General features: G+C 45.9%; 39 protein-coding genes and 1 pseudogene. 25 read left to right on the plus strand and 15 right to left on the minus strand.

Going from position 1 to position 49718, the window contains the following annotated elements; translation table 11 throughout:
* Positions 1-80: 80 nt before the first annotated feature.
* Complete coding sequence (locus tag QT994_RS12035) at positions 81-932, plus strand: hypothetical protein (protein ID WP_333174712.1); 852 nt, start codon at positions 81-83, stop codon at positions 930-932.
* 64 nt (positions 933-996) lie between these two features.
* Complete coding sequence (locus QT994_RS12040; protein WP_333174714.1) at positions 997-2442, plus strand: hypothetical protein; 1446 nt, start codon at positions 997-999, stop codon at positions 2440-2442.
* A gap of 84 nt (positions 2443-2526) precedes the next feature.
* On the opposite strand, the gene QT994_RS12045 is transcribed toward QT994_RS12040, so the two are convergent.
* The 6 genes from QT994_RS12045 to QT994_RS12070 form a co-directional block, all read right to left on the minus strand.
* Positions 2527-3645, minus strand: coding sequence for a beta-glucosidase (locus QT994_RS12045; protein WP_333174717.1), 1119 nt, complete (start codon positions 3643-3645; stop codon positions 2527-2529).
* Positions 3646-3848: 203 nt separating this feature from the next.
* Positions 3849-5732 carry a glycoside hydrolase family 2 TIM barrel-domain containing protein gene (locus QT994_RS12050; protein WP_333045708.1) on the minus strand — a complete coding sequence of 628 codons (1884 nt, stop codon included), beginning with the start codon at positions 5730-5732 and terminating at the stop codon, positions 3849-3851.
* A 222-nt stretch (positions 5733-5954) separates the two neighbouring features.
* Complete coding sequence (locus QT994_RS12055; RefSeq protein ID WP_333174720.1) at positions 5955-6311, minus strand: STAS domain-containing protein; 357 nt, start codon at positions 6309-6311, stop codon at positions 5955-5957.
* 104 nt (positions 6312-6415) lie between these two features.
* The gene (glf, locus tag QT994_RS12060; RefSeq protein WP_333174723.1) at positions 6416-7663 is read right to left on the minus strand and encodes a UDP-galactopyranose mutase; all 1248 of its coding nucleotides are present in this window, start codon (positions 7661-7663) and stop codon (positions 6416-6418) included.
* 123 nt (positions 7664-7786) lie between these two features.
* Complete coding sequence (locus QT994_RS12065; RefSeq protein ID WP_333174725.1) at positions 7787-9088, minus strand: glycosyltransferase family 1 protein; 1302 nt, start codon at positions 9086-9088, stop codon at positions 7787-7789.
* Between the two features lie 835 nt (positions 9089-9923).
* Positions 9924-10961, minus strand: a complete 1038-nt coding sequence (locus tag QT994_RS12070; protein WP_333174727.1) for an aldo/keto reductase — start codon at positions 10959-10961, stop codon at positions 9924-9926.
* A gap of 424 nt (positions 10962-11385) precedes the next feature.
* Between QT994_RS12070 and QT994_RS12075 the strand changes: the two genes are divergently transcribed.
* A complete protein-coding gene (locus tag QT994_RS12075) occupies positions 11386-11787 on the plus strand; it encodes a fasciclin domain-containing protein (protein ID WP_333045778.1) in 402 nt (133 codons plus the stop codon).
* 118 nt (positions 11788-11905) lie between these two features.
* On the opposite strand, the gene QT994_RS12080 is transcribed toward QT994_RS12075, so the two are convergent.
* The gene (locus tag QT994_RS12080) at positions 11906-12064 is read right to left on the minus strand and encodes a hypothetical protein (RefSeq protein ID WP_333174729.1); all 159 of its coding nucleotides are present in this window, start codon (positions 12062-12064) and stop codon (positions 11906-11908) included.
* A gap of 340 nt (positions 12065-12404) precedes the next feature.
* Between QT994_RS12080 and QT994_RS12085 the strand changes: the two genes are divergently transcribed.
* From QT994_RS12085 to QT994_RS12105, 5 genes are all read left to right on the plus strand, one after another.
* Positions 12405-12647 carry a hypothetical protein gene (locus tag QT994_RS12085; protein ID WP_333174732.1) on the plus strand — a complete coding sequence of 81 codons (243 nt, stop codon included), beginning with the start codon at positions 12405-12407 and terminating at the stop codon, positions 12645-12647.
* Between the two features lie 118 nt (positions 12648-12765).
* Positions 12766-13929 (plus strand): glycosyltransferase, encoded by a 1164-nt coding sequence (locus QT994_RS12090; protein WP_333174735.1) that lies wholly within the window; start codon positions 12766-12768, stop codon positions 13927-13929.
* Positions 13930-14054: 125 nt separating this feature from the next.
* Positions 14055-15200, plus strand: a complete 1146-nt coding sequence (locus tag QT994_RS12095) for a GTP-binding protein (RefSeq protein ID WP_333174737.1) — start codon at positions 14055-14057, stop codon at positions 15198-15200.
* 177 nt (positions 15201-15377) lie between these two features.
* Positions 15378-15833: a D-aminoacyl-tRNA deacylase gene (gene dtd / locus QT994_RS12100; RefSeq protein ID WP_333174740.1), complete on the plus strand. Its 456-nt coding sequence runs from the start codon at positions 15378-15380 to the stop codon at positions 15831-15833.
* 162 nt (positions 15834-15995) lie between these two features.
* The gene (locus QT994_RS12105) at positions 15996-20096 is read left to right on the plus strand and encodes an AAA domain-containing protein (RefSeq protein WP_333174743.1); all 4101 of its coding nucleotides are present in this window, start codon (positions 15996-15998) and stop codon (positions 20094-20096) included.
* Between the two features lie 401 nt (positions 20097-20497).
* Here the strand turns inward: QT994_RS12105 and QT994_RS12110 are convergent, their stop codons facing one another.
* Entirely contained in the window at positions 20498-20728 is a 231-nt protein-coding gene (locus QT994_RS12110) for a hypothetical protein (RefSeq protein WP_333045676.1), read from the minus strand.
* A 39-nt stretch (positions 20729-20767) separates the two neighbouring features.
* Between QT994_RS12110 and QT994_RS12115 the strand changes: the two genes are divergently transcribed.
* Positions 20768-21994, plus strand: coding sequence for a HetZ-related protein (locus QT994_RS12115; RefSeq protein WP_333174745.1), 1227 nt, complete (start codon positions 20768-20770; stop codon positions 21992-21994).
* Between the two features lie 1088 nt (positions 21995-23082).
* On the opposite strand, the gene QT994_RS12120 is transcribed toward QT994_RS12115, so the two are convergent.
* Complete coding sequence (locus QT994_RS12120) at positions 23083-23934, minus strand: DUF1206 domain-containing protein (protein ID WP_333174748.1); 852 nt, start codon at positions 23932-23934, stop codon at positions 23083-23085.
* 350 nt (positions 23935-24284) lie between these two features.
* On the minus strand, positions 24285-24536 hold the full coding sequence (locus tag QT994_RS12125) for a hypothetical protein (protein WP_333174750.1): 252 nt from the start codon (positions 24534-24536) through the stop codon (positions 24285-24287).
* 1041 nt (positions 24537-25577) lie between these two features.
* Between QT994_RS12125 and QT994_RS12130 the strand changes: the two genes are divergently transcribed.
* The 6 genes from QT994_RS12130 (at position 25578) to QT994_RS12155 (ending at position 31963) form a co-directional block, all read left to right on the plus strand.
* The gene (locus tag QT994_RS12130; protein ID WP_333174752.1) at positions 25578-26153 is read left to right on the plus strand and encodes a DUF3611 family protein; all 576 of its coding nucleotides are present in this window, start codon (positions 25578-25580) and stop codon (positions 26151-26153) included.
* A gap of 625 nt (positions 26154-26778) precedes the next feature.
* Entirely contained in the window at positions 26779-27084 is a 306-nt protein-coding gene (locus QT994_RS12135) for an alpha-amylase family glycosyl hydrolase (RefSeq protein WP_333174755.1), read from the plus strand.
* Positions 27085-27117: 33 nt separating this feature from the next.
* Positions 27118-27381, plus strand: a complete 264-nt coding sequence (locus QT994_RS12140; RefSeq protein WP_333174757.1) for an alpha-glucosidase C-terminal domain-containing protein — start codon at positions 27118-27120, stop codon at positions 27379-27381.
* Between the two features lie 242 nt (positions 27382-27623).
* Positions 27624-28385: a ZIP family zinc transporter gene (locus QT994_RS12145; RefSeq protein WP_333045669.1), complete on the plus strand. Its 762-nt coding sequence runs from the start codon at positions 27624-27626 to the stop codon at positions 28383-28385.
* A 170-nt stretch (positions 28386-28555) separates the two neighbouring features.
* Positions 28556-30973 (plus strand): bifunctional serine/threonine-protein kinase/ABC transporter substrate-binding protein, encoded by a 2418-nt coding sequence (locus QT994_RS12150; protein WP_333174759.1) that lies wholly within the window; start codon positions 28556-28558, stop codon positions 30971-30973.
* A 270-nt stretch (positions 30974-31243) separates the two neighbouring features.
* Positions 31244-31963, plus strand: coding sequence for a PHP domain-containing protein (locus QT994_RS12155; protein WP_333174762.1), 720 nt, complete (start codon positions 31244-31246; stop codon positions 31961-31963).
* Positions 31964-32311: 348 nt separating this feature from the next.
* Here QT994_RS12155 and QT994_RS12160 read toward each other — a convergent pair whose 3' ends face one another.
* The gene (locus QT994_RS12160) at positions 32312-33478 is read right to left on the minus strand and encodes a CO2 hydration protein (protein ID WP_333174765.1); all 1167 of its coding nucleotides are present in this window, start codon (positions 33476-33478) and stop codon (positions 32312-32314) included.
* A 283-nt stretch (positions 33479-33761) separates the two neighbouring features.
* Entirely contained in the window at positions 33762-35276 is a 1515-nt protein-coding gene (locus QT994_RS12165) for an NADH-quinone oxidoreductase subunit M (RefSeq protein WP_333174768.1), read from the minus strand.
* 158 nt (positions 35277-35434) lie between these two features.
* Here QT994_RS12165 and QT994_RS12170 point away from each other — a divergent pair, with 158 nt between their 5' ends.
* A complete protein-coding gene (locus QT994_RS12170) occupies positions 35435-35998 on the plus strand; it encodes a Uma2 family endonuclease (protein WP_333174770.1) in 564 nt (187 codons plus the stop codon).
* Positions 35999-36160: 162 nt separating this feature from the next.
* Here the strand turns inward: QT994_RS12170 and QT994_RS12175 are convergent, their stop codons facing one another.
* Positions 36161-38035 (minus strand): NAD(P)H-quinone oxidoreductase subunit F, encoded by a 1875-nt coding sequence (locus QT994_RS12175; protein ID WP_333174773.1) that lies wholly within the window; start codon positions 38033-38035, stop codon positions 36161-36163.
* Positions 38036-38659: 624 nt separating this feature from the next.
* On the opposite strand from QT994_RS12175, the gene QT994_RS12180 reads away from it, so the two are divergent.
* From QT994_RS12180 to QT994_RS12215, 8 genes are all read left to right on the plus strand, one after another.
* Entirely contained in the window at positions 38660-38971 is a 312-nt protein-coding gene (locus QT994_RS12180) for a carbon dioxide-concentrating mechanism protein CcmK (RefSeq protein ID WP_006635059.1), read from the plus strand.
* 96 nt (positions 38972-39067) lie between these two features.
* Entirely contained in the window at positions 39068-39409 is a 342-nt protein-coding gene (locus QT994_RS12185; RefSeq protein ID WP_006635058.1) for a carbon dioxide-concentrating mechanism protein CcmK, read from the plus strand.
* Between the two features lie 254 nt (positions 39410-39663).
* Positions 39664-39969: a EutN/CcmL family microcompartment protein gene (locus QT994_RS12190; protein WP_172186882.1), complete on the plus strand. Its 306-nt coding sequence runs from the start codon at positions 39664-39666 to the stop codon at positions 39967-39969.
* Positions 39970-40087: 118 nt separating this feature from the next.
* Positions 40088-41728: a ribulose bisphosphate carboxylase small subunit gene (locus QT994_RS12195; protein ID WP_333174775.1), complete on the plus strand. Its 1641-nt coding sequence runs from the start codon at positions 40088-40090 to the stop codon at positions 41726-41728.
* Positions 41729-42017: 289 nt separating this feature from the next.
* Positions 42018-42698, plus strand: a complete 681-nt coding sequence (locus QT994_RS12200) for a carbon dioxide concentrating mechanism protein (protein WP_333174777.1) — start codon at positions 42018-42020, stop codon at positions 42696-42698.
* A gap of 205 nt (positions 42699-42903) precedes the next feature.
* Positions 42904-43677: a BMC domain-containing protein gene (locus tag QT994_RS12205; protein ID WP_333045652.1), complete on the plus strand. Its 774-nt coding sequence runs from the start codon at positions 42904-42906 to the stop codon at positions 43675-43677.
* 453 nt (positions 43678-44130) lie between these two features.
* Complete coding sequence (locus QT994_RS12210; RefSeq protein WP_333045650.1) at positions 44131-45171, plus strand: tetratricopeptide repeat protein; 1041 nt, start codon at positions 44131-44133, stop codon at positions 45169-45171.
* A gap of 964 nt (positions 45172-46135) precedes the next feature.
* Positions 46136-47854: an ATP-binding protein gene (locus QT994_RS12215; protein WP_333045648.1), complete on the plus strand. Its 1719-nt coding sequence runs from the start codon at positions 46136-46138 to the stop codon at positions 47852-47854.
* 213 nt (positions 47855-48067) lie between these two features.
* On the opposite strand, the gene QT994_RS12220 is transcribed toward QT994_RS12215, so the two are convergent.
* Positions 48068-48268 (minus strand): hypothetical protein, encoded by a 201-nt coding sequence (locus tag QT994_RS12220; protein ID WP_333174780.1) that lies wholly within the window; start codon positions 48266-48268, stop codon positions 48068-48070.
* A 275-nt stretch (positions 48269-48543) separates the two neighbouring features.
* Between QT994_RS12220 and QT994_RS12225 the strand changes: the two genes are divergently transcribed.
* On the plus strand, positions 48544-49305 hold the full coding sequence (locus tag QT994_RS12225; RefSeq protein WP_333174783.1) for an FkbM family methyltransferase: 762 nt from the start codon (positions 48544-48546) through the stop codon (positions 49303-49305).
* A gap of 171 nt (positions 49306-49476) precedes the next feature.
* Here QT994_RS12225 and QT994_RS12230 read toward each other — a convergent pair.
* Positions 49477-49718 (minus strand): annotated as a pseudogene (locus QT994_RS12230) (IS701 family transposase); the annotation flags it as partial.

Below are 49718 nucleotides of genomic sequence, written 5' to 3' on the forward strand. Positions count from 1 at the left end.
GCTCACTTCTTGCGAGGTACCGTTTTCTGCTCGACAGAGTTATCCACACAAACTCCTCATAATTAGGTATTTACCCGTAAATGTTTAACCACGAATACAAAAAAGAGGCACAAGAGAAACTGCGCCGTGCAGTAGAAAAGTACCAAAGAGATTGTGAGTATTTAGAAAATGCCGCTGGAAGTCTTTATCAAACGCGAGTAAATCGTGGGGTTGATATTATCCAACTATGCGAAAATTACATTAACACGTTGGCAAACTCGCCAAAAGAGTTTAGCAACGTCGTTACAAAACTGAAGTTTCAGCTCAAGGAAATTACTGGCAAAGATTGGGATCTAATTTATGCGGCTCATAACAGCAATGTAGCAGCAGCAGGTGGTGCAGGAGTCATGGCTGGAGCAGGAGTTGCCTGTTTTGGGCCAGCAGCAGCAATGGCAATTGCCACAACTTTTGGAACAGCCTCAACAGGTACTGCGATTGCTTCTCTTTCCGGTGCAGCCGCCGTTAATGCTGCTTTAGCCTGGTTAGGAGGTGGCGCTCTTACTGTGGGTGGTGGCGGTATGGTGGCTGGAAATGCACTGCTGGCACTAGCAGGGCCGATTGGCTGGGGAATTGGTGGTGTAGCTTTGGCTGGTAGTGCTTTTTGGACAAGTAGCGAGAATGAGAAAATTGGGAACGAAGCCAACAACCGCGCTCTTGAAATTGAAGGTGACACAGCTAAAGTCAACATAACCAAGAAAGAAGTCAATCTTCTGGAGGGGGAAACTGTCAAACTAGCTAACTTGATTCAAAGTGAACTGCAATACTTCAAGCAGAATGCACCTTTGAATTACCTGAATTTTAGCCAAGCTCTCAAACAAAGGCTGGGGACTTTAATCAATTCCATTACTTCCCTGAGCGAGTCTATTAAAAAGACCGTAGACCTGAAAATGTAGTTATAATTTGGAGTGCAGCATTATCCTCTAGCAATTAGGGAGTAATGCTGCTATTTTTTTAAACATGGAAAACAGAGAAGATAGACATCTGACAACTCAATTCGTTGCTGCAATAGTAGCCCAGGAAAATCTGCGCCATGCAGAACAGCTTGCAACGGAACTCAGTAAACAAGACCGAGCATTTTTTGCAGCGGTCGGAGAGATTGATAAAGTTCGTGATTTTGTAGGTAGGCCCGAAAAAATTCTGGGAAACACAAGCACAAAACACGGTGAAATAGCTGAGCAAGTGGAAGTTGGTATTCGCAATGCAAAATCTCTTTTGAGCTCGTCTGAAACTCGCGCTACTTTTGAGGGAGTAGGTAGAACAGCGCCGGAAGATTATTTAATTGATGGTATTAAAGTACAGTCTAAATTTGTGAATGGGGTTGGCAATAATTTAGACCACGTTCTCGACCACATGAAGAAATACGAAAACTTTGGCAGAGATGGGTCATATTACCATATCCCTAAAAACCAATATGAAATTATTGATAAAATATTGAAAGGGCAACAAGTCGAGGGAATAACAAGTCGTACTGCTCAAAAAATACAAGAAAAAGCTCAAGAAATAGAACAGATGTCTGGTCGTCCTTTCAGTCAGACTGTTCAAGCTGGATCGTCTAACTATGAAGATGTCCAAATAGGCAAAGTTGACGATACGATAGACCGCAAAGAGCATGAATTAAAGCAAGAACAAAAACAAATTAAGGATGGGATACGCTACGAGGCTCAGCCTACTCTGGCTGATTTTGGTAACGTTGCTGTTAAAGGCGCGGTTATTGGTGGTAGTATTCGATTTGCTACTAAGCTTTACGCTAAGTATAAGCAAGGTAAAAACGTTTTTAAGGGTGAGTTAACCCCCGAAGACTGGCAAGAAATTGGAATTGATACCGCAAAAGGAGCTGCACTTAGTGGTATATCGGCAACAGCTATTTATGGGTTAACCAATTTTACCCAAATGTCTGCACCTTTAGCTGGTGCTTTTGTTAGTGCAGGCTTGGAAGTTGCTAGTTTAGTCGGTAGTTTGAATCGAGGGGAAATTACTCGCGATCAATTCGTTGAATTAAGTTTATTTGCTTGTGCTGATTCAGCCATTGTTGCTGCTGGAGCTACTATCGGACAAGCTTTGATTCCGATTCCTGTTGTTGGCGCTGTCGTTGGTGCGATCGCGGGTCGAATGGTGACTGGTTTTTGCAAGCAGTTATTGGGACAAGATACTCATCTTGCTAGACAAGTGCAACAATATTATCAACAGTCCCTCGCTCAAATCGATCGAGCTTACAAGGCAGTTGTTGCTAATCTTGTTGCTACCTACGAACGACTGGGCAATTTAGCAGAAGCAGCTTTCGATCGTAACTTAAACCTCGAATTGAGATTGCAAGCTAGTATCGAATTAGCTGAAGCTTATGGCGTTTCTGATTCCAAGATTATTCACAATGTAGATGAACTTGACTCTTTTATGCTGGCTTGAGCGAATACAAAGGAAATCAAATTTAGTATTGTTAAGGCATATTTAGTCTAAGGTGCGCTTCAGCGCACCCTACAGAAGCAATTATCAATCGCGCGACTTCAGCAACGGCTCAATCTGCTGCCTTTGAAACTGCAATTCATCCGCCAAAGGCTGATAAATTTCCCGATCGCCCTTTGCATCGCAATAATCCCAGAGACCATTGTAACAGTGCCTGTCGTCGTCCCAACCCGGATGGTTAACAATCGGATACAAGCAGATTCCCTCTATCGGAACTCCTGCTTTCATCGCGGCCATTACCTCAGTGCACACATAATTAAACCAGACAGGTCTAAAATCGTCTTCAGTACCCGTTTCGGCGATGAATAAGGGGCGGCGGTAGCGCTCAAAAACTTCTTGCAGCATTTCACCAAACGGGCGGTACAGCGGATCGGTGTATTTCATGGGTTCTTCATTGTGAATCCACTGATTGCGATCGTAATAATTCAACCCAATAATATCGAGATATTTTTCCTGGCCGCCAAGTTCCGGGCGAAAGCGTCCCGCCAACATATCCCAAGCTTGATATTGAGATAAGCGATAACCTTCTGCCGCGTCCCGATCCTCCGGTTTGTCAGGATCGGCAATAATGTTAATTGTGGGGTCGATTTGAACGATGCGGGTGCCGGGATTGACTTCCCAAACTGATTCTATCGCTGCGATCGCTGCTTTGATCAACTGGGTTTTGAGCTCGTCTCCCCTTCCTTTAGCAAAGGGATTGATATAAGCAACTTCCCCGCCCGCCCAAGCAATAAATGAAATTTCATTGACAGGTGTCACGAAAGGTATTTGGTCTGTTTCCTCAGTTAGCACTTCCATAAAAGCGCGCACCATATCTGCAAACCTGGTCACGAATTCGGGACTGAAAATATCAATATCGTCAGGCCAGCCGTAGTGAAACAAATCCCAAATTACCTGCATTTTCATGTCGCGGGCGGCCCGGATAATTGGCAGGGAACTGGAAAAATCGTATTTTCCGGGCGACTGTTCAATTAAGTGCCAGCGGAGGCCTTCGCGGACTGTGTAAATGCCTTGCTGTTGCAATCGCTGGTAGTCGGCGACTGCAAACTTATCGTGGCCGGTGGCGGCGGTGACATCGAGGCGTTTTCCCGATCGCAATTTGTGGGTAGAACATTCAAAGCCACCCATGAAAAAACTTTGAAACATTATATCTACGTAATGGGTAATTGGTAATGGGGCATCGGGCATTAGGCATCGGGCATTGGGCATTGGAAGAGGTTCATAAATGATTGAGACTTGTTATATCCAATAACTTGGAACTGCGGGCAATTATTACCAATCACCAATCACCAATTACCAATTACCAATTCCCAATTCTCCATGCCCCATGCCCGATGCCCCATGCCCAATTAGCACTGAGTAATAGCTTGCGACTGTGCACTTTCTTCGGGAATATCCCAGCCGAGAGTTGCCGCCGCCATCGCCTCTAGGGGAAACTTCGGAGTGCGATCGGCATACAGCAAACCGTTAGCTTCTTGGTAAGTATCGGTCAACTGCGTGTAACAAAATCCACTGAACATTTCCACTTGGTTTACCACCTTCAGCAGGGCGGTGTAGCGCCTTTGCAGTTCCTTCGTGTCCCACGCGCGGATGTAGCCCCAAACTCTGTAATAATCGGGGTTTTCGTGGCCGGCGCAGGCGATGCCGCCGAATTCTGTCAGCATCACCGGCTGTCCTTGGTGCGGGTGGCCGTCCAGGGTGAGGATGCGCCCTCCTGGACGCCCGCGATCGAACAAATCGGATAGCTGGACTTCGGGCCCGTAGCGCTTGGCTAGGGTTTGCGGGTTGTTGTCGTAGTCGTGAATCGCCAGGATGTCGGTATCGATGCTTTCCCAGCCGTCGTTACCGATGACGGGGCGAGTCGGATCGAGGGTTTTTGTCAAGAAATACAGCGCTTGCACGTAGTTGCGGTGGGCTGCGGCTTCGACTAAATTCGGAACTCCCCAGGATTCGTTGAACGGCACCCAGACTACGATACAGGGGTGACTGGCGTCGCGGTCGATGACTTCCGTCCACTCCCGTGTCAGCCGTTCAACGGCTTTGGGAGTGAAGCGGTAGGCGCTGGGCATTTCTTCCCAAACTAGGAGCCCCAGCACGTCAGCCCAGTACAAAAAGCGCGGATCTTCGATTTTTTGGTGCTTGCGGACGCCGTTGAAACCCATTGCTTTGACTAATTCGACATCGTGGCGCAAAGCTTCGTCTGAAGGGGCAGTCATCATGGTGTCGGGCCAGTAACCTTGGTCGAGCACCAACCGCAAGTAGTAGGGGCGGCCGTTGAGCATGAAGCGATCGCGCTGGATGCTGACAGTCCGCATGGCGGTGTAGGATTTAATTTCGTCGAGTAGTTTGCCGTCGGCCCACAACTGCACTTGAGCGTTAATTAGCGTCGGCTTTTCGGGACTCCACAGCAGTTCGTTGCGGTAGTCGTCGATACCTGGGTCTGAGAGGGCGATACGACGGTGAATTTCGCCGTTGATGACTTCGTAGGTGTCGTTGACCAGCATTAAGCAGCCGATCGACAGTTTAACTTTTATCTGGATTCCCGACTGGCGATCGCCCGCGACAAACGCTTCAAAACCGATTTCCCAGCGTTCAAACTGCGGAGTCCAGCGGATGCGCTCGATATAAGTGTGAGGCACCAATTCTACCCAGACTGTCTGCCAAATACCGGTCGTGCGCGGATACCAAATACTGTGCGGCTCAATTTGCCAGTCTTGCTTGCCGCGCGGTTTCTCCAAATCTTGCGGGTCGTCCTGGGCCCAGACTGTCACCCGCTGCGGCCCGCTGAGGTTCAAAACTGCTGTAATGTCCGCGGTAAAAGGAGTGTGTCCGCCTTGGTGTTCGATGACAAACTGACCGTTCACCCAGACGCGGGCGCGGTAGTCTACGGCCCCGAAGTGCAGCAGAACTCTTCCTTCGGCGTGGGGCACGTCAAATTCGCGATCGTACCAACAGTTCGCGTGAAAATTCGTGTCACCGATCCCGCTTTTTGCCGATTCCGGAGCAAACGGCACTTCGATAGTGTGAGTCCACTCAGAAATATCGATCGGCTGCACGCAGCGTCCCGCGTCGTCGTAAGCAAACCTCCACTGACCATTGAGACAAATCCAGTTGCTCCGGCGCAGTTGGGGGCGGGGATAACCTGTTTTCCGCCCTTGAACAGTCACCTTACTGTCGAGAGTGGAAGACTCTTCTATATCGCAATTTTCTACTTCTCTACCTAACCAGCTCATCGGCACATCTACCCGAAGTTATATTTATAGGTTAGCGACAATTACCCCGACTTTGACAAGTTTTTTGCTGATTAATTTGCAAAAGTTGTGCCAATTAAAACAGCCTCATCTGAAGGCTCTCTTGTGCTGAAGTCATTAGTCAGAAGAAGGAACAATAAACCAGGAAGAAAAAACCAGGAAGATTTTTCCTATACCCCACTCTCCCCCTCTCCTCCTCTCTCTCTAGCTAGCGAGACTTTGCAAACCTCCTAACGGTTCAGTCAGCTCGCTTTTGAGAGAAAATTCTTCCGCAAACGGCAAACACTGAAATATTTGCTGTAGTCCCGTCAGTTCAAAGAGAATTCTAACTTGTTCGCTCATGGCCGAGATCAAAAGTATACATTCGCTGTCTCTAACTAATTTCACGATCGCCACTACAGTCATTAACTCGGAATTTTTCAGAAAATTTATTTGTGAGAAATCCAGCATAAGAATTTTGCCACCGCTTTCAATCAGGCGCTGTATTTCTTTCTGAAACTGAGCAGATTGAGAAATTTCCAAAACCTCATGAGACAAAACAATTTTAACTAGAACGTTCATTTTTACCTCAATGCTTGTTTGAATTATTAAATAACTTTTGATGAAAACCGAGTAAGGTGCTCTGTGGGCACCTTACCTTTTTACCCGTAACTCGCCGTTTCCAGCTACTTGCTAACCGATTTGCCGTTCCCGTTGCCGTGGCTGTTGCCGTTGTTGGCAGCAGCGACTTCTAGAGAAGGTGTGGCTGGCATCTCGATCACTCCATTCGAGGAGCTTAGATTAGAGGCAGAACCGTTAACCTTTTCTACCAATTCAATCACGGGCTTGGTAGTAATTTGATTGTAAGTTGTCAGAGCTTGAGCGACCACTTGATCCATGTTGTAATACTTGTAAGTCGCCAGCCTTCCCACGAAAGAAAGTCCCGGAGTTGCATCAGCCAAAGCCTTATATTTCTTGTAAATTTCGGCATTCTCTGGACGCGGAACCGGGTAGTAAGGGTCTCCCTCAGCTTGCGGATATTCGTAGACAATGCTAGTTTTTTGATGCTCTTGTCCGGTGAGGTATTTAAACTCCGTGCAGCGAGTATATAAATGCTCGTTGGGGTAATTTACGACCGGTGCTTTTTGGTGTACGGGTACGTTCAGTGTTTCGTGCTTGAATTCCAAGGAACGGTAAGGAAGTTTGCCGTAGCAATAATTGAAATAGGTATCGACCGGTCCGGTGTAAATCATTTCTCCGTAAGGGATAAAACCCTCAATCTCGCGGTAGTCGGTATTCAGCATCACCTTGATGTTTGGGTGATCCAGCATCTTTTCAAACATCCGAGTGTAGCCGTGCAGCGGCATTGCTTGATAGGTATCGGTGAAATAGCGATCGTCCCGGTTAGTGCGAGTGGGTACGCGCGCAATCACTGAGTTGTCGAGTTCCGACGGGTCCATTCCCCACTGTTTGCGGGTGTAGTTGCGGAAGAATTTCTCGTAAAGTTCGCGGCCGACTTTGCTGACAACTACATCTTCGGAAGTGCGAATGTAATCCTTTGGTTCTGCTACTTTCGCGAAGAAATCTTCTACTTCAAATGAGGTGAGATTCAGTCCATAAAGTTCGTTTACGGTGTTGAGATTGATCGGAATTGGCAGCAGTTGACCGTCAACACTGGCTAGGACGCGGTGTTCGTAGGGCCGCCACTCGGTGAAGCGCGAAAGATACTCGAAAACTTGGCGCGAATTGGTGTGAAAAATGTGGGGGCCGTATTTGTGTACCAGGATGCCGTGGTCGTCGTAGTGATCGTATGCGTTCCCACCGATGTGGTTGCGGGTATCAATTATCAGGACTGTTTTTCCGGCTTCATTTGCTAGTCTTTCGGCAATGACGCTACCTGCAAATCCTGCTCCGACGATTAAATAGTCAAACATTGAAACACCTCTGATTGTGGGTAAGGGTAAGGAATAATTGGTAATTGGAGATACAGCGAGGAGTGTTGAGTGTTAATTTTTGAATGCGTAAAGTGTAAATCTTTAACTTCAACCTCAACATTCCTAACTTAAAACTTTCATCCGGCCTTCTGCTTTCTGCCTTTTCTCGTCGATCGCACTTTCGATCAACCCCAGCATTTCGCCCCAGGTATTGTCCCAAGAATTGTCTGCTAAAAAGGCGTCTACTTCACTCAGCCACTTGGTCCGAACGTCCGAACTTTCGCTGAGGATTTCTTGGGCACAAGCAACGAATTCTGAATAATTGCTAGCAATCCGAACCAAGCCGTTTTCTGCGTAGGGCCGCACCACGTCGCGGATAGGAGTAGAAATCACAGGTTTGCCGGCAGCGAGGTATTCTGGAGTTTTCGTGGGACTAATAAACTTAGTGGATTCGTTAATCGCAAAAGGTAGCATTGCGATATCCCATCCGCCAAGATACGCTGGCAGTTCTTGATAAGATTTGCCGCCGAGATAGTGGATATTTGGGTGAGTTGGCAGAGTTTCCGGATCGATTTTCGCCACCGGGCCAATGATGACTAAATGCCAGTCCGGCCTTGCTGCCGCAATGCCCGCCACCAGTTCGATATCCATGCGTTCGTCTATGACGCCATAAAATCCCAAACGCGGGTGAGGAATGTCTTTTTGATCCGCCGGTTCTTCTGAAAGATTCCTGGCTGTCGCAAAGTGTTCTTTTTCGATGCTGCTGGGGAAGGCGTGAATGTTTGGGTGCTGGTGCTGTTTGGCTTCGTAAAGGTTTTGTCCCCCGGTAAATACTACGCTAGCGCGCTTTAATAATTGGTTTTCATTGGCTTTTAAATCGCGGTGCGCGCCTTGGAATGCTGACAGTTCATCCATGCAGTCGTAGACTACAGCTAGTGGCTTCAAGTGGCTGGTGAAACTGACAGCCATTGGTGTGTAATACCAGAGGATGTACTGGCTAATTTCTGCCGCTCTAAACAAATCATCTAGCATGGCCTGCTGAGCAGTTTGGGCTGTTGCTTCGCTGGTTCCTTTGCTGAGGTGGGGTACTATTACCCAGACTCCGCTTTCGTGGATGCTGACATCAAGCCACCACTCTGTAGCCGCGCTAAACATAGGTTCTTCTACAAAGAATACGCGACGAGTTTTGGCACAGCGACTCAAGAGATGTTGCGGACGTTGATAAACAAAATTCCACCGCAAATGAGACAGGCAAACTAAATCTGGTGCATCTACAGCCTCAGTTTTTGATAAGTTGGCGCGCAATGCGGGCGAGGGTGCGAATTGAGAGGGCGACTTGGCTGGATCTATAGAGGTAAATCGGATCTCCCATGCTCGCTCTTTATTGCTATAATTATTGTTTACTGAGTTTTCTGGGGGCGACATAATTAGCCTCTGGAATTTGTCAAGGAAAATTGTCACTTAAAAGTGGTCAATAGGATATATTTCTCAGCAGTGTCTTACTGAAAGTCGCAAGCAGAAATCTGAGAACTTTTATTGACTAGCAAGCGCCGCATTCATCAAACCAAACAAAGAAACTGTTTAGCTGCGGAAAAACACGCTTATCTACTTTTTTCAGAAGTGAAACTTGGAGATAAGTTAATATTGTTAGACTTGCTATTGTTGTTAAATGTAACCCAGTTTTTCTGCCCTAACTTCTATCTGAAGGATGACTTCTATCTCAGAAGGCGCTTAGCTTGCACGCTGGGTTCAAAAGCGGTTAAAATGCCGATCGACCTTGTAAAATGACTCTTGACTGGCAGGTACGGGGTGAAAAAAGAGCAAGTTTTATTGCTTTATTTGGAGAGGATAGAAAACTTGCAATCAAATTTATGTTGCTTTTTGATTTGACAAACCTAGCCTTTTTTAAAGTCATCCGAGTCGCTAGTAGGGAAAATTTGTATCCTAATATACAAACTTCGTCAGAGATTTCTGACTTCCGATAGATTAACAATTAACAGTTTATGCACTGGGGTGAAACTCACCGAACAGCACCTGGCTCAACAATACCACAGAAACCAGGCAACGGCAACGATAAACCTAAGATTTTACGCGAGTCTGTGCCAAGAAACCTAGGTGACGACATTTGCGCTGTGGGCCTCCGTTTAACGTCGCGCCCAGAGAACAAATGTCAATCATCCCTCTAATAGTGGGTTCGGCGATATCTGCAATCAAAGGCAAAATATCCACGTAAATCCGTGACTAGAAAATAGCAGCAACTTTACAGTCGCCGGCTGTCAATTTTGGCGATTCCCCCTCCAAAGGCAAAATCTTGCACCGTCGAACTCTTTAAGAAATCGTGAGGGAAACCCAATTCAATTGCGCTTACTTTGTCTAACTGCTGCATTTGTTCTGGGGTTAATTGAAACTCCAAACAAGCCAGATTTTCCTGAAGTTGCGAGAGTTTACGCGAACCCACAATCGGAATAACTTCGACTGGCTGTTGGATCAGCCAATTTAGGGCTACTTGAGAAGCAGGTTTGCCAATTTCGGCTGCTATTTTGCTAACTTCGTCAGCAATGTTGAGGTCTCGTTCGTTAATTTTTCCCGATTCAGGTGAATTAAGCCGTTTAGCTTCACTGGCTGTTTCTGAAGTGTTGTATTTTCCTGTCAGCAAACCGGCTGCTAGGGGGCTCCAAGCTGTGACGCCAAGATCAAAGGCTTTTGCCATAGGGATCAAGTCCCGTTCAGGAGTTCGCTCTTTTAAAGAATACTCGATTTGCAAGCCGATAAATGGTGTCCAACCGCGCAGGTGGGCGATCGTGTTTGCTTGAGAAATAATCCAAGCAGGCGTATCGGAAATGCCTATGTAAAGAACTTTGCCGGCGCGCACCAAATCGTCAAAAGCGCGCATCACTTCTTCGACTGGTGTGGTAAAATCCCAAGCGTGCAGCCACAGCAAATCTATGTATTCAACTTGCAATCGCTTCAAACTTGCTTCTACTGCTTGTACCATATTTTTGCGGTGGTTGCCGAAACCGTTGATGTCGCCATTCTTCATGTTGAGGCTATACTTAGTGGCAACTACCCATTTTTCGCGATCGGCTGCGATGAACTCGCCGACATATTTTTCGCTAGTACCGTTGGTGTAGAGATTCGCGGTATCAAGGAAATTGCCGCCGGCTTCTGCAAAGGCGTCGAACATTTTCCGGCTTTCGTCGTAGGAGCTCCCCCAACCCCACTCTTCCCCAAAAGTCATGGTTCCGAGGCAGATTTCCGAAACGCGAAGTCCGCTGTGACCTAGTAGTTTGTATCTCATGTCACCCTTCCGCTAATTAATGGTTGTTAACAGTTTAGATCGGGATTTCCCAAACTGTTGCCATCAGTCGGGGTGGCGGGCTTTTGCGGTGCGTTAGCGTTGTGCTTAATCTTGAATGTTTTACCAAGTTAATCAAAATGTCTTAGCTTCCGGGGCTCCGAGCCATCGCCCCTGCGTTTAGTTTAAATAGCGTAGGGGCGATGGTCTTACTAATGTATTTAGGATTACATGAATAAATTAAAATACCGTAAGATGGCAAAACAAGTATCTACCTTTAGATAGGTATTTTATGAAATGAGTTAAATAAAAAAATGCTATCTTAAATAATCAGAAAACCAGACAGAACCAGAGAAAAAATTAATGTAGCTAAATTAACTTTTTAGCGTTATAGTGATTTATAGATTACAAAAACTAGGTGACTCACTTGGCTGATATCGTTGATACCGCCGTTTCGGCAGGCTCTTTTACAACCCTAGTTGCTGCTGTCAAAGCTGCTGGTTTAGTAGATACTCTCAAAGGCGCTGGCCCCTTCACAGTTTTCGCACCTACTGACGAAGCTTTTGCTAAGCTTCCTGCAGGTACTGTAGACGCACTGCTTAAGGACATTCCTAAGCTCACAAAAATCCTAACTTATCATGTCGTTTCTGGCAAAGTTATGGCCGCTGATGTGGTCAAGCTGACATCTGCCAAGACAGTTGAAGGTTCAGAAGTGAAAATTGATGCTTCCAATGGCGTCAAAATCAATGATTCTACCGTTACAACAGCCGATGTTGCTGCTGATAATGGCGTCATCCACATTATTGATTCAGTCTTGCTTCCTGCGTAAGCACAGATTTAGATAGCGCAATACTATCTTGAGGGCGGTGGCTATAGTTAGCCACCGCCTTGTTTTAGTTGATAGTGGAGATTTAATATTTTTTTACGTAGATCCATAATTAAAATTATTATAGAGTAGCGGGAATTGGGCGATCGCACTCGCGAATGTCTGCCCCCAATTTGTCGCTGCTGGATTTACCGGCAAAACAGGTTACAAGCCAACTGCCTTTACACTCTTGGGCTGATTCCCGGTTGATGCGTAGATACCAGGCCACCAAACCCAACATTTCTCCGAGAAACTGGGTTTACGAGGCCTTGTCCTAATTAAGATACAATAAGAAACACACGGAAAGTGCGATCGACATTATTTGACCGTCAAGCTATGCAATCTACAACTCACTCCGAGACAGAATCGGCGATGGACGCTCCCAAACACGGCTTACCCCTTACCATCATTACAGGATTTCTCGCTATTGATTAATGCAGTTTACAGTGTTTTAGAAGCCAAGAATATCTCGACTATCTAGTAGTCTAAACAACCATATTTGCCACAGCCGGCGGCCTTCCCGACGATTTCACTCCTCCAGACTTTGCACTGCCCGTAGAAAGTCACTCTAAAGTAAATTTATGTCTGTTGCAATAGAAAATAAACTATTTATTTTAGATCACAGATGGCAACATTTGACTCATTGGATGCAGACAGTTATCGCACAACCTGCACTTACCGCCAAAGCTCAACTTGTAGACCCCCGTTTGGTAGCTAAAAACTTTACTTGGAAACACGGACTAGACCAGTTGCTTGATGTCATCTTACCCGAAAACACGAGCTATAAAATAGAAAAATCAACTTTTGAATCAATAATTATGTAACCTAATAACTCTTTTTATTAATGGTAACGGGTAATTGGTAATTGGGCATTGGTAAGAGGTAATGGGTGATAAGCGCTCAGCAACACATCAAAACTAACAACTAACAACTAACAACTAAATGCGTATAATTGTTGAAGGCTGGCGTTTTTTGCCGCACTCCTACGCGATCGCCAATCACTTTCAGCTACTAGAAATGCTGAAATATCCTAACTTAGAAATTTTCCACAAAGATATCCCATATCTAGACGAAAATTGGCAGCCAGCAACCGGTTTGTTAGATGCAACTGCTGAAGCAGCAATAAAAAATATTCCTCACCCTTCCGCATCTCTCAAAGCAGACGCTACGTTACGGATCTCAGTACCTTACAATTTTGCACCCTCAAATACAAAACGGACGTGCTTGTTTGCCACAACAGAATGGGGGATTCTGCACAACGAAAACTTTAGAATAACGGGCGCAGCTTCCCTCCGCGAAGGACACAGCAACTCCGATATAATTATTATTACGCCTTCCCATTGGTCGAAAACCGGATTTATCCGCAGCGGTGCGAATCCCGATCGCACAATTGTCATACCCTGCGGCATCGATCCCAATATTTACAAACCTTTAACAAAATCGGAACGCGAAGCTTTGCGGAAACAGCTAGGATGGGACGGATTTGTATTTTTGAATATCGGTGCAGGATCTCCAAATAAAGGCATCGATTTATTGTTAAAAGCTTTCGCAGTTGTAGTTGAAAGTTATCCCGAAGCGAGATTAGTATTGAAAGGAGAAGAATCAATATATGAGTCGGATTCTCTGATCGCTCAAAACATAGACGAACTGACATTTGACGAAGCAGAAAAAGTTCTGCCGCGCATGGCTTACATAGGAGAAACACTGCCTTTTGCAAAAATGGCTCAACTTTATCAAGCCGCCGATGCCTATGTATCTCTTTATTTAGCAGAAGGATTCAATTTGCCAGCACTAGAAGCAATTGGTTGTGGCTTGCCGCTCATCTGCACTAAAGGCGGCCCGACGGATGATTTTACAACTCCCGACTTTGCTTGGCACGTCGAAAGTACGTTTCAAAAAGGTACTTCTAACGGTCAGCCTATATTTCGCCTGATGCCAGATTTAGAACATTCGATCGCCTTAATGAAAAATATTATAGAACAGCCGGAGTTGTGCGATCGCTCTCGCGAAGCAGGCCCCAAATTTGTAGCGGCTGGGTTTACCTGGAAACACGTTGCAGACCAACTCCTAGAGGTACTTTTGCCAACAATTCGATCGCCAAATTAAACAGGGTGCGATCGCATAGTTGGTAACTTCTGATAATTAGCGCTTGCAGGGCGCTGTTCGGAATTAATATAAGATACAATAAGAACCACAAGTTTAAGCTTCAGACCTTATTTGACATTCAAGCTATGCAATCTACAACTCAGTCCGAGACAGAACTGGCGATGGACGCTCCCAAACACGGATTGCCCGTTACAATCATTACAGGATTTCTCGGCAGTGGCAAAACAACCCTGCTCAACCATATCCTGACCAACCAGCAGGGTTTGAAAACAGCAGTTTTGGTAAATGAATTTGGCGAAATCGGCATCGACAACGAACTGATTGTCACCACCGACGACAACATGGTTGAGCTGAACAACGGCTGCATCTGCTGCACAATTAATGAAGATTTAGTGAATGCAGTTTACAAAGTTCTGGAACGTCAAGAAAATCTCGATTATCTAGTAGTCGAAACAACCGGACTCGCCGACCCGCTACCAGTAGCAATGACTTTTTTAGGCACAGAACTGCGCGACCTGACTCGTCTCGATTCGATAGTGACAGTAGTAGACGCAGCCAACTACAGCTTAGATTTGTTCAACTCTCAAGCAGCTTACAGTCAAATAGCTTACGGCGATATAATTATCCTCAACAAAACTGATTTGGTTGAAGAAGCAGATTTAGATTTGTTAGAAGTTAAGATTCGCGATGTCAAAGAAGGTGCTCGAATTCTGCGAACGGTAAAATCGCAAGTTCCCCTACCGCTAGTCCTCAGCGTCGGATTGTTTGAATCTGACAAATATTTCCAATCAGAGGAAACTCCTAGCAGTCACGAACATCACGACCACCACGAACATCACGACCACCACGACCATCACAGTCACGAACATCACGACCACCACGACCATCACGGTCACGAACATCACGACCACCACGACCATCATGGTCACGACCACTCCGGCCATTTAGAAAATGACGGATTTACCTCAATTTCTTTCCAGAGCGACAAGCCATTTTCTCTGAGGAAATTTCAATATTTCTTAGATAACCAACTGCCAACAAACGTGTTTCGCGCGAAAGGGATTATGTGGTTTGAAGAAAGTCCCAAACGGCATATTTTCCACTTGAGCGGCAAGCGATTTTCGATGGATGACGACCAGTGGAAAGGTGAGCGGAAAAACCAGCTTGTTCTCATCGGTCAGGGTTTGGATACCGAGACTTTGCGATCGCAACTCGAAAACTGTCTTTGTATGCCTTCAACCAATCGCGGCAAAGGTTTTGGGAAAAACTAAAGGTTGAAAATTAAACATAACAGACGTGCGCTGGCCAGAAACCCGGTTTTTTCGTCGAGACTTCGCGGTCAAAACCGAGATTGATCCGAGAAACCGGGTTTCTGTTCATAATTCCTATTAAAAAGGGAAGTTTACCTTTTGATTTTTAGTTTTAAATTTAAGAATTTCTAATTTCCAATGCGAGTCATCATCCAGCGAGTAAAATCATCTCAAGTCGAAATTGAAGGTCAAATTGTTGGCAAAATTGGCCGCGGACTTAACTTGCTTGTAGGTATTGCAGACACCGACACCGAAGCAGAACTCGATTGGATGGCTCGCAAATGCCTGGAATTGCGTTTGTTTCCCGACTCGGCCACGGATACCGGGCGCTGGGACAAGTCCGTACAAGACATCGGCGGCCAGTTGCTGGTTGTCAGTCAGTTTACGCTCTACGGCGACTGTCGCAAAGGTCGGCGGCCTTCCTTTGACCGAGCCGCGGCTCCTGAACGAGCCGAAATTTTTTATGAGAAATTTGTCGAAAAGTTGCGCCAGAGCGGCTTAAAAGTTGAAACAGGCTTGTTTGGAGCGATGATGCAAGTCTCGATCGAGAATGACGGGCCGGTGACTTTGGTGCTCGATAGAGATGCAGGGTGAATTGTGAATTTATAAGAAAAATATTTGCAGTGAGTATTGTCACAATTAAAGGCGATTATTGTCATGTAACCCCTAAGTTAATTGTGAGATGATTAATCCAATTTAGTCGAGTTGCATAGTTTATGCCGGTCTGACTCATTTAAACATTTTATTTTGACATTTATGTTAACCCCAGTAAGTAAACCATCTGTTCGAGTTACCGAAATCGGTGAGTACATCCATTATCAATCTTGTGATCGCCGCTTTAAGCTAGAGCATAATAACCGACAGCTTGCCCGAGAGCTTCCGTTTGCAGAACGCCTCTTCAACTCCTTAGATCCCGTTCTTCAAGAGGCTGGGCGATTGAGGGAGAACGAATGGGAAACTTCTCTCCAAAAAAATGGTCTCATTGACCTCAGTTTGTACAGTCAAAAGTCTGCTGACGAAAAGAAGACACCCTGGACTACCTTTGTCGCACAATTGCAAGGTATAAGTTCAGGACAAAAAGCATATGGACGCGAAATTTCTCTTGAAGCAGACGAGGGAGCTTTCCAGATAAAAGGCCAAATTGACTTTGTACTAATTCTGTGGGAAGCCGATCGACCAAAGCTGCGAATTGTTGAATGCAAAGCCAGTCGTCGAGACCGTACCTACCACCGCGTGCAAGTTGCTCTATACCGGATGCTAGTACGGCAGCTTATTCAGGTGAGTCCAGTGGCTATTGGCGGCGTAGAACTCAGACCAGAAGATATCGATTGCGTGGTTGCTAGGATTGATGAGAGTACAAATAAAAGTCAGCTCATCCTCGATCTAAAACCCTTTAAGCTAGATACAGAAGAAGCGGACATTAATCGCCTCCTGGCATCTGAGGGTGCACTAAACCGCGTAGTTCAGGCTGATTTAGCTGATTTGGACTATCAAATCGATCCGAAGTGTGATGGCTGTGTTTTCAATATTCACTGCTTATCAGAAAGTGCCAGATTGCGTCGTCTTGAACTAATAGGCTTAGATCCATCAGCAGTAAGGGTCTTGCGAGCGGCCGGGATTGATAAAATCGATGACTTGGCTGAACTTGATTTAGACGGACAGCAGGCGGTTCAAGTGTGGCACGATCCAAGCTTTAGCGATAACCTAGAACTTATCCAGTTAAAAGCAAAAACTCGCAGGCGTACACTTCCAGACGGAAATATCAAGCCAGATTCCTATGAAGTAACGCCGCTACCTTATGCAGGTCAAGGTCAACTTCCAGAACACATAATTAATGGTGAGCGGCTGATTCGCGTTTACCTTTCTGTGGATTACGACTATGTAGAAAACAGGATTGGAGCGCTTGCAGCTCATGTGACCAAGAGCGAGCGACAATTACATACAAGCTTCACGCAGGTAAATGGGCACTGGCAGCCAGACCCCACGGTCAAGGAACGGTGGGAGGTAGGGCGCGATCAAAATAATCGCCCAGTCTATGAAGAGCGTTCTCTCCAAAGTAAAGAAGTTATTGAGTTTCAAACCTCTCCGTGGACGGGGGAATACAGAGAAGACACAGGGGCGGAGAAACAGCTAATTCAAGGGTTTCTAATGAAGCTGGTTGAGGCTATTGATGAAGTAGCCGAGACCGCAACGGCTCCCATTCACTTTTATGTGTGGTCTCGATCGGAGATGGATCAGTTGCTGGAAGGATGCTCCCGCGTCAGCTCGCAATTGCTCGCCAACCTCCGAGAACTGCTAGGATGCCGTCAGAGTTTAGAACAACTCATCTACTCTTGCTTGCACGATGAAGTCGATCGACGTTTTGCCTTGGGATGGACAGGGAGAGGCTTAGCTGTCGTTACTTCTCTGTCGTGGTTTGGGAGGCGTTATCACTGGCGGCGGCGGGTGTCTGGTGCCGAGGTCGATCTAGAGCAAGCTTTTACACAGGATATCTTCGATTTTAAGACTGATTTGGGTTTAGATGCTCAGGGGCAGTGGGCAGATCGAGATTCTGAGCAAGTCAGGAGACACAAGTTTGAAATCCGCAGTCGCTTTTATGATTCCTTAACAGCACCCTACTGGCGCGCTTACTGGCGAAAATTGCCAGATCCAAAAGACCCAAATCTATCGCCAGCAGTTGCTAAGGCAATTGAACGCTACAACAGCGCCCAGAAACCTAACTATCTCAACCATTATTTTCGCGCCCGCGTACACGCGCTGCGGTGGGTTGAAGAAAGCATTAGTTCTAAAAACCGAGACATAGTAAAACCATCTCTTGTCATCGCTGAGTTACTGGAATTCACCCTTGGGGTAGATAATGCAGCTCAGGCGGGGATTGACTATCTCCGACTGGATCAGCACGTTAAAGTGACAAACTGGATTGCTACTCACCTAGTCCCGCCTGTCTATCGCGTCCCTCTAGGGCGCACTATTCCTATTAGTGATGTTGTCTCGCACGGCAATAATAGTCTGACAGCCACTATCAACCTTGATGGGTACGGTATTAACTATAAAGTTTTCGAGGCTAACTGCACGATCGAAAAAGGAAATTTTGTAAGGCTTAGCCGCTGTTCTGACGATCCGCATCGCGGTCAAACATTCGGTCAACTTCTACGCGGTGGAAGTACGTGTGTTGTGGATAATATTGACTGGGAGACTCGACAGATTGAGCTTTCAGTAAGACAAACAAATAAACTAGACCGCTATCAACTCCCTGGTCAGTTTTATAACCAAGAGGAAAATATTTTTTCCTATGCTACTTTAGATGAAAGTCCTTCTGATTTTGTAGCCGGAAAGGTTGACGACAGACTAATAAGTTGTTTGGGAAATCATGTCTGTCAGTGGTTCGATCCTGAGCGTCCTCAGATTCCTCCACAACAGGCTCTAGCAGCACAGGAGCTAGAACAATACCAGAATCTACTGCAGTCCTTGACATTGCCTAACGGACAGAAATTGGCTACCGATCAAGTAGCTGCTGCTGTCAGCGGCTTAACCGCTAGAATTCAACTTTTACAGGGGCCTCCAGGAACTGGCAAAACACAGACAACTGCGATCGCTACTTTTTTAAGAATTTTGGCGCGTTGTTCGATCGGAGATATCGTTCTTATCGCAGCACCTACCCATAGGGCTGTAGACAACTTGCTGTTACGCCTCGATCGCCTCTTGCCAATCCTTCAGCAACAGGCAGAGCAATTAGGATTAACAGTACCGCCAATAAAACTTAGCCGAGTTGACCGTAAAGAACGTGAGTCTTTTATCGATACAAATGTTGAATGTTTTTCCTCTAAGCCTTGTGCAGCCCAATTGAAGAAAATGCGTTCAAAAGCTGTCTTGGTCATCGGCGGCTTAACCAATGCTCTTTTGAAATTATCGCTGGAAATTAAAGGTATCCAAGTACCTATACTAATCGTTGATGAAGCAAGTATGATGGTGTTTCCGCATTTTTTGTCCCTGGCTACATTAGTAAAAAGTGACGGGGAAATCATGCTTGCCGGAGATAATCGGCAGCTCTCACCAATCGTTGCCCATAACTGGGAGCAGGAAGACCGTCCGCCTATTCAATTATACAAGCCTTATGTGAGTGCATATGATGCGGTTAAAAATATTAAAATTACAAAAGTTTCAGATTCAGCTATTCTGAGTTCTGCGTTGAGTCTTAGCCATCGGTTGCCACGGCTTATTAATGATTTTTTAATTTCCCCTCTTTACCACCGACTGGATAACATTGAACTAAAAGGAAGAGCGCGGGAGTTAAATAGCGTTTTACACGACGAGTCAAGAGAGCTTTTTCTTGTCCTTCATTCTGAGCGCCAGTCAAGACGCAGCAATCTGCTTGAAGTGCGGATAATTGAGCAAATTATTGCGGAAACTCGCAGAGAAATAGAAAACAAATCTGTGGCTATTGTCACTCCACACCGAGCGCAGCGAACACTGCTTAAGACTCATTTGAGTAACTACGGCAACTTCATTGATGTAATTGATACTGTTGAAAGCTTGCAAGGTGACGAGCGACCTTATATAATTGTGTCGGCAACAGCCAGCGACCCCTCAGCAATCAGTAAAAATGTGGAATTTATCTTAGACCTCAATCGGTCTAATGTGGCTTTTTCTCGGGCTCAGAAACAACTGATTGTGGTCTGCTCTAAGACGCTGCTAGATCACATTCCAGCCGAATTGGAACATTACGAGGAGACAATGCTTTGGAAGTCTTTGCGAGCTGTGTGTTCGCAGCTCATCGTTACTCGGATTGTTGAGGGGCATCAGGTGGAAGTTTTTAGGCCACCATCCGATATTCTCAAAAAGCTGTCGCCCATTTAAATTGCATATTTCAACTTGAGAGGATTTATTGCCTTTAATATTTTATTCGATCGACTCAGCATCGCTGTTGTCAATTTGCGGGTCTAAACTTCTGTAAGGACTTACCCGCCGCCATTCAAAGCAACCGGGCTTATTTAATAAAATACATCGCTTCCAGCCTCGCTTTGGAGCTAGAAATCTGGCTTCGGTCAATCAACCTGCCTTCTTCGATGCAGATCAAATTTGCAGATTAACCGGGTTTCCGAATTACTGTGCCGTAGCTTCAGAATACATTGCAGTTCGCTACACTCTGCCGAGTCTCGATTCCATAATCTCGATCGCCCAAAACGGCCTCAAATAGCCAGTTAGTAAATCGTCCACTCAGCCGCCTCGGAGCACCGTCAATCTTTTTCGCGATCGCCCTACCTTCGCAATAGCTCAGAATGCTTGTACAGTAAGGCTTTAACGGCAATAAAATCAATCTTCCACACCCAGCGTTTAGAATCAGATTCAGCAGCCAAAAACTGTTGCATGAGAGAGTGGAACACTGGCATCACTGCGGTTATCTCTACTTCCGTAACATTCAATGTATAGAGAGTTGAATCAGCACAGCAAGCGAAACCGCCAGCTACTGCCGCCTCACTCTCTGACAAATGTCCTCGCACGCTGTGCCCTACTACCCGATAAACGCCATGACTGTCAAAACTGCAACCACCACCGTCAACTGCAACACCGCTTCTGACCTCAACTGGATTCCGGAACAAACCGCCGAAATCAATACTGTTCCCAGCATCGATATTCTCGCTTTGGCTAACTTCGCCCTCAAAGAATTGCAAGCCGAAATGAAAACTGCCAGCCGCAGCACTCAAGCAGTGGCGATGCGGATTGCTAAGGAAGTTGAACGGATTTGCCAAAAAAGCGATCGCATCCAAATTTCCGGCGAAGTTGAAGCTTGGCAAATCACGTTGGCCGAGCACCGCTTGCAAAAAATCCTGCAATACTACCGCCTCGGTTCCAAACAAGGCCGCGTCGAACTGCACTCCCACCTCGCGGCTATGATTTACCGCCATGTTGCTTCTTTCCGATCGAACTTGAACTTCCAAGCTCGCTATAACATGATTGAAGACTTTTTGCAAGGCTTTTACATCGAATCTCTGCGCGCTTTCCGCCGCGAACACCAACTAGATGTCACCTACCAGCCCCGCACGCAGCTAGAATTGGCTGAGTACATGGCTTTCACCGAACACTACGCCAAGCGCCAAATTGGTTTGCCCGGCCGCAACCGCCAGCGCCTGATCGTGTTGCGCGCTCAAGGATTTGCCAAGGGTCAGCCTCCCGAAACTGCGATCGACATTGAAATGGCTGTAGAATCCGGCAAGGGAGAAGATGCGGAAATGTACAGCCGCTCTCCGGCCCTGCAACAAGTGCGCGAGCAAATGGTATCGGAAACTGTCGATCCGGCTGATGCAGTGCTGCGCGATCGAGTAGTCGCGGAATTGATCGCCTATCTGGAATCGCAAAATCAGCCAGAATGCGTGAATTACTTAACTTTAAAATTGCAAGACCTTTCGGCTTCGGAAATTGACCGCGTGCTCGGTTTGTCTTCCCGCCAGCGCGACTACTTGCAACAACGTTTCAAGTACCACGTCGAAAAATTTGCCCGCACTCAAAATTGGAAACTCGTCCACGAATGGCTGGGTGCTGATGTCGATCAAAAGCTGGGAATGACTTCGGACAAATGGGAAGCATTTCGCGCTCAACTGTCGCCGGAACAGCAGCAACTGCTAAAAATGAAGCGGAATCAAGAAAGCGACAAGGCGATCGCCGCTGCAATCCAATGCACTCCCAAACAAGTCCAAAAACGCTGGGCGCAACTGTTGGAGCTGGCTAGCCAGACTCGCAACAGCAGCCAAGCTTAATTGGTACTCAAATATGAATGCAACTGTTTTCTTGAGACTGGAAAATGCGATCGGGTGCGGCACCTGCACAGGACTGCCCGCCCCGGCGTCCGCTCTCAAATCAACAATGGCTGCTACTAATTTATCGCCGCTTTTTGGCAAATTCTATTTATTAAAACAACATTACTTTTTTTAATATTTTTCCTTCCCCGGTTATGTCGGGGAATTTGTTTTTATTAGTCATTAGTCATTAGTCATCATTTAGGGGAAATTGCTTGCTGAAGAGGCGGTCTTGCATATATTCATAATGATATTTAAACATAGGGAGTAGTATTATAGTAAAGGGGCAAAGTTATTCAAAATTCAAAAATGCAATGACCCAAATGCCAGGGTAAAGATGTACTTAAAAATGGACATCTTTACGGAAAACAGTCCGAGCGAGGTAAGCAATGCAATCGCCCGTTTGTCGAAACCTATAGTGAGCCTGGAGATTCGGAGGATGCCAAACAAATTGGCTTAACCAATGTATTGTAATGGCATGGCCCGCGAGACAAATTGAGCGTTGTACTGCTATCACCCACAATAGTATCATCAACTCGGTCAAAGAAACAGGGGGACGATTATCTGAAACTGAGGCAGTTGAAACGATACCCGAAGTAAGCAAAATCGACGAAACCCAGATATTTATTGGCTCAACAAAAAAAACAGCTCCTTGTATCGACAGCAGTAAATCACTTGGCTGAGAGCATTCTTGCTTGGAGGTTAGGGATAGGAGGAGTGACAATTTTGTGGCTTTGTGGATGATGATTAAAAAGTGGTAAGTAGTAGGACACAATTAATTACACAAAACTATGGGCGACAAGCCTTGTCTAGTAAAAAATTAGCAAAGAATCAGTGTGGAATTAATTCTATTCCATTACTTGATGCAACCGATAGGGGCGGTGCCCCGTGCCCGCCCGGAGTTTTGAGTTAAAATAGCCAGAATTAAAAGCAGGTGATTTAATCAGGACGCCTAGTAAAAGTTTTGAGTTTTTAGTTAGATCAGTTTTTAATCAAAAAAAATAATCTCTTGTACTCAAAATTCCTAACTTTCTGTATAACGGGCAAGCTTATGAGCGGAAAAGTCGCCGATAGCGAGCTTCAATTACCGAGTAGATGCCATAGGCAATTAAACCCAAAGGTACTAGACCCAAAATCACTGGGCTAAAAGGCTGTTGTGCCAGAATTGCCAACACCTCGCCCAATCCCTTCGTTTTGCTGGCATCCGATAGCCTTGCTGCTTGAATTAAGAAAAAACCGATTATAACGAAAACAATTCCACGGGCAGCAATTCCGAATCGACCCAACCGTGTCGCCCAAATTAGCTCGTTTTGGCTCATTTCATCTAGCTTGAAATGGCGGCGAAATTTTGCTTTATATGCTTCGTAAAAATAAGAAAAACCTACACCAATAACAATTGAGCCTGCCAATCCTACAAGCCATTGTCCAAACGGTTGCGCTAAAATTTGGGCTGTCAAATCTTCGGTTGTATCGCTATTACCACCGCCCGAACCCATTATCAGTTTTACAGCCGTTAAAGCCAAACCTGCGTAAGCTAAAGCACTTAAGGCGTAGCCAATGCGTTGGGCAATTCGCTTGGCATCCAATTTGTCTCCTTGGTGTTCTGGGTCGAGAATTGTCTGAACGATACGCCAAAGGGCATAACCAATAATGCCAATCGTTACAAGAAATAGCAGAAATTTACCGAACGGTTGGTTAACAATTTCTGATAATGCACCGCTAGTATCGGTTGTCCTGCCGCCCATACTAAAGGCTGCTTGTGCTGCTAAAAAACCGACAATAAAGTAAACTAAGCCTTTGGAAGCATATCCCAATCTTGCCAGTCGCTCAAACCAGGCATGAGAAGCTGCTTGTCGAATTGACTGTTTAATGTTGTCCGTGGGTGAGTTGTGCGGTTTCATATTTTTTATACTTTAGTTGTTAACGACTGCTGGCATAGTTTCCCGTTAAGTGAGTTTTCAAAGAAATGATTTATCTTATTATCTATTAAATTTAATTATTAGCGGGTTGAGAGATTTTTTTCATCAGTCTTCAGCGGGAGTGTTAGCGGTTGATTAATTGATAAATTTCACAGGAATTAGCCTTGACAAATATAGCTTTATGACCTATGAGGTAGCTTTCATGATGGAGCAGTCGGCCAGCAGTCTAGTATATCTTTGATTCAAGCTTCTTTAACCAAAGTTTTAATAACAATTAGAATGGCCAGCGCTAAAAATTATCCCAAAAAACTCCATAGAAATCTAAATACTTTCTAGAGTGCTAAGGTGTAATTAGAAAGCAAAGATACCTGCTTTTTCATAATAATAGGCGTGACAAAATTGCCTGCTGCAATTTGTTTGATTAGGAAATATAGCAACAACACTTCGGCGGCTTTCCTAGGCGAATCTAATAAAGGCAGCCGTGCTGAAAGTACGATTAAAATTTCGCCCATATAGGGAAGGAAAGTGAATATAAATGCCACAATACCGTTAACAAAAAGCAGTGTAACTGGCCAAGCAAACACACCAATAATGCTCGTAATATAGCAAGCCTAAATCATTGGTCAATTTCTTACTCCCTCCCCGAACTCGCGGGGAGGGTTGGAGTGGGCTAAAAGATTTATGGCTCCTGCAAGGATTGCTATAGCAATAAAACTCATGCTTTATGCAATGCCTGCCAACCAACCCATTAAACCCTCTTCGCATTTTGAGATAATTTCATGGGCTCGCTGACTGTAAAAAGGGGGAAAAAGGCTGATACTTGCGTGGCGGTATGGCATCGGATTTACTAGAACTCGGGTCAAGAATATAATTAATAAGCTATGGATAATCAGGCTTAGATAGTGGGAAGAGAACAGCTAAATATGCGAATTGGTTGACCTAAAAACCGTTTACATTTGTTGGGTTAAATCGTCAATACTGGAAAGGTGAGCAAAAATTTGTCCGGGTAATCTTGCTTGGAATCAATAAGTCCAAACTCGCATAGAAATAGTTGAGAGCTGCAATAGCTGCCCTAACTAGCTTATGGACGTTGCACGAATGGATGCGCCCCAGTGCGGGTGTTGGCAATCAAGCATCTATCGCCAATAGTCCGAGCGATCGCACTTAACTCAAAGCTTTATCATAAATTTTTCCTCAATCATCTTCCATCAGGTGGATATTTTCTTATGGCATCAGACAGATGGCACGGTTGGGCTAATTAGATTAAATAGAGATATAAGCAAGATTTTGAAATGGTGAACAAAGACAATAGACGTTTTGCCTAAGTCGATTCTGAAAACTCTAAATTCCCATTGTCACAAGAAGTTGAGTGTTCAGAACGGGGAGGATTTTAGGAAAATCAAATCAACCACAACGGCAGTGCCTGTGTGGAGTTCAAGCTTTTATTTACCGGAAATTGCCGAATTCGGTTCCCAAACATCCGGCATCCTGTCCTGCCCTTAACTGACTTTTCAGGAAAACTCTAATAGCTAACCACAAGGCGATCGCTTGCGACAGGAAGACAAGCAGAACCTATTTTTCACGTCGTTTTCTTTCATGATCAATTCAGCAATAAGGTGTATATAATGAATCAACTGAATCAACCCGAACCCTTGTCGCAACCGCTGATCCAAACCGAATTCGTCGCAACTTTTCGCTTGTTCAGTCGATTTAGCTTCTGGATACAGTTGTTCTTGGGTGCTGTTTCGGGCATTGTTTTAGTATTTGCTATGTTGGGTCGCAACATGAGCGAACAAACCAATAATGCAGGTATTGGTTTCGGGGTATTTTTAGCAATACTTGGTCTGTTATTGCTGTGCTTTAGAATATTTTGGGATTTTCGTTATAGGCTTTTAGGGCGACTTTTGCACGCCGAAAATTCCCAGGTATATCCCAGCAAAGAACATATTACTCACACCTTACGGATTGGATTAGTTTCTAGTTTGGTCGGGGTATTAATCGCGTTTGTCGCTTCTGAAGAAACAGTTGCTGTAGTGCTAGCGAAAACTCTTAGTCAGCCCCAAGCGATGGCAGCTTATGCGCCAGAAAATGTGATTCGTTCCCTAGATATTTTTGTGACGATGGCCAACGTCAATCTGATTGGCGCTCACTTTTTTGGAGCTGTTACTTCTCTTGGGTTACTCAATTGGGTAGAAGAGTAGTTGGCAGAATTGGCGATCGCTAAAGGCAAACACAACTCCTATGCCGTCAGGACTTACAAGCGCTGGCCGATTTAACTAAAGTCTTTGGTTTTGCACTGTCTTGGCGAAAAAGAGCCAAGGCAGTGCAGCTACAAGCTAAACAACTTGGCTATTTGGATGAACATCTAATCGGAAATTGGTAGCGATCGCTCCTGCTAATGGTAGTCAGCCTTATCAACTGTTGGGTAATTTGAAAAACGTAACTTATTTATTATATTGATAAATAGTTCATCTGTTATATTGATATATTTTTAATGGGGACAAACAAAACTAAGGCTCATATTCCGAAAGATAACCTATAACCGTGGCATTCAGCTTCCTAAATAACCCTGTGACCTGGTTTCGGAACAAAGCCATGTTACACAGTTTCTCTCTTAAGAAATTTACTGCAATGAAAAACCTGTGGTATAAAAACGCAATTGTCTACTCCCTCAATGTTGAAACCTTCATGGACTGGGATGGCGATGGTGTAGGCGACTTTCAGGGACTTATCAACCGCCTAGACTATTGATCCGCGCTAGGCATTATTTCTTTGTGGTTGCTGCCGTTTTATCCTTCCACTAACCGCGACAATGGTTAGGACGTGATGGATTACTACAACATTGATCCGAGACTGGGAACCCTGGGAGATTTTGTCGAGTTCATGCACCAAGCAAGGGAACGAGGAATTCGCGTGCTGATCTATCTGGTAGTAAATCATACGTTCAATCAGCATCCTTGGTTTGTTGCAGCTAAAAGCGATAAAAACTCCAAGTATCGCAATTACTACGTGTGGTCAGAAAATCCCCCCAAAACCGCTCCAGAATTGCTGGTGTTTCCCGATGCCGAGGACAGTATTTGGAAATACGACGAACAAGCAAACGCTTACTATTTGCATCACTTCTATAAATAACCTGCAATCGGCATCCGCAAGCAATGTCCTGAGTTGGGTAGGGGCAAGTGGCACATTCTCGAAACCGACTCTCCCTCGGTGTTAGCCCACTGCTGCCACTGGCAAGGCAGGACGGTGATCGCTGTCCACAATCTAGCCGACAAACCTTGTACCGCTACGCTGAAATCTCACGAATACACCCCTCTGTTCGATTTATTTGGCGATCGCCTCTATGAACCTCTCAGTGCCGACTCGCCCTCTATTCCCTTAGAAACGTACGGCTATCGCTGGTTTCGAGTCAATCGCATCCTGGGGTAAAAAAGTTAATGTTGATGGGAACACTAGCCACTCTAACTATGAGGAATATACTTAGCAGATTAGGTAAAAAACCCGGTTTATAGCGCCCATCAGTAAGTCCTATAGCAAAACCATTTGATTTGTAAACAATCGATTCAATCATCACAATCGTTTGAGGTTGTTCTACATTCATGACTCAAATAGACTTGCTATATATATAATTTTTAGGCGGGCATAAAAATTTTTTCTCTGAGGTAGGGCTGATGTTTCCAGTGTGGTTGCAGGCAGGATTTTGGGGTTTAGTGGGGGGGTCGGCGCTGCTACTGGGAGCGGCGGTGGGTTACTTTGTGAGCATTCCTCAGCGGGCGATCGCGACAATTATGGCTTTTGGCGCCGGTGTGCTAATTTCAGCGCTATCCTTTGAACTGATGGATGAAGCTTACAAGCGCGGCGGTTTCGACTCGACGGCGCTCGGCTTTTTGGGGGGCGCTGCTGTCTACACAGCGGCCAATTGGTTTTTGAGTCAGCAAGGAGCAAAACACCGCAAGCGATCGGGATCTTTGCACCCAGCTAAAACAGAGTCAGGCGATGGCGGATTAGCCATCGCCCTCGGCGCGCTGTTAGACGGGATACCGGAGTCGATCGTCATTGGCGTCAGCATGATTTCTGGAGGCGCTGTCAGTTGGGTGACAGTAGCGGCAATTTTTCTCTCCAACATTCCCGAAGGGCTCTCTAGCGCCGCCGGCATGAAAAAAGCAGGGAGATCGATCGGTTACATTTTTGGAGTTTGGGGCGTGATCGCAGTTATTTCCGGTATCGCAGCATTGTTAGGATATACGCTTTTTAGCCACTTTTCTGGGGAAGTAATAGCCGCCACTACCGCCGTAGCAGCAGGGGGTATTTTAGCCATGATTTCAGATACTATGATTCCCGAAGCATTCGAGGAAACTCACGATTTTGCTGGACTAATTACTGTCTGCGGATTTTTCGTTGCTTTTGTACTCAGCAAGTTAGCAGAAAGATAATTGATAATTAGCGATCGCTCATCACTAATGTAGAATTGCCAATTGCTGAGAGTTATAGTGTTTTTGATATAGACACAGATGAATTTGATATGTTGCCAAGCTGTATTGGGAAACAAAAAAGCTTATAATCAACATCAACGATCGCACTTCCACAAGGAACTCTAAAATTTATGTGTCTCAATCCCGAAGAGATACTGGCCGGACGCTACAAAATCATCGCTCGATTAGGACAGGGAGGATTTGCTAGAACCTACACGGCTCAGGATCTAGAAAACCCCGAAAATCCCCCGTGCGTGATTAAGGAAATTCCTTTTCCTCAATCCGAAAATCCCCAGGTATTGGAAAGAGCCAGGAGGCGATTTCAAACGGAAGTTAGGGCTTTGCAGACTCTCAGAAATAACTCGCGCATTCCCCAATTGTTCGATCATTTTGAGATAAATCGCAATTTTTACTTAGTTCTAGAATTCATTGAAGGAACTCTCCTAAGTCAAGAACTCGCTCAGGGCCAGCAGTGGACGGAAGCACAGGCCAGCGCCTTTTTATGGGAAATATTAGAAATTTTAAACTCTATTCATCAAGCAAATGTTATTCACCGCGACATTAAACCTGCTAACTTAATTCGGCGCAAAACTGATCAACAAATTGTTTTAATTGATTTTGGGGCTGTAAAAGAAATCAGCACTTTCACCTCTAGCAATACAGGTGAAATATTGACATCGCAGGCGATCGGCACCAGGGGTTATATGCCTGCCGAACAACACGATCCGCGGTCTTTCCCGCAACCTTACAATGATATTTATGCAGTAGGAATCATCGCGATTCAAGCCCTCACCGGCCGGCGTCCCACCAATCTGCCACAAGACCCCGAAACTTGCGACATTATCTGGGGTTATTTAACATCTCAACCAGTTAGCGATGGTCTAACCCATATTTTAAACACAATGGTGCACTTCCACTTTCAGCAGCGCTACCAATCGGTTGATGAAGTGTTGCAAGACTTGGATTTGTCGATCGTCGAACGGCCCGAGTTACCCAAAACGTCGCGGAAGTTGCGATCGCGCTTTCGCTTTCTGCTGTTAGGCGTTGCGGGAATTGCGGCTTTTGGGGCGATCGGACTTTTAATCCCCAGAATTTCCCCGCTAATCCCCAGAATTTCCCCGGGATCAACGCTACCTACACCCTCCGCAGATGGTTTAAGTTCTGGCGAAAAACTCCTCGTGCAAACCTCTGCCCTTTGGTCAAAACAAAGGGGAATCAATGAGTTTGCCGACCCAAATTACCCCGAAGCTTTAAAATTGCTCAAACAGTCCTGGCGGGAAGACCGCAGAGATCCAGAAACTTTAATTTACATCAACAATGCTCTGCTGAAGGCAATAAATGCAGAATATTACACGATCGCAATTGTTGTTCCCATCCGCAGGAATCAGGACGGCAGCATCCTCAACGCAAATTTAGCAGAAGAACTGCTGCGCGGCATTGCTCAAGCACAAACTGAAGTTAATTTAGGTCTGCTCAAACCCAATGATAGCAGCAATAAAGATTTTCCCGGTCAAGGTTTTCTCGCACCCAAACCTCTTAAAGGAAAAGGTCTCAAGGTCATCATTGCTGATGACGGAAATATCAAATCCTACGCCGTTCAAAGGGCTAATTCACTGGTCGCCCAGCCCGATATTTTAGCCGTCATCGGACACTACACCAGCGACATGACTGTTGAAACAGTAGATATTTACAATCAAAATAAACTCGTCGCCATTTCTCCAGGAAGCACAACAGAAGAACTGACGCGAAAACCTCGAAAATATTTCTTTCGGACGGCTCCGACAACTAGCATAGAAGCTGAAGCTTTAGTCAATCAACTGTTCGGGGTCGGTGAGAAAAAAGTCGCAGTATTTTACAATCCCAACAGTCCGTTCAGCGCTTCTTTGTGGGAAGAATTCAAAAAGCAATTTGAAGCCCAAGGAGGAGGAACTTTTAGGAGCAGTAATTATTACGACTTATCTAAAAATAATTTTAACGCCGAAGCAGCAATAAAAGAAGTTGAGAAAGCCGGGAAAACAGCCTTACTTGTCATTCCCGACGGTCAAGTCACTAATTCCCTGGAAAATGCGATCGAAATGATTAAAGCTAACGGCGATCGCAATTGGATTGTCGGGCCCTGGACGCTGTACGAGCCGAGAACGCTAGAAGTAGCAAAACAGCTAAAGTCTGTTGAAAAACTTGGCATATCGGTGTTTTGGCATCCGTTAATCAGTTTTGACAAAAAATTTCCCCAAAACGCTGAAAAATTGTGGGGAGGCCCGGTGAATACTCGATCGGCTTTAACCTACGATGCCGCCCGGACGCTGATTAAAGCCCTAGAAATGCAGCCAGAACCCAGCCGCGAAGGAATGCAAAAAACCTTAGCAGATCCCAACTTTAAAGCCGAAGGAGCCACGGGTATAATTGAGTTTGACTCGCAGACTGGAAATAGGAAAAACCCTCCTAAACGAGTGGCGCATATTGTACCGTGTTCTAGAGAACAGTTTGGCCTCACGTTTGTGCCGATCGAATTTCCCACCGCCGCAGCCGCAGGTTTAAAGTGCGATTGAATTGATATCTTGTGGCTTGGTCAACAAGCCGTCCGGGACGAGTTTTACCAAATATAATTGCCTAAAATCAATAATCTCATAAACCCGCCCCCACCCGACGATAAAATCCTGGATAGAGAATTGTGCAAGATGTGCGAGTGAATTGATATCTTGTGCCGAACGCAAAAATCCGCCAGATGTTTCAATCCTACAGCCGACTATTGTCACAGGTGCAACATATCAATTTATTAGATATATTAAACAAGGTTAGTTTTTTCTATAATAACGCTTATGGCTGTCAATTTTGCTCCCTCCCCCGCTTCTAGTCTCAAACCAGAAGCCCAGAATATCTCAGCACTCAAACAAGTCTTCCAGACAATTGATGCCGATAGCTGTCCGGGTTCCTATAACTTTCATATGCACACAGTCCACTCCGACGGGCGATTACAGCCAGAGAACTTGATGGAACAAGCCATAGCCGGAGGTCTCAAAGGCTTAGCTATCACCGACCACCACAGCACCGAAGGCTACGTTAAAGCTCAAATTTGGCTGGATAATTGGAAATTAAACCATCCCGACAAAAATAGCGAAGCACCTAGTCTCTGGACAGGCGCTGAAATTAATGCCGAATTGCTCAACAATGAGGTACACATTCTCGGTTACGCCTTCAATCCGCAACATCCCAGCCTCAAACCATACCTACAAGGTAAAAGCACTGAAGGCACTTATTGTTATTCAGCAGCCAGGGTAGTTGAAGCTATTCATGAAGCAGGAGGTTTAGCAGTTCTCGCACATCCTTGCCGATATCGTTCTAGCGCAGATAAACTAATCCCAGAAGCAGCCAGTTTCGGCATTGATGGTGTAGAAACTTACTATGCTTACAGCAATCCCAATCCTTGGAAACCGAGTCCTAAACAAACTGCTTTAGTCAAAAATTTAGCAGAAACTTATGGTTTGCTGGGAACTTGTGGCACGGACTCTCACGGCCTGAGTCTTCTAGTCCGAATCTAGATAGTTCGGAAATAAGAAGTGCTTTATCCTGTCATTACCAGTCTAAGGGTTAGCGGATATATCTCTTATGAAAGCAATCACACTGAACCGAAAACAAACAGTTTATCAGGTCATATTATGTCCGCTAAAATGACTACCATAAAATTGTTTGGTAGTGAGGACTTCAGTCCTCATAAAAGTTTGTGGACTGAAGTTTTCACTACTTGCCTTATAACGGCTATTTGACGGGACGTGATATCATTTCGATCGCCAGGAGGAGCTTTCGCCCTCCAAAAGAAAGCAATTGCCAAACCAGGTAATATTTTTGTAACTCCGAGAGACCTTGCGCCCTAAAAACCAATCGCCCTTCTACCGTTCGGGGAACAACTGACAGGCCCTGTTAGTTTGCTGATTTGCCCAATCCAAGCGAGAATTTCCAAATCTATCCATCCAACCTTCTAAATAAGCTCGATTAGCCTTTTTTTCCTCTGGGTCGGAGGTATTCATTGGATGAGGTGCGAGACCCAAAATAGTCGCCGTCGTCACGCAAAACATCGACTTCTGAAAACTTTGGCAAATTTGCACCCGCAGATCGTCTTCACCCCGACAGCTAGTGCGATAAACTTCGTGCAAATACTCCGGCAAATAATGCCGCATATCTTGCATCAATTGAGTTGGCGGAATCCCTGCACCTCCAATAGGTAAAGGGTCAGCAAACAAAGCCCCGTAGGCAAATTCTCTTTGTTCTTCCGGGATTTGATGGGCTTGAGCGTTGTAGGAAACTGTGCCAAAAAACGCAGTGCCCCGAAAGAAAACAGCCTCTACATAAGGCACGGCTACATCTGGTAAAAATGTCAAATTAGCCGTCGCTGGCAGGATATCGTAGACTTGAGGGCCAATCTTGACGCTGTAGGTAATCGGTAGGCTGGCGGCGGCGACTAAACCGGCTTTGACAAAATCAACTACATCAGAAATAGACTTAGTTTCCCCTCGATCGTAGGAATCAGATAAGTCCATAAATAAATCGCTCATTACCCGCCAAAACTGACCGAGACCAGTGTAGTAAGCCAGCATCCGCACTTGTTCCGGCAAAAAATCAGGAAATGTTTTGTTGAGGCCCTGCATGAAAAAATTACCTTTCAATTTAGCCGCGATCGCCTTTTCGGCCAAACTGCTAAATTCCGGGGAATCCAAATAACTGTCCAAACCGCCGCCGCCGTGCCAAAGCATTGTTCTCATGCAATACTCAGCATACTCAAAATTAATGCGATCGTGCCACAAATAGCGAATTAGTTTGGGCCGAGTCACATCTCCGTTGAAATATTTAAAAAATGGAAAAAGCACTAAAAACTGTTCTTCTGCAATATAATTGAGATTGCGAGAATAGGCATCTAAAACAATACCATAACTTTTCAGCACCCCGACAACTTCAACCACATTTTCCGTAGAATCAGGCAGTAAAGCTTTGCCTGATTCCAAGAGGTCAATGTATGGGGCTAAGGGATGGGCAGACGGTTTTAATACTGTGCTTTTCATCGGGATTCAGCCTGAATTTAATAACTATTTTTTTACTCTTGATAGCTCTGATATTATATCATTTTTGGCAATAAGGGCTACCTCACCACACAAATGTTTACTTTTTTTTTATGTAAAAATACATACCCTACTGGACGCAATCTAGATCGAAGAAAGCAGGTTTTTTACGGTTTTTGCGGGGTACACTTGTTTGTAGTGAGTACGACCATCCTCAGAAGTTTATGATGACTTGCATTCCTCACTACAAACGAATTGGATTGCGATCGATCGACGGGGCATCCTATCAATCTAAATTGTGAGCAATCACTTTAACTTGCGGTGGCACATTAGCTACCAATCCGATCGCAGTTTTTTCGCTCAAAGCAACTAAAACTCCCGGCTGCACTCCCATGATGGCGATAATTATTGCTAAAATCAGCGAAGGGATGCGATCGCGCCAGCGGACTTGCGGCAAATTCACCACCACATCCGAAAGGCGGCCGAAAAAGGCGCGGTTGACCATAATTAAAAAGTAAACTGAAGTTAAACCAGTGCCGATCATGCAAAGCAAAGTTTGCACGGGAAACACTGGCAAACTGCCCCGAAACATCAAAAATTCAGCAATAAATCCAGCCAAACCCGGAATGCCGGCACTTGCCATCACGCCGAGGATCATTAAACTGCCAATCATCGGCAAACCGCGATCTGGATTGAATAAACCTTGGAGCACATCGATGTTGCGGGTGCCGGATTTTTTGTAAACAATGCCGACGGTTAAGAATAGTAGCGCCGAAATTAAGCCGTGGCTAACCATTTGCAAAACAGTTCCCAACGTACTAATCGGAGTAGCTGCAGCGCTAGCTAACAAAATGTAGCCCATGTGAGCGATCGAACTGTAAGCTACAATTTTTTTCATATCTTTTTGGGCGATCGCGCAACTCGCCCCGTAAAGCACACTCACCACAGCCCAACTCGCCAACCAAGGTGCCGCCACCGCCCACGCCTCGGGAAACAAACCCAAACCAAAGCGCAGCATCCCATAAGTCCCCAGCTTCAAAAGCACCCCCGCCAGCAGCACCGAAACCGGCGTCGAAGCTTCTACGTGAGCATCCGGCAGCCAAGTATGAAAAGGCACCAAGGGCATCTTAATACCAAAAGCCAGCAACACCCCTGCCAGCAAAACAATTTGCCTTACCAAAGGCAATGGCAATCCTCCTTGCAAATGCGATGCGCCCGCTGCACCAACCATATCGAAACTCGAAGCACCGCTAAGCCAACCAGTACCCAAGAAAGCAGCCAGCAGCACAATTCCCGAAAATGCAGTATAGATTAAAAACTTAGTAGCAGCATAACCCCGGCGCTCGCCTCCCCAAATCGCAATTAACAGGTAAAGCGGAATCAATTCTACCTCAAAAAACAGGAAAAACAGCAGCAAATTTTGAGATAAAAAAGCCCCTGTTACGCCGCCGGTAATTAACAGAATCAAAGAATAATAAAGTCGAGGTCTGCGGATCGACTCATCCGTAGCGTAAATAGCTACCCCTGTCAGCAGAGTATTTAAAATTACCAAAGGCAGACCCAAACCATCAACACCGAGATTGTAATTCAATCCCAAAACATCTATCCAAGGAATAAATTCCGAAAACTGTAACTCACTGGTACTGGCATCAAACTGAACTGCCAAAATCACCGAGAGAATAAAAGTTATACCCGCAATGGCGATCGCGACATTCCGAACTATTTTAGAACTCACTGAACCGGGCCAGAGCCCAATCAGGGCAGCAGCCAACATTGGTATCCAGATTAAAGCACTGAGCATCAATTAAAACTTTCCTTTGTTACACAGTATTTAGAGCTATATTTAACATTAACGCAAAGCAACTGAATAAAAAAGCGATCGGCGGATTTTCTTGTTAGCATAGATTCAAATGTCTCTGGAATGCTCCTATAACCTCAAGTCTTACAGATCTACAAGATTTGCAAATTAAATCCGGTTCTCCTTCCACCCGCCTCACCATTGCCGACTGGGAACAACTGCAAGCTATACTCTCGGAAGCACATCTAGACTACCAACTAGAACTGGTAGACGGAAAGATTATCGTTATGGGCCCATCAGACATTGTATCGAGCGAAATTGGAGCCGAGTTTGGCAGTCTTTTGCGTAACTGGGTCAAACCTCGCAAACTCGCACAAGTGTTTGACTCCAGCGGCGGGTTTATCCTTCCCAATTCCGAGCTCAGAGCACCCCATGTTTCGTTGGTGTTAGCGGCACGCCTCAAACAAAGTAAAAGGTATTTTGCCGAACTCGTTCCCCACTTAGTTGTAGAAATCAAATCTCAGTCCGATCTCCTCAAACCCCTCCGAGAAAAAATTTCATCATTCATCGAACTCGGAGCAAAAGTAGGAATATTAATCGACCCAGACAAGCGCACAATAACAATTTACACTCCCCAAGCAGAGCCAGTGGTATTGAGAGACGGCGACATGATTTCAATTCCCCAACTTTTGCCCGGTTGGGAAGTTGGGGTGACAGAATTGTAGCCGATCGAGTTTGAGTAAAACTAGATAAAAAAGCAGACAAACCCAGACTAAAATCATCTGCGTTCATCTGCGTTCATCCGCCCTTATCTGCGGTGAAAAATTAAATAACATCAGACAAAAAGCAGACAAACCCCGAAAAATTCATCTGCCAACCACTACAGTTTAAAACTGCCAAATAATCAACGCCAGCAACACAGCAACCCCCCCGGCAATAGTCAACACATAAAACTGCGACTGACCGGTGCCAGTGTACTTCAACCCTTCACCGCTGAAGATTGTGGCAAAACCGAACAAATTCACCGCCCCATCCACAACATACTTATCAGTCCAAGCGCTGATTTTAGAAATCAAAGCCACCGCCCAAACGACTGTCACGCGGTAAACTCGATCGATATAAAAGTCGTAAGCAAACAAATCCTGCAACGCCGGCACCGGCAGCCGTACCGGTCGAGGTAAAACCCCGTACCAATAAATCGCCACCCCAACCGCAACGCCAATCAACCCCGATAACAACAACAGTGGCGTATCCAGCGTCTTCAAAAGCAAATTTAAAGCATCAAAATCCCCCGTTTCCGCCCAAGGGCCCGTCCAACTAATTAATAGTTGCCACTGCTGCAACATCCAAGGCACCAACAGCCCCATCACCGTCAAAATTACCATCGGCAAAGCCATCGGCCAACCAACTTCGGGAGCTCTGCGAGTTTTCGGCTGCGGTTTTCCCACAAACACTAAACCGAATATGCGAGTTAAATTTAGCGCTGTCAAACAGTTAACTAAAAGCAGCACTATTACCAGCCACAAAGGCACCGTCCAAAAACCGTTAAGCCAGCGTCGCATCGCCCAAAAGTTGCCCAGCGGCAACAGCGCTACCATCCCCGCAGCGCCTACTAAATAAGCCGTAGTCGTGGCAGGCATCTTCGACCACAACCCACCCATTTCTGTTAAATCCTGAGTGTTAGTTGTGGTAATAATTGACCCTACGCTCATGAATAATAGGCCTTTGGCGATCGAGTGCGCGAACAGCAACAGCAAAGCAATGTCAACTTGATTTAGTCCCACGGCGATAAACACCAAACCCAAAGAGGCGCTGGTAGAATGCGATAGTGCTCTTTTGATGTCGATTTGGGCGATCGCCACCAAGGAAGCGCCAACAGCCGTCACCGCACCCAAAACCACCAGCACCGCATCCGTCACGGGCGACAGCGCTAAAACAGGCTGAAGTTTAATCAAAACATAAGCCCCAGCGCCCACAACTACCGTATTCCGCATAATCGAAGCCGGGTTGGGCCCTTCCATCGCCTCGTCGAGCCACAAATGGAATGGAAATTGAGCGCACTTGGCTGTAGGTGCGGCGATTAAAGCCAAACCTAAAAGAGTCGCCACTACAGGAGACAAAGTTGCAGTTTCAGCCCATATTTCCAAATCGGAAAAATTCAAACTTCCTGCTAAAGTTGAAAGCGTCACTACTCCCATCAGCAGTGGCACGTCTCCTACACGCTTTGTTAAAAACGCATCTCTAGCGGCTGTTACTACCAGCGGTTGAGCGTACCAAAACCCGACTAGCAAGTAAGTTGAAAGCGTCAGCACTTCCAACAAAGCGTAAGTTAGAAGCAGCGAGTCGCTAATGGCAATGCCGCTAATTGCTGCTTCAAAAAAACCCATCAGCCCAAAAAATCGAGCTAGCGCCCAGTCTTTTTCCATGTAGCCTAGAGCGTAAATTTGTGCTAGCAAACTCAGAACTGTAACTAACTCCATTGCTCCGACGCTGATGGTGGAGATTTCTATTGCAAAAGACAAATCTAAATCTGCTGCTTGCACCCAGTGCACGAGCAACTGTTGGGGCGGTTGACCCCAAGTCGCTGTAAAAATAACTGACCCGTGTATGAAAGCCAACACACTCATCAGCAAATTGAAGTAAGCCGCCGGTCTCGGCCCTGTTCTGCGAACTGTTCCCGTAGACCACGGCAAAGTTAAAATTGCGCCTATCAAGCCATATAAAGGTACCCACCAACAGGCTTGGAGGAGAAATTGAGTCATTTAATTTATCCCTTAAACTTGAAATTACTGGCTGCCTTTATACAAAAGCAGTTGCGCGCGATCGCGCGACACCCTAAAACTTTGACTAAAGCCGATCGTATAGTTGTGGCAAAATAATTTGCACCCAAGATTCACTATACATTAAAGCATCAAAACTGAGAATTATCTCCACACAAAATTACTTGCTGAGCAGACGAGGCACTCAAAGAAAAAAATGCCTGCCGATGGGCTAAGACTGCCTTTTTTGCCGATTTACCCGCGATCCCCCTTTTGGAATCCCCAAGTTTCTCGGCAGTGATCAGCTCCGGCTTTACATACCGAACTCTTCTTTATATGAGTATTATTACTTACTTTAATTCCTCTCGCCGTCGGTCTCTACCCCTCTTTATATTAAGATTATTAAATAAATATTAAATTATTTTAAGTAACATAAAAAATTTTAATTTTTGTTATTAAACATTATGATGTTAGTTTATATTGTCAAGGTGGACACCTTCCCCTATTCTTATAGGATAGGAAGGTTTACACTGCATTACTAAATAATGTGGGCCTCCCCGTCCAAATTTTTAGATTTCTCAAAGATTTGTAACGGTAATTTCGCTCATCCTCAAAGGAGATTCAAAAATGTCAATTGCCGTGGGAATGATTGAGACAAAAGGTTTTCCCGCTGTTGTGGAAGCTGCCGACGCTATGGTCAAAGCTGCCCGCGTTACCCTGGTGGGTTATGAAAAAATCGGCAGCGCTCGCGTCACCGTAATTGTGCGCGGCAACGTGTCGGAAGTCCAAGCCTCAGTCGCAGCAGGAGTGGAATCCGTCAAGCGGGTGAACGGCGGAGAAGTCGTCTCTACCCACATCATCGCTCGCCCCCACGAAAACCTAGAATACGTTCTGCCGATTCGATATACAGAAGCAGTAGAACAGTTCCGAGGCTACTAAGTTCTTAGCGCACAAAAGTTTCCTTAAAAGAAAATTTGTGCGATCGTCAAAAATTAACAGTTTAGTTCCCCCAATATTCAATCAGGAGTAAAACCAATGGCAATTGCAGTTGGCATGATCGAAACCCTAGGCTTCCCCGCAGTGGTAGAAGCCGCTGACGCGATGGTCAAAGCAGCCCGCGTCACCCTGGTAGGCTACGAAAAAATCGGTAGCGCTCGGGTTACGGTCATTGTAAGAGGAGATGTCTCGGAAGTGCAAGCTTCTGTCGCCGCCGGAGTAGAGTCAGTGAAGCGCGTTAACGGCGGACAAGTGATGTCCACCCACATTATCGCCCGCCCTCACGAAAACTTAGAGTACGTGCTGCCGATTCGCTACACCGAAGCTGTAGAACAGTTCCGCGAAGGCGTCAGTGGCATTCGTCCCCTCAACAGATCATAAGATAGGCGATCGGCTGTTAGGGGCGTTTGGTAATTAAAAATTAAAAATCGCGATGTTTTTGATTTAGCATTTTTAATTTTTAATTGAGGTGGGCATGGGATATTGGTTATTAGTCATGAGTCATTAGTCATGAGTCATTAGTTACTAGACGAAGCTCTAAAAGACGGACACCGGACATCGGACAGAGCTAATAAAAAAAACAAGTGACCCTGTAAAAATGACAATTACCAATTACCAATTACCAATTACCTAAAATGCAAATGGCCAAAGTTCTCGGCACAGTTGTCAGTACCCAAAAAGAGCCGACGCTGAGAGGATCGAAATTTCTCCTGCTGCAATTCATCGATGAGGAAGGTTCACCAGTTCCCGGCTATGAGGTAGCCGCTGACTGTGTGGGCGCTGGTATCGATGAATGGGTTTTAGTAACCCGAGGCAGCGCAGCCCGGATCGCGCCCGGCAGTGAAAACCGTCCGATCGATGCTCTAGTAGTAGGCATTATAGATACTGTCAATGTAGAAAATCGCCTCATTTACAGTAAAAAAGACGACCCGTACCGCTAGTTGCAACCGTTAGCAGTTAGCAGTTAGTCGAAAAATAACTAACAACTAGCAACTAACAACTAACAACTAACAACTAACAACTAACAAAAAGATTTTTCAACTTAGGAGAACTTAATTTATGGCAGTCCGCAACGTTGCGGCTCCCCCGACGCCTTGGTCGAAAAACTTGGCTGAGCCCAAAATTCACGATACCGCCTTCGTACATTCCTTTTCTAACATTATTGGGGATGTGCATATCGGTTCTAATGTGATGATTGCCCCCGGGACATCTATCCGCGCCGATGAAGGCACTCCTTTTTATATCGGATCAGGAAGCAACATTCAAGACGGAGTAGTGATTCACGGCCTAGAACAAGGCCGAGTCACAGGAGACGACGGCAAATCCTATTCTGTGTGGGTGGGGAAAAATACTTCCCTCACCCACATGAGTTTAATTCACGGCCCTGCCTACGTGGGCGACGATAGCTTTATCGGCTTTCGTTCTACGGTGTTCAATGCCAGAGTGGGCAACGGCTGCATTGTCATGATGCACGTACTAATTAAAGATGTGGAGATTCCCCCGGGTAAGTACGTACCTTCGGGAGCCATCATCACTAATCAGAAGCAAGCCGATCGCTTGCCTGACGTTCAAGATTCTGACGTTCAATTTGCGACCCATGTCATCGGCATCAATGACGCTCTGAGAACGGGTTATCGCTGCGCTGAGAACATCGCCTGTCTAGCACCAATTCGCAACGAGAAAAGTACAAACCCAAATATGAATCAAACCAAATATTCTACCCAGGCCGGCACCCAATTGAGTTCAACTCTTGCCGATAGCATCCGCAATTTACTAGCTCAAGGATACAGCGTGGGAGCCGAACACGCCGACGCACGCCGCTTCCGTACCGGTTCTTGGCGTACTTGCGGCCCGATTTCCTCAACTCGTGACTCAGAAGTGATCGCCGCTTTGTCAGCTTGCATGGCTGAACACCAAGGAGAATACGTCCGCTTGATCGGGATTGACACCAAAGCCAAACGCCGCGTACTAGAAGAAATCGTCCAAAGACCGGGAGAGAATAATGGCTCTAACGGTTCTAACGGTGCGAAAACTCACCAATCTAACGGTAAAGTTGCACAACAAGCTTCCCACCACAATAGCGGTTCCGTGTCAAGCGGAAAATTGAGTGCCGAAACAGTGGCTCAGGTTCGCGGCTTGCTAGCTCAAGGCTACAAGGTGGGGACGGAACACGCCGACGCGCGCCGCTTCCGCACCGGTTCTTGGCAAAGCGGAGCTTCGCTGCAAGTGAAAAACGAATCTGAGGCGATCGCCGCTTTGGAAGCTGTGATGAACGAGTATCCGGGCGAATACGTGCGCTTGATCGGGATTGACCCGAAAGCTAAGCGACGCATAGTTGAAGAAATTATTCAGCGTCCCGACGGCCCAGTTGCTCAATCGGCTAAGCCGGCAGCAACCTCGGGATACAAAGCAGCTTCGACTGGTTCGGCGAGCAGCGGAAGTTTGACCGGCAAGACGATCGACCAAATCCGCAACCTGCTTTCCCAAGGCTACAAAATTGGCACGGAACACGCCGACGCGCGCCGTTTCCGCACTGGTTCTTGGAGCAGTTGCGCCCCGATCTCATCCAACCGCGAATCCGAAGTGATTTCTGCCCTCGAAAGCTGTCTCAAAGAACACAGCGGCGAGTACGTCCGTTTGCTGGGTATCGACTCCAAGGCGAAGCGCCGGGTACTCGAAGAAATTATCCAACGACCTTAATTTGCCAGGTAATTAACTTGTTTCTCCCGTTAAGCCCTCGCACAGGTGCCCACGGGAGAAATCCAAGCGGATTGAAGTTGGATTTGAGATAGTTAAAAAGCTCAATTGAGAAGGGTTGGTCAAAATCTCGAATCTTCTGGAACTTTCTAGAAAACGTTAAAGCATCAAGCTTCTCAGTATTAGTAAATAATCGTTTCTTAGATTGACATGGTTAAATTTATTAGTCGAAAAAACCCATAATTTAAAGTCCTTTGATCTAAAAAAATCGCTCCTTTCATGGTGAAGTTGAATGTATTTATCGCCACTGCAATTAAGTAGCAACTCTCAGATTTTGATGAGTGGCGATGTAGTTGTGAATGAGGGTGCGGCGATCGCCCCTGGAGCAATCCTGCAAGCAGAGCCGGGTAGCCGAATCTCGATCGCCGCCGGTGCCTGTATCGGTATGGGAGTTATCCTTCACGCCCGTGAAGGTAATCTCGACATTGGGGCAGGCGTTATTCTGGGTGCAGGGGTGCTGGTGGTAGGTGCGGGAAGGATCGGGGAAAATGCCTGTATTGGCGCCGGGACGACCCTAATCAATCCTTGTATCGAAAAAATGCAAATTATGCCAGCAGGTTCTCTAATCGGAGATACCAGCCGCCAAGTCGCCGCAGAAGAAGCAACCGCAACAGCGCCAACAGCAGCGCCAACATCACCAGAAACCCCCGAAGTCACTACGCCACCAGTCGATCGACCCATCGAGCCGATCGAGCCGCCACAACCCGCCCAAACACCGCCTCAAACTGCGCCGGAGACTGCCCCAGATCCGCCGGAATCCACCGCCGCAGAGCCTCCCCAACCAGGGGAAACGCCAACTATTCTGTACGGTCAAGCTCACATCAATCGGCTGTTGGGGACGCTGTTTCCGCACCGCCAAGCTTTTAATCGCTCGGAGGAAAACGGCCAAACTCCATCGGGCGGTTCCGGGTAGCCATCATTTCGGCAAAAGGCAGCTATGCTGAAGGCAGAAAGATTAAATATAAATAGGTAATCTCATATTATTGGTAGCTCAGCAATTTGTAAGGCTTTGCCGCAGCAATCAGTGTCTTGTAGCTCGTGCAGTCTGTCTTCTCATCTGAGAAACTATAAACTATTAACAAATTTTTATTTTGGGAAGTTTCTAAGGGTAATAGAAGATGGACGGACAAACAGATCGTAACAGTCACGAAGAGCGATCGCAGCGCCAGGAATACTTCAAAGACACTGCTTTGGGTTTGGTATCCACCAAGAGTTTTCCGGCAATTGTGGGGACTGCTGACATGATGCTGAAGTCGGCAGGAGTAATTTTAGTAGGATACGAAAAAATTGGTTCCGGTCACTGTACGGCGATCGTCCGCGGCAGAATTTCGGATGTGCGTTTGGCTGTGGAAGCGGGAGCTCAAACGGCCGAACAGTTCGGGCAGTTTGTTTCTAAGTTGGTGATTCCTAGACCTTTGGCTAATTTGGAAGTGGTTTTGCCGATCGGCTTTCGGCTGACTGAACTTTCCGAAAGTGGCAATTATTCTCGGCTTAGCAATCAGGCGATCGGTTTGCTCGAAACCCGGGGATTTCCCGCAATGGTCGGTGCTTGCGATGCTATGCTCAAATCCGCAGACGTACACTTGGCAGCTTACGAGAAAATTGGCGCAGGTTTGTGCACGGCAATTATTCGGGGTGCAGTTGCAGATGTAGCAGTAGCCGTAGAAGCCGGGATGTACGAAGCTGAGCGAATTGGCGAGTTGAACGCCGTGATGGTAATTCCGAGGCCTTTGGAAGATTTGGAACAAACTTTACCGCTGGCGAGTTGCTGGATCGAACACCGTAAACCTGTGATGATGCCCGTCTCGGTTAAGGAAAAGGAACAAGAATTGATCGAACTTCCAGATTTGGAGAAATTGACTGTTTATGTGGAAGAGGAAATCAATCGGTAATTGGTAATTACGCAACAAAAGTTGGTAGAGACGTACTGCCGCAAATAATGAGACGAAGTTTGTCAAAAAAATATAGAGTTTACTCGGTAGGACTGCGGGCAACAATTTATACTGAATAGCGGTATCAAACTTAATTTGGCGATCGAGCCGATCGCCCCCGCATCAAGAGACACACAGCACCAAGTAAAACTAGACTTTTGATATCCAGTCGATCGTCGGGTAAACAATCGAACTGACTAATAAGTAAATCCAGCCGACGTGCAGAGCCTTTCAACAGGATTTAACTACTGTTAAAATAAACCAAAAATCCTGTTTAGGGTAGATTGCCGGGAATCATTTAAGACTTACTCTGACCGCAGGTGGATGCTCTTTCAACAGATTAACGGCTGTCGAACTCAAAACTGACTGCACAGGAATCAACCCCCAGCATCAAGCAATCCTGAAAGTTGACCTATGAACCTCAAACAATTTTACAAGCGCGGTTTGCACAGCGCCAAGAAAGGAAACTATGAAGCAGCACTTGAGGACTTCGCTCAGATACTGCAAGTCAATCCCGCCGATGCCAAAGCCTACAACAATCGTGGCTTGGTTTACTATTACATGAAAGACTACCAAAAAGCGATCGCAGACCTCAGCCAAGCCCTAGATATCAATCCTAATTTCTTCGAGGCTTACTTGAATCGAGGCAATGCTTGGCGTCATCTCGGAGAACACGAAAAAGCCATTGAAGATCTCAACTGCGCTTTGGCAAATAAGCCTAACAGCCACGCTATCTACAACAACCGGGGACTTGTACTTGCTAATTTAGGAAATTACGAAGAAGCAATAGAAGACTACAATCGAGCTCTATCTCTCAATTCCCACAATTATAAAACCTATTACAACCGGGGGCGCGCTTACTACCTTTTGGGAGAAAAAGAGGCTGCAACAGAAAACTTTAACGAAACGCTGCGGTTGAATCCAAAATATATCAAAGCTTACATAAATCGAGGTCTCTGTTACCACCAATTAGGAGACAATACGCAGGCGATCGCCGATTACAACACTGCACTCGGCATCGATCCACAAAATGTTTATGCCTATTATAACAGAGGTTGCGTTCGCTATAAATTAAAACAAATGCAGCTTGCAATTGAAGACTTTGACAAAGCAGTGGAACTAGAACCCAACTATGTTAAAGCTTATCTGAACCGGGGTTTAGCGCTGTATAAACTTGGAGATGTGACGGCAGCAAATAAGGATTTTTACCATGTAATGTGTATTAATGCTGAAGCTTATTTATACTACCAAGCCCAGCGTTGTACGCCTGATATTAATTCATACTTCAAGGAAGCGCCCCAGGTAGAACTTAATAATGCTGCCGAATACTACAACACAACATTAAATACGATGTCAACTTCCTTAAGTTCCGCAGCATTAAACGCGGTCTGGAATCAAGAAGATTTGGAGAACCGAGACTCGATTATCTGTGAAGGTGAATTTATTAATGATTGATTTAGGAATAAGGAAGAACAGGACTTACGAAATGAGTCAATTTTTACACTATCGGTACTTGTAAGATGTTGATGCGGTGGTTGCAATACTATGTTAATAAAAAATTAGAGCGGTAAAAAGAGAAGTAGAAGTGAAGTCAAAAAAGAAAGGGAAGCTCACAATTCAATGTGATGAAATGTGGTCATTTGTAGGTAATAAGGATAACAAGCAGTGGAAAGAGCTGGCAATTGAAGCATCAACTTTCATAAACTGTAGGAGTGTATATTGGCAAAAGAGAGCAAGCTGGCGCTCAAGGATTATGGGATTCTTGTGCGACCTGTTCCAGAGTCACTGTGCCGTAAGTTATACAGACTTTTGGAATGGATTCTGTGCGACAGGATGGAGAATCCAGGTTTCAATCGCCCGATTTTAATCGTGGATCAAAAAAATCTTTCGTTACCGAAAACCATCACTCCAGGCATGGGGTATTCTGAATTCTAAATTCTGTCTTCTGACTCCTTCTCATTTTTTCCGATCCAGGCATTTTCCCACTCTAAAGAAACATCTTTTTGCTGAGCTTTTTGAGGTGAGTCGTTGGGGTTTCACCTCACCCCCGGACAAACTGGTGACGCGAGCAGGAGGCGACCAACTGCCGCCGTTCCTCGTGGCGCATACACTGCTGCCTAACAAGGGCTATGATCCAGATCAGCGTGTGATTGACCGCCTCAATGCCGAGGGGGAGAGCGCCATGATTTGACAAAAGCCGCAATTGCAACACCCTGGAAACTTACGAGGCTCAATTGTACAAAGCCCGTCATTTGATTGAGAACTTTTTCCCCAAGCTCAAGCAGTATCAGGCAATCGCGACGCGCTATCACCCTAGGGCGGTGAACTTTCCCGCGTGCGATTCTTCGGGCTGCTGCGGTCATCTGGTTGAATTGATGACACCCCCTAAATTATTAACTTGACAGTGCCGTAAACTAATATGCCTGACCTCTTGAGCACCTTCTTTTCAACTAATTTCATTCCTCACGGGCATTGTTACCTCTGGAAACCGGGGTTAGTCTGGCTGCACATAACGTCCGATGCCTTGACTACCCTCGCTTATTACTCGGTGGCGGTTGCCATTGTTTACTTTACAAATGAACGTAAGGATCTGCCTACCCACACGGTGACGCTGCTGGTAGGTTTCTTTTTTATCTTTGCCTTATGTGGCACAACCCACCTGATCGAAGTAGTGACACTTTGGCACCCCATTTATTGGGTTTCAGGACTGATCAAAGCTGTCACTGGTGTTTGGTCTTTCTATACGTTCACCTTTTTACTGATTCCCTTAATTCCAGTGGCACTCGATACGCCCAGTCCAGCCCAACTCGCCCTTACAAACCAGGAACTAGAAGAGAGTCGCCACCGTATCCAGGCGATTAATCTGGAGCTAGAGCAACGGGTGCAGGAACGCACTGCCCAACTGGAAGCGTCTAATCGCACCAAAGACGAATTATTGAGCCGTGAACAAATAATTCGGGCAGAGGCAGAGGCCGCCAACCGTGCCAAGGATGAGTTTCTCTCGATTCTTTCTCATGAACTCAGAACTCCTCTTAACGCGATTTTAGGGTGGTCAACGATGTTACGGCTGAAAAACCTGAGTGAGGATAAGGTGGCGCGGGCTTTGGAGACGATCGAGCGAAACGCAAAGTCTCAAGCCCAGCTCATCGAAGATATCCTCGATGTTTCTCGCATCATCACGGGTAAACTGCGCCTCCGAGTCCGTCCTGTCAACCTCGTGCCGGTGATTGAATCGGCGATTGAGTCTGTACACTTGGCGGCTGAGGCAAAGTCAATTCGCCTGCAAAGCGTGCTCGATGCTGAAGTTGGCCCGCTCTTGGGGGATGCCGATAGGTTGCAGCAAGTTGTGTGGAATCTACTTTCTAACGCCCTCAAATTTACGCCTAAAGACGGGCGAGTCCAGATTGGTTTGCAGCGGGTTAATTCCCATGTTGAAATTACTGTCAGCGACACTGGAGCAGGTATCAGTTCGGACTTTCTACCGTTTGTCTTCGATCGCTTCAGCCAGCACGACAGCACGACTACTCGCAGTTATGGGGGGTTGGGTTTAGGGTTAGCCATTGTGCGTCAATTAGTTGAATTACATGGCGGGACTGTAACGGTAGTGAGTCCAGGGATAGGACAGGGGGCGACCTTTACAGTCAAACTGCCCGTGATGATTATCCATCTACCACCCAGCGATCTAGAGCCATTAAACTCACTCGTCGAGGCGAAGGGGATGTTTCAGGCCTCGCCAACCCTTGAAGGCTTACAAATCTTAGTGGTAGAGGACGAGGCTGACGCGCTAGAGTTGCTGAGCACCATTCTCGCAAAGTATGGTGCTGATGTCATGGCTGTTGCTTCGGTCAAGGAGGCCTTGACCATTATCGAAACCGCAACCGATCGCAGCCCCGATGTTTTAGTGAGCGATATTGGGATGCCGGATGAGGATGGCTACTCCCTGATCCGCAAGTTGCGTCAACTTGAAGCGCAGCGGGGCGGTAGGCTACCCGCGATCGCGCTGACGGCTTATGCCCGGAATGACGATCGTCAGCAGGCACTATTAGCAGGTTTTCAGATGCATTTAACCAAACCCGTAGATGCTGCCGAGTTAGTTGCGGTGGTGGCCAGCCTCACGGGACGTACAAGCAGGTGCTAAAACTCAGGTGTTCAAGAACAAATGTTGCGTTTGAGAATAATGGGCTTCTTGTCACCTTGGGGTGAAGGCTAGGGGTTGTGCCGAACCAAGCTTGTGGGTGTTGTCAGCAGGACAAACGTCTGTTAACTTGATTCATGTAACAAGTCTACTGTATCCAGGATAGGAACCACTCAGAGTGGTTATCGAGTAGAGCCTGTATGAGTGCTAGATTCTCTAGGGTGCGAATTTTGTCTTTTGGGGATTGCGGTCGGGAATTAGGGCGATCGCATTGTTTGCACGATCGAGCCAAGCATTCACTCCCGGGTCGGCGAATTTTTCCATCAACCGCTGGTTAATTTCCGACTCCGCAGCCCTGGGAAAGTGGAGCATTACTAACTCTTCAATTGTTGGGAGCAGTCTAGCGAACTTTAACATTTTGATTCCCGTGTTTGGGAGCGCATTGTGACATATATTAAAGCAGATTTACTTTCATTTTACTCTTCTCCTAAACCAAATAAACTCTCTGTACTAATATCTAGCGCCTTATCAAAAAAATCTAATCAGCCGGGTTTGTTGACTAAAAATCGGGCTTTTCAGATTTAACTGGCAGACATAAACCCGATTTATAAGCGGTGCTAAATGTTAGTAGCGACAGGCTTTTTCATCATATAACGTTATTATTAAATTAAAACAAATGTCAATTTCTCCCTATGCTTTTCCATAAACTTCAGCAACTCGTCCATCGTAAAATTAGAGCCCAAAAGTTAGGGATTACCTTTAACAGAGTTGCTAGCTTTCAATTGCCAGAACAATTAATTGTGCAAGGAAAACTCCATCCAGTAAACGTGCCTTCAGAGAAAGGCATGGACGGAGAATTTATAGAAGTGCTTTTAGACGACTGCTACGGAGTCGAGCAATTATCTGAATCACTGACGACAATTATTGATATTGGAGCCAATGTCGGGTTATTTCCGATTGCGGCGAGGAACAGGTTTCCCCAGGCGGTGATTCACGCCTACGAAGCTAATCCATACCTAGAAAATTATCTCAAACATCAATCTCAAATCGCAAATTTTACATATTTTATGGAAGCAGTAGGAGGCCGAGATGGTAAAGTAGTCCTCGACATTCGGGAAGTTTCGGGAAAAACCAGATCGACAGTTAGCGACAGCGGCGAAATACCAATGGTATCATTTCGCAGGGCGATCGAGCGAATTGGTGGTAGGGTCGATTTAGCCAAAGTAGACTGCGAAGGTGCAGAATGGCTGTTATTTGAAGATCGAGATACTTGGCAACTTGTGCAAAACCTTTCTTTAGAATATCACTTGTGGTTGGGTCACACTCACGCGGAAACCCGACAAATTATTGAAAACTTAGGATTTCGGATCGGAAAGCAAATACCAATCGATAAATGGTACGGCTTGATTTTAGCATCCCGAACCTGCAACCCTCAAGGATATAGCAGATGTTGAAGAAGGAAGTTCGGCAACGGATTCGCTTTCTTCTAAGGTAACGGATGTCAGAAAAAAGGTTAATTCTTCTTGTGGAGTTGTGGTGATAAGTCAAACTAATCAGAAAAGCCAGCTATAGCACTTATCAGAAAGATGAGGTATGATATAACTGAGATCTTGCACCATTCTCAATTAGCCATACTGCCAACCACTAACAGTGATGTCAAAACCCTGCTGACGAGCTAAACTCTGGGTGCGAGCGATATTAATTAACAGCCCCAAAACTACTAGAGAGGCCAATAAAGTTTCTCTCGCCAGTAGCGCCGCGTCTCCCCAATCTGGCAAGGTAGTTTTTCGCGATGCTAGATATGCCCAGAAGGCGAGAAAGTAGGCAATAAAAGATAATACTAGCCACCGATAAACTCCCAATAAAG

The sequence above is a fragment of the Microcoleus sp. S13_B4 genome (assembly GCF_036700885.1).
Taxonomy (GTDB): Bacteria; Cyanobacteriota; Cyanobacteriia; order Cyanobacteriales; family Microcoleaceae; genus Microcoleus.

What these genes read in the sequence shown, in the direction of transcription:
- QT994_RS12185 (WP_006635058.1), top strand. Translation starts at nt 39,068, where the DNA reads ATGGCAATTGCAGTTGGCATGATCGAAACCCTAGGCTTCCCCGCAGTG.
- QT994_RS12095 (WP_333174737.1), top strand. Translation starts at nt 14,055, where the DNA reads ATGCAATCTACAACTCAGTCCGAGACAGAACTGGCGATGGACGCTCCC.
- QT994_RS12200 (WP_333174777.1), top strand. Translation starts at nt 42,018, where the DNA reads ATGTATTTATCGCCACTGCAATTAAGTAGCAACTCTCAGATTTTGATG.
- QT994_RS12070 (WP_333174727.1), bottom strand. Translation starts at nt 10,961, where the DNA reads ATGAGATACAAACTACTAGGTCACAGCGGACTTCGCGTTTCGGAAATC.
- QT994_RS12215 (WP_333045648.1), top strand. Translation starts at nt 46,136, where the DNA reads ATGCCTGACCTCTTGAGCACCTTCTTTTCAACTAATTTCATTCCTCAC.
- QT994_RS12150 (WP_333174759.1), top strand. Translation starts at nt 28,556, where the DNA reads ATGTGTCTCAATCCCGAAGAGATACTGGCCGGACGCTACAAAATCATC.
- QT994_RS12080 (WP_333174729.1), bottom strand. Translation starts at nt 12,064, where the DNA reads ATGTTGGGTTTGGTGGCCTGGTATCTACGCATCAACCGGGAATCAGCC.
- dtd (WP_333174740.1), top strand. Translation starts at nt 15,378, where the DNA reads ATGCGAGTCATCATCCAGCGAGTAAAATCATCTCAAGTCGAAATTGAA.
- QT994_RS12220 (WP_333174780.1), bottom strand. Translation starts at nt 48,268, where the DNA reads ATGTTAAAGTTCGCTAGACTGCTCCCAACAATTGAAGAGTTAGTAATG.
- QT994_RS12225 (WP_333174783.1), top strand. Translation starts at nt 48,544, where the DNA reads ATGCTTTTCCATAAACTTCAGCAACTCGTCCATCGTAAAATTAGAGCC.
- QT994_RS12145 (WP_333045669.1), top strand. Translation starts at nt 27,624, where the DNA reads ATGTTTCCAGTGTGGTTGCAGGCAGGATTTTGGGGTTTAGTGGGGGGG.
- QT994_RS12040 (WP_333174714.1), top strand. Translation starts at nt 997, where the DNA reads ATGGAAAACAGAGAAGATAGACATCTGACAACTCAATTCGTTGCTGCA.
- QT994_RS12130 (WP_333174752.1), top strand. Translation starts at nt 25,578, where the DNA reads ATGAATCAACTGAATCAACCCGAACCCTTGTCGCAACCGCTGATCCAA.
- QT994_RS12055 (WP_333174720.1), bottom strand. Translation starts at nt 6,311, where the DNA reads ATGAACGTTCTAGTTAAAATTGTTTTGTCTCATGAGGTTTTGGAAATT.
- QT994_RS12105 (WP_333174743.1), top strand. Translation starts at nt 15,996, where the DNA reads ATGTTAACCCCAGTAAGTAAACCATCTGTTCGAGTTACCGAAATCGGT.
- QT994_RS12195 (WP_333174775.1), top strand. Translation starts at nt 40,088, where the DNA reads ATGGCAGTCCGCAACGTTGCGGCTCCCCCGACGCCTTGGTCGAAAAAC.
- QT994_RS12050 (WP_333045708.1), bottom strand. Translation starts at nt 5,732, where the DNA reads ATGAGCTGGTTAGGTAGAGAAGTAGAAAATTGCGATATAGAAGAGTCT.
- QT994_RS12165 (WP_333174768.1), bottom strand. Translation starts at nt 35,276, where the DNA reads ATGCTCAGTGCTTTAATCTGGATACCAATGTTGGCTGCTGCCCTGATT.
- QT994_RS12205 (WP_333045652.1), top strand. Translation starts at nt 42,904, where the DNA reads ATGGACGGACAAACAGATCGTAACAGTCACGAAGAGCGATCGCAGCGC.
- QT994_RS12155 (WP_333174762.1), top strand. Translation starts at nt 31,244, where the DNA reads ATGGCTGTCAATTTTGCTCCCTCCCCCGCTTCTAGTCTCAAACCAGAA.
- QT994_RS12085 (WP_333174732.1), top strand. Translation starts at nt 12,405, where the DNA reads ATGTCTGTTGCAATAGAAAATAAACTATTTATTTTAGATCACAGATGG.
- QT994_RS12045 (WP_333174717.1), bottom strand. Translation starts at nt 3,645, where the DNA reads ATGTTTCAAAGTTTTTTCATGGGTGGCTTTGAATGTTCTACCCACAAA.
- QT994_RS12120 (WP_333174748.1), bottom strand. Translation starts at nt 23,934, where the DNA reads ATGAAACCGCACAACTCACCCACGGACAACATTAAACAGTCAATTCGA.
- QT994_RS12065 (WP_333174725.1), bottom strand. Translation starts at nt 9,088, where the DNA reads ATGTCGCCCCCAGAAAACTCAGTAAACAATAATTATAGCAATAAAGAG.
- QT994_RS12115 (WP_333174745.1), top strand. Translation starts at nt 20,768, where the DNA reads ATGACTGTCAAAACTGCAACCACCACCGTCAACTGCAACACCGCTTCT.
- QT994_RS12180 (WP_006635059.1), top strand. Translation starts at nt 38,660, where the DNA reads ATGTCAATTGCCGTGGGAATGATTGAGACAAAAGGTTTTCCCGCTGTT.
- QT994_RS12190 (WP_172186882.1), top strand. Translation starts at nt 39,664, where the DNA reads ATGCAAATGGCCAAAGTTCTCGGCACAGTTGTCAGTACCCAAAAAGAG.
- glf (WP_333174723.1), bottom strand. Translation starts at nt 7,663, where the DNA reads ATGTTTGACTATTTAATCGTCGGAGCAGGATTTGCAGGTAGCGTCATT.
- QT994_RS12135 (WP_333174755.1), top strand. Translation starts at nt 26,779, where the DNA reads ATGGATTACTACAACATTGATCCGAGACTGGGAACCCTGGGAGATTTT.
- QT994_RS12035 (WP_333174712.1), top strand. Translation starts at nt 81, where the DNA reads ATGTTTAACCACGAATACAAAAAAGAGGCACAAGAGAAACTGCGCCGT.
- QT994_RS12175 (WP_333174773.1), bottom strand. Translation starts at nt 38,035, where the DNA reads ATGACTCAATTTCTCCTCCAAGCCTGTTGGTGGGTACCTTTATATGGC.
- QT994_RS12210 (WP_333045650.1), top strand. Translation starts at nt 44,131, where the DNA reads ATGAACCTCAAACAATTTTACAAGCGCGGTTTGCACAGCGCCAAGAAA.
- QT994_RS12160 (WP_333174765.1), bottom strand. Translation starts at nt 33,478, where the DNA reads ATGAAAAGCACAGTATTAAAACCGTCTGCCCATCCCTTAGCCCCATAC.
- QT994_RS12090 (WP_333174735.1), top strand. Translation starts at nt 12,766, where the DNA reads ATGCGTATAATTGTTGAAGGCTGGCGTTTTTTGCCGCACTCCTACGCG.